51 protein-coding genes and 1 tRNA gene (1 of these 52 running past the window's edge) are annotated in these 57,671 nt (G+C 46.8%); 30 read left to right on the top strand and 22 right to left on the bottom strand.

All coding sequences use genetic code 11. The annotated features are described in order from the left end of the window. Together H6F93_RS35070 and H6F93_RS07490 are read left to right on the top strand one after the other, a co-directional pair. Nucleotides 1-1,433, top strand: the 3' portion of a protein-coding gene (locus H6F93_RS35070; protein ID WP_190679937.1) for a protein kinase domain-containing protein. 43 nt of this gene lie to the left of the window's left edge; the window shows 1,433 of its 1,476 coding nt (coding positions 44-1,476); the start codon falls outside the window, past its left edge; the stop codon is at nucleotides 1,431-1,433. Nucleotides 1,434-1,525: 92 nt separating this feature from the next. Beyond that, on the top strand, nucleotides 1,526-2,233 hold the full coding sequence (locus H6F93_RS07490; RefSeq protein ID WP_190679936.1) for a lecithin retinol acyltransferase family protein: 708 nt from the start codon (nucleotides 1,526-1,528) through the stop codon (nucleotides 2,231-2,233). 9 nt (nucleotides 2,234-2,242) lie between these two features. Here the strand turns inward: H6F93_RS07490 and H6F93_RS07485 are convergent, their stop codons facing one another. The 4 genes from H6F93_RS07485 to H6F93_RS07470 all read right to left on the bottom strand — a co-directional run bounded on the left by H6F93_RS07485 (nucleotide 2,243) and on the right by H6F93_RS07470 (nucleotide 5,167). Then, a complete protein-coding gene (locus H6F93_RS07485; protein WP_190644652.1) occupies nucleotides 2,243-2,863 on the bottom strand; it encodes an NADPH-dependent F420 reductase in 621 nt (206 codons plus the stop codon). Nucleotides 2,864-2,914: 51 nt separating this feature from the next. Continuing rightward, a complete protein-coding gene (locus H6F93_RS07480) occupies nucleotides 2,915-3,811 on the bottom strand; it encodes a hypothetical protein (RefSeq protein WP_190679935.1) in 897 nt (298 codons plus the stop codon). Nucleotides 3,812-3,924: 113 nt separating this feature from the next. Further along, entirely contained in the window at nucleotides 3,925-4,377 is a 453-nt protein-coding gene (locus H6F93_RS07475; RefSeq protein WP_190679934.1) for an ester cyclase, read from the bottom strand. Nucleotides 4,378-4,426: 49 nt separating this feature from the next. Continuing rightward, nucleotides 4,427-5,167, bottom strand: coding sequence for an SDR family oxidoreductase (locus H6F93_RS07470; RefSeq protein ID WP_242043342.1), 741 nt, complete (start codon nucleotides 5,165-5,167; stop codon nucleotides 4,427-4,429). A 90-nt stretch (nucleotides 5,168-5,257) separates the two neighbouring features. Here H6F93_RS07470 and H6F93_RS07465 point away from each other — a divergent pair, with 90 nt between their 5' ends. Further along, nucleotides 5,258-6,184, top strand: a complete 927-nt coding sequence (locus tag H6F93_RS07465; RefSeq protein ID WP_190679933.1) for a LysR family transcriptional regulator — start codon at nucleotides 5,258-5,260, stop codon at nucleotides 6,182-6,184. Nucleotides 6,185-6,280: 96 nt separating this feature from the next. Here the strand turns inward: H6F93_RS07465 and H6F93_RS07460 are convergent, their stop codons facing one another. Together H6F93_RS07460 and H6F93_RS07455 are read right to left on the bottom strand one after the other, a co-directional pair. After that, a complete protein-coding gene (locus H6F93_RS07460; protein WP_199313540.1) occupies nucleotides 6,281-7,516 on the bottom strand; it encodes an MFS transporter in 1,236 nt (411 codons plus the stop codon). A gap of 88 nt (nucleotides 7,517-7,604) precedes the next feature. After that, nucleotides 7,605-9,014: a RuBisCO small subunit-like domain-containing protein gene (locus H6F93_RS07455; RefSeq protein ID WP_190679931.1), complete on the bottom strand. Its 1,410-nt coding sequence runs from the start codon at nucleotides 9,012-9,014 to the stop codon at nucleotides 7,605-7,607. 412 nt (nucleotides 9,015-9,426) lie between these two features. On the opposite strand from H6F93_RS07455, the gene H6F93_RS07450 reads away from it, so the two are divergent. Together H6F93_RS07450 and H6F93_RS07445 are read left to right on the top strand one after the other, a co-directional pair. Further along, complete coding sequence (locus H6F93_RS07450; protein WP_190679930.1) at nucleotides 9,427-10,716, top strand: serine/threonine protein kinase; 1,290 nt, start codon at nucleotides 9,427-9,429, stop codon at nucleotides 10,714-10,716. 15 nt (nucleotides 10,717-10,731) lie between these two features. Continuing rightward, complete coding sequence (locus H6F93_RS07445; protein WP_199313539.1) at nucleotides 10,732-12,129, top strand: serine/threonine protein kinase; 1,398 nt, start codon at nucleotides 10,732-10,734, stop codon at nucleotides 12,127-12,129. Between the two features lie 114 nt (nucleotides 12,130-12,243). On the opposite strand, the gene H6F93_RS07440 is transcribed toward H6F93_RS07445, so the two are convergent. From H6F93_RS07440 to H6F93_RS07430, 3 genes are all read right to left on the bottom strand, one after another. Next, entirely contained in the window at nucleotides 12,244-12,588 is a 345-nt protein-coding gene (locus H6F93_RS07440) for a ribulose bisphosphate carboxylase small subunit (RefSeq protein WP_190644354.1), read from the bottom strand. Nucleotides 12,589-12,642: 54 nt separating this feature from the next. Beyond that, nucleotides 12,643-13,059, bottom strand: a complete 417-nt coding sequence (rcbX, locus tag H6F93_RS07435) for a RuBisCO chaperone RbcX (protein WP_190644353.1) — start codon at nucleotides 13,057-13,059, stop codon at nucleotides 12,643-12,645. Between the two features lie 97 nt (nucleotides 13,060-13,156). Continuing rightward, a complete protein-coding gene (locus H6F93_RS07430; protein ID WP_190644352.1) occupies nucleotides 13,157-14,587 on the bottom strand; it encodes a form I ribulose bisphosphate carboxylase large subunit in 1,431 nt (476 codons plus the stop codon). Between the two features lie 717 nt (nucleotides 14,588-15,304). Here H6F93_RS07430 and H6F93_RS07425 point away from each other — a divergent pair. From H6F93_RS07425 to H6F93_RS07375, 11 genes are all read left to right on the top strand, one after another. Next, nucleotides 15,305-17,089, top strand: coding sequence for a protein kinase domain-containing protein (locus tag H6F93_RS07425; protein WP_199313538.1), 1,785 nt, complete (start codon nucleotides 15,305-15,307; stop codon nucleotides 17,087-17,089). 84 nt (nucleotides 17,090-17,173) lie between these two features. Beyond that, nucleotides 17,174-18,292 (top strand): energy transducer TonB family protein, encoded by a 1,119-nt coding sequence (locus H6F93_RS07420; protein ID WP_190679928.1) that lies wholly within the window; start codon nucleotides 17,174-17,176, stop codon nucleotides 18,290-18,292. Nucleotides 18,293-18,391: 99 nt separating this feature from the next. After that, nucleotides 18,392-18,462: transfer RNA gene (locus H6F93_RS07415), tRNA-Gly, on the top strand. 180 nt (nucleotides 18,463-18,642) lie between these two features. Then, entirely contained in the window at nucleotides 18,643-19,833 is a 1,191-nt protein-coding gene (locus tag H6F93_RS07410; protein WP_190679927.1) for a site-specific integrase, read from the top strand. A gap of 581 nt (nucleotides 19,834-20,414) precedes the next feature. Beyond that, nucleotides 20,415-22,187, top strand: a complete 1,773-nt coding sequence (locus H6F93_RS07405) for a hypothetical protein (protein ID WP_190679926.1) — start codon at nucleotides 20,415-20,417, stop codon at nucleotides 22,185-22,187. Between the two features lie 121 nt (nucleotides 22,188-22,308). Beyond that, the gene (locus tag H6F93_RS07400) at nucleotides 22,309-22,962 is read left to right on the top strand and encodes a hypothetical protein (RefSeq protein ID WP_190679925.1); all 654 of its coding nucleotides are present in this window, start codon (nucleotides 22,309-22,311) and stop codon (nucleotides 22,960-22,962) included. A gap of 43 nt (nucleotides 22,963-23,005) precedes the next feature. Continuing rightward, nucleotides 23,006-23,929 carry a hypothetical protein gene (locus tag H6F93_RS07395; protein WP_190679924.1) on the top strand — a complete coding sequence of 308 codons (924 nt, stop codon included), beginning with the start codon at nucleotides 23,006-23,008 and terminating at the stop codon, nucleotides 23,927-23,929. Nucleotides 23,930-24,029: 100 nt separating this feature from the next. Beyond that, complete coding sequence (locus H6F93_RS07390; RefSeq protein ID WP_190679923.1) at nucleotides 24,030-24,524, top strand: hypothetical protein; 495 nt, start codon at nucleotides 24,030-24,032, stop codon at nucleotides 24,522-24,524. A 189-nt stretch (nucleotides 24,525-24,713) separates the two neighbouring features. Beyond that, a complete protein-coding gene (locus tag H6F93_RS07385; RefSeq protein ID WP_190679922.1) occupies nucleotides 24,714-25,049 on the top strand; it encodes a hypothetical protein in 336 nt (111 codons plus the stop codon). Nucleotides 25,050-25,109: 60 nt separating this feature from the next. Continuing rightward, entirely contained in the window at nucleotides 25,110-25,919 is an 810-nt protein-coding gene (locus H6F93_RS07380; protein ID WP_190679921.1) for a hypothetical protein, read from the top strand. 1 nt (nucleotide 25,920) lies between these two features. After that, on the top strand, nucleotides 25,921-26,412 hold the full coding sequence (locus H6F93_RS07375) for a Panacea domain-containing protein (RefSeq protein ID WP_190679920.1): 492 nt from the start codon (nucleotides 25,921-25,923) through the stop codon (nucleotides 26,410-26,412). Nucleotides 26,413-26,444: 32 nt separating this feature from the next. Here the strand turns inward: H6F93_RS07375 and H6F93_RS07370 are convergent, their stop codons facing one another. Genes H6F93_RS07370 through H6F93_RS07360 form a run of 3 tightly spaced genes read right to left on the bottom strand, consistent with a single transcriptional unit; the run spans nucleotide 26,445 to nucleotide 32,902 of the window. Continuing rightward, nucleotides 26,445-29,345, bottom strand: a complete 2,901-nt coding sequence (locus H6F93_RS07370) for a site-specific DNA-methyltransferase (protein ID WP_190679919.1) — start codon at nucleotides 29,343-29,345, stop codon at nucleotides 26,445-26,447. 25 nt (nucleotides 29,346-29,370) lie between these two features. Then, entirely contained in the window at nucleotides 29,371-29,880 is a 510-nt protein-coding gene (locus H6F93_RS07365; RefSeq protein ID WP_190679918.1) for a hypothetical protein, read from the bottom strand. Next, nucleotides 29,873-32,902, bottom strand: coding sequence for a BPTD_3080 family restriction endonuclease (locus H6F93_RS07360; protein WP_190679917.1), 3,030 nt, complete (start codon nucleotides 32,900-32,902; stop codon nucleotides 29,873-29,875). Before H6F93_RS07360 ends, H6F93_RS07365 begins: the two co-directional genes overlap by 8 nt. A gap of 408 nt (nucleotides 32,903-33,310) precedes the next feature. Between H6F93_RS07360 and H6F93_RS07355 the strand changes: the two genes are divergently transcribed. The 6 genes from H6F93_RS07355 to H6F93_RS07330 all read left to right on the top strand — a co-directional run bounded on the left by H6F93_RS07355 (nucleotide 33,311) and on the right by H6F93_RS07330 (nucleotide 37,886). After that, a complete protein-coding gene (locus tag H6F93_RS07355; protein ID WP_190679916.1) occupies nucleotides 33,311-34,057 on the top strand; it encodes a coiled-coil domain-containing protein in 747 nt (248 codons plus the stop codon). A gap of 111 nt (nucleotides 34,058-34,168) precedes the next feature. After that, nucleotides 34,169-34,612, top strand: coding sequence for a hypothetical protein (locus H6F93_RS07350; RefSeq protein WP_199313537.1), 444 nt, complete (start codon nucleotides 34,169-34,171; stop codon nucleotides 34,610-34,612). Between the two features lie 287 nt (nucleotides 34,613-34,899). Then, entirely contained in the window at nucleotides 34,900-35,667 is a 768-nt protein-coding gene (locus H6F93_RS07345; RefSeq protein WP_190679914.1) for a hypothetical protein, read from the top strand. After that, nucleotides 35,660-36,607 (top strand): pentapeptide repeat-containing protein, encoded by a 948-nt coding sequence (locus H6F93_RS07340; RefSeq protein ID WP_190679913.1) that lies wholly within the window; start codon nucleotides 35,660-35,662, stop codon nucleotides 36,605-36,607. Before H6F93_RS07345 ends, H6F93_RS07340 begins: the two co-directional genes overlap by 8 nt. Before the next feature lie 161 nt (nucleotides 36,608-36,768). Beyond that, nucleotides 36,769-37,467: a DUF433 domain-containing protein gene (locus H6F93_RS35065; RefSeq protein ID WP_524537911.1), complete on the top strand. Its 699-nt coding sequence runs from the start codon at nucleotides 36,769-36,771 to the stop codon at nucleotides 37,465-37,467. After that, the gene (locus H6F93_RS07330) at nucleotides 37,464-37,886 is read left to right on the top strand and encodes a PIN-like domain-containing protein (RefSeq protein WP_190679911.1); all 423 of its coding nucleotides are present in this window, start codon (nucleotides 37,464-37,466) and stop codon (nucleotides 37,884-37,886) included. Before H6F93_RS35065 ends, H6F93_RS07330 begins: the two co-directional genes overlap by 4 nt. Before the next feature lie 105 nt (nucleotides 37,887-37,991). On the opposite strand, the gene relB is transcribed toward H6F93_RS07330, so the two are convergent. Beyond that, on the bottom strand, nucleotides 37,992-38,225 hold the full coding sequence (gene relB / locus H6F93_RS07325) for a type II toxin-antitoxin system RelB family anti-toxin (protein WP_190679910.1): 234 nt from the start codon (nucleotides 38,223-38,225) through the stop codon (nucleotides 37,992-37,994). A gap of 254 nt (nucleotides 38,226-38,479) precedes the next feature. Here relB and H6F93_RS07320 point away from each other — a divergent pair, with 254 nt between their 5' ends. Then, on the top strand, nucleotides 38,480-38,695 hold the full coding sequence (locus tag H6F93_RS07320) for a hypothetical protein (protein WP_190679909.1): 216 nt from the start codon (nucleotides 38,480-38,482) through the stop codon (nucleotides 38,693-38,695). Between the two features lie 1,271 nt (nucleotides 38,696-39,966). Here the strand turns inward: H6F93_RS07320 and cas12k (H6F93_RS34565) are convergent. From cas12k (H6F93_RS34565) to H6F93_RS07300, 4 genes are all read right to left on the bottom strand, one after another. Next, a complete protein-coding gene (gene cas12k / locus H6F93_RS34565) occupies nucleotides 39,967-41,238 on the bottom strand; it encodes a type V CRISPR-associated protein Cas12k (protein ID WP_199313536.1) in 1,272 nt (423 codons plus the stop codon). After that, a complete protein-coding gene (gene cas12k / locus H6F93_RS34560; RefSeq protein WP_190679907.1) occupies nucleotides 41,163-42,077 on the bottom strand; it encodes a type V CRISPR-associated protein Cas12k in 915 nt (304 codons plus the stop codon). Before cas12k (H6F93_RS34560) ends, cas12k (H6F93_RS34565) begins: the two co-directional genes overlap by 76 nt. A gap of 98 nt (nucleotides 42,078-42,175) precedes the next feature. After that, nucleotides 42,176-42,712 carry a TniQ family protein gene (locus H6F93_RS35060; protein WP_190679906.1) on the bottom strand — a complete coding sequence of 179 codons (537 nt, stop codon included), beginning with the start codon at nucleotides 42,710-42,712 and terminating at the stop codon, nucleotides 42,176-42,178. 460 nt (nucleotides 42,713-43,172) lie between these two features. Next, nucleotides 43,173-44,876: an NAD(P)H-quinone oxidoreductase subunit 4 gene (locus H6F93_RS07300; protein ID WP_190679905.1), complete on the bottom strand. Its 1,704-nt coding sequence runs from the start codon at nucleotides 44,874-44,876 to the stop codon at nucleotides 43,173-43,175. Nucleotides 44,877-45,145: 269 nt separating this feature from the next. Here H6F93_RS07300 and H6F93_RS07295 point away from each other — a divergent pair, with 269 nt between their 5' ends. Further along, nucleotides 45,146-45,445, top strand: coding sequence for a DUF2584 family protein (locus H6F93_RS07295; RefSeq protein ID WP_199313535.1), 300 nt, complete (start codon nucleotides 45,146-45,148; stop codon nucleotides 45,443-45,445). A 29-nt stretch (nucleotides 45,446-45,474) separates the two neighbouring features. On the opposite strand, the gene H6F93_RS07290 is transcribed toward H6F93_RS07295, so the two are convergent. Together H6F93_RS07290 and H6F93_RS07285 are read right to left on the bottom strand one after the other, a co-directional pair. Beyond that, nucleotides 45,475-45,654 carry a hypothetical protein gene (locus H6F93_RS07290; RefSeq protein WP_190644327.1) on the bottom strand — a complete coding sequence of 60 codons (180 nt, stop codon included), beginning with the start codon at nucleotides 45,652-45,654 and terminating at the stop codon, nucleotides 45,475-45,477. Nucleotides 45,655-45,777: 123 nt separating this feature from the next. Continuing rightward, nucleotides 45,778-46,203: a hypothetical protein gene (locus H6F93_RS07285; protein WP_190679904.1), complete on the bottom strand. Its 426-nt coding sequence runs from the start codon at nucleotides 46,201-46,203 to the stop codon at nucleotides 45,778-45,780. An 88-nt stretch (nucleotides 46,204-46,291) separates the two neighbouring features. Between H6F93_RS07285 and H6F93_RS07280 the strand changes: the two genes are divergently transcribed. Beyond that, nucleotides 46,292-46,498: a hypothetical protein gene (locus tag H6F93_RS07280; protein ID WP_190679903.1), complete on the top strand. Its 207-nt coding sequence runs from the start codon at nucleotides 46,292-46,294 to the stop codon at nucleotides 46,496-46,498. 33 nt (nucleotides 46,499-46,531) lie between these two features. Then, nucleotides 46,532-46,690 (top strand): hypothetical protein, encoded by a 159-nt coding sequence (locus H6F93_RS07275; RefSeq protein WP_190679902.1) that lies wholly within the window; start codon nucleotides 46,532-46,534, stop codon nucleotides 46,688-46,690. A gap of 389 nt (nucleotides 46,691-47,079) precedes the next feature. Here the strand turns inward: H6F93_RS07275 and H6F93_RS07270 are convergent, their stop codons facing one another. The 3 genes from H6F93_RS07270 to H6F93_RS07260 form a co-directional block, all read right to left on the bottom strand. Further along, the gene (locus H6F93_RS07270; RefSeq protein ID WP_190679901.1) at nucleotides 47,080-47,865 is read right to left on the bottom strand and encodes a peptidylprolyl isomerase; all 786 of its coding nucleotides are present in this window, start codon (nucleotides 47,863-47,865) and stop codon (nucleotides 47,080-47,082) included. A 101-nt stretch (nucleotides 47,866-47,966) separates the two neighbouring features. Next, nucleotides 47,967-48,731, bottom strand: coding sequence for a pre-peptidase C-terminal domain-containing protein (locus tag H6F93_RS07265; protein ID WP_190679900.1), 765 nt, complete (start codon nucleotides 48,729-48,731; stop codon nucleotides 47,967-47,969). Between the two features lie 330 nt (nucleotides 48,732-49,061). Then, nucleotides 49,062-51,917 carry an FG-GAP-like repeat-containing protein gene (locus tag H6F93_RS07260; RefSeq protein ID WP_190679899.1) on the bottom strand — a complete coding sequence of 952 codons (2,856 nt, stop codon included), beginning with the start codon at nucleotides 51,915-51,917 and terminating at the stop codon, nucleotides 49,062-49,064. A gap of 712 nt (nucleotides 51,918-52,629) precedes the next feature. Between H6F93_RS07260 and H6F93_RS07255 the strand changes: the two genes are divergently transcribed. From H6F93_RS07255 to H6F93_RS07240, 4 genes are all read left to right on the top strand, one after another. Continuing rightward, entirely contained in the window at nucleotides 52,630-53,295 is a 666-nt protein-coding gene (locus H6F93_RS07255) for a sigma-70 family RNA polymerase sigma factor (RefSeq protein ID WP_190679898.1), read from the top strand. A gap of 84 nt (nucleotides 53,296-53,379) precedes the next feature. After that, nucleotides 53,380-54,369 (top strand): DUF1822 family protein, encoded by a 990-nt coding sequence (locus tag H6F93_RS07250; RefSeq protein WP_190679897.1) that lies wholly within the window; start codon nucleotides 53,380-53,382, stop codon nucleotides 54,367-54,369. 21 nt (nucleotides 54,370-54,390) lie between these two features. Beyond that, nucleotides 54,391-56,781, top strand: coding sequence for a CHASE2 domain-containing protein (locus tag H6F93_RS07245; RefSeq protein WP_190679896.1), 2,391 nt, complete (start codon nucleotides 54,391-54,393; stop codon nucleotides 56,779-56,781). A 26-nt stretch (nucleotides 56,782-56,807) separates the two neighbouring features. Next, nucleotides 56,808-57,557, top strand: a complete 750-nt coding sequence (locus tag H6F93_RS07240; protein WP_190644318.1) for a DUF928 domain-containing protein — start codon at nucleotides 56,808-56,810, stop codon at nucleotides 57,555-57,557. Nucleotides 57,558-57,671 lie beyond the last annotated feature (114 nt).

Genomic DNA, 57,671 nt, shown 5'->3' with positions numbered 1-57,671 from the left:
TTCAGGTTTGGACTTTTGAGAATGAGTCTGTGATTCGTATTGGTCGCTCGACCGACAATCATGTGATCCTCTATAGCGCAGTGGTGTCTCGCCATCATGTGGAATTGCGTAGGGTTGGGGCAAACTGGGAAATTCTAAACCTGGGCACAAACGGCACCTACTTAGACGGCAAACGCATTACTCAAGTACCGATTTTGGATGGAGCGGTGATGCGTCTGGCGCGGTCAGGACCCAATATTCAGATTCGGATTGGGACTGAGGCAAACAAAGATCTGCCTAACACCATGACTGGCGATCGCACAATCAGCCAGCGCACAGACTACGCCTTTTCGGATACTGAAATCACAGGACGCAGCGGGGAGCCTCCATCGGAGTTTGGAGATACCGAAAGCAGCATCGAAAACCCAAAGAAAACCGTGTCGTCCGTCGGAATGATCCCAGTACCGCCCCATCTGCAAATTTCATCGGAACCTAGCAGCGATATTTCGGGAACGATTCCTAAACCCCCAAATTCTTTTGGAAAAGCCATTGCCAGCAATGCACTCAGCGGACTAGATAGCATGGACACGTCTGAGTCAGACTGTACTCATCAGCGGGGGGGTGGTCTGTTTTGCGTTGATTGCGGACAACCGCTGCAAGTGCTGCAAACCCTTGGAGACTATCAGCTTGTCAAAGTATTGGGTGAGGGTGAAATCGGCATTACCTACCTCGTCTGGCGAAATGGTCAAAATCTGGCGCTAAAGACGCTGAACCCAGACTGGATTGATAACCCCCAGGCGCAAGCTGCGCTGGAGTGCGAGGCAGAGATTTTGCGGCAGATCAACCATCCCCAAATTCCCCGATTGGTTGATTTTTTTGCGATCGCCCAATGTCCCTACCTAGTAATGGAAATGATGATTGGCAATACAGTCGCTCAACAGGTGATGGCAGAAGGCCCAATTCAGTTCCATCAGGCAATCGATTGGATTTTAGAAATCTGTGGACTGTTGGATTACTTGCACGCATTTACACCGCCAATCTTACATCGCGGAATTAGACCGACAAGCTTGATTTACCAGAGCGCTCCGTTTGCCGCAGGAGAAATGGCTCTGGTTGATTTTGGGGCAACCAAAGCTGTAGTTTTAGGACAAGAAAACCCCGCCGGATCTACGGGTTATTCTGCCCCTGAGCAGCTAGACATTAATGCGACTCCTGCAGTTGACCTGTATGCTTTGGGTCCCATGCTGGCATTTTTGCTAACGGGTCAAAATCCAATCTCGTTTTATGGCGATCGCGGTGAAGGATACCGATTTTGTGCAGAGTCAGTGCCCAATGTGCCTCCTGCAATTCGTGCCGTAATGCAGAAAGTCACTAATCCTGATCCTGAACAACGCTTCGATTCGGCAAGTTTATTCGCTGACGCGCTTCGGCAAGCCGCTCACCAACAGGACTAACTCCCTCGAATTGTGGAACACTCCTTGAAGCCGGTTGCGCTAAATTACCTCTAAGCCAGAGCGAAAAAATAGAGAGCAATAGAGACAGAACTATGGCGCGAGGAGATCAAATCTACGTGATGCGTCCGTTTCTTGGACAAGACGGGGTCTACGAGCATCACGGCATCGACTGTGGCGACGGTACGGTGATTCACTATCGCAAGGTTGGGGAAGCGACAATTAGCCGGACTTCTGTAGAATCTTTTGCAGCGGGCAATCCCATTTTTGTGAAGCACCAGCCCAGATCTTATATTCCTGACATTGTCATGCAGCGGGCCGAGAGTCGTCTGGGAGAGCAGCAGTATAACCTGGTTTCAAATAACTGTGAGCATTTTGCTAACTGGTGCAAGACTGGAGTGAGCGAAAGCCAGCAGCTTAACAACTTTGGCTTGGGCATTGGCGGTGTGGGAGCAACAGCAGCACGGGGATTGATTCAAGAGGCTGCAACGGAGTCTGATCCAATTCAATCGATTTACCTGTCAGATCATGCGCTGCGAAATATTGCGATCGCCAAAGCTCAGCTTCAGCCACAATATGACCGGACTCAAGCGGATGTAGAGACTTGGCATCGGGTTGCCCAACTTGCCCTGAAGCAAGGCAAACCAGAGCCAATCGTTCGGGCGGCTCTAGAGCGAAAGGTTGCCGCAAAGCGACGAGCCGCAGACTTTAAAGCACAACTTGATCAGCTGAGTGTAATGGAAGCAGATTTGCTGCGAAATCAGTTAGTTTTGCAGCAGCGAATGGTAGCTCCTTCAGTGTAGTTTTCACTTCTACGGGCTGGAAATGAGCGAGTTCGCCTCCCGTGCAGACAGGGTTTTGTTGTAGATATCTGCACCCGGTTCTTGAATGCGGCTGTTATGTAATGAACCTGTATCTACTGGAGCAAAACCGATCGCTTCGATCAGCTTGGAAACGGTCTGTTTTGCTTCAGCATCATCTCCAGCAATGAAGATAGCTCGTCGTTCTTCTAGAGGCTTGGTCGGATCTCCTTGCTCTCGTAAATGAACCCAATAAATCGTATTGAATGCCTTGATGACTTTTACGTCAGGCAAGCGACTGGCAATGAATTCGCTATGAGTTAGCCCTTGCAGGTCGATTGTGCCATCGCGCTCGGGATAATAATTGCCTGCATTCACCAAGATTTTGCCTTTGAGCGCTTCTGCTGGCAAATCAGCATAACGACCAAATGGAATTGCCTCAATCACGATTTCTCCAAACTCAGCGGCTTCTGTCACAGTTGCAGCGTGGGCGTTAGGGCCGAGTTGTATCACCAGTTCTTGCAAAGATTCTGGGCCTCTGGAATTGCTGATAGCGATCGCGTGACCTGCACGAGTCAGCAGTTCGGCTAAGGTCGCGCCGATGTTTCCTGCACCAATGATGCCAATGTTCATAACATGCTCCAATCGTTATTTTGTTTCCCCACTCTTTAGGGATATGCATTATCAAGCAGCGTCCAACCACAGAGCCAGGTTTCGTATGTAAGTGTGAATATCTTCAAGTGCCTGTGGGTTTTGAGCAATGCCGTCTCCAACAGGTTCAGACACAAAACTAGGACATCCAAAGTTTGTATCCCAGTTGTAGTCACAGAAGTGGTGAAAGGTGGACTCAGCCACCGCCCGTCCCAATTTGTGCCCTGAAGAATCTACTGCTTGTTCAAAGATCACTGCCAGAGTAAATGGACGTCCGCTAATTTTGCTGGTGCCTGTGGCGATCGCCCTAATGCCAGAATCCCCATTCAGTGGAACACCCACTGCGCCCTCATGGGGATGAGCGGGTAAATATTGAAGGGCTTCTCCTGTAGGACGCAGCAAAAGCCCATGCAGCGGTTCCGTTGGCTGGATCACCTGATAGTCTCCATTTCGCCCGGAATGATAATTTGGCCAACTGATTTCTTGAGTTTCCTGGTCATCTCGCTGCTGCCGATCCAGTTCCGGTTCCGGGTTTTGGCTGTGAAAGAAATGCGTGGAAGCCAGCGGGTGGCAAGCTCCGCTAAGTTTGCCCAGTGAAGACCCCAAATCTTGGTGATCACGAGTAGTCAGGATTGCTCCGCCTCGTTGCCGAAACCGCTGAATTCCTTCGCAATCTGCTGCGCTTAAGCCATCTCCCACATCCACAGCAAATAGCCAAAGCTGACTAAAATTTGACTGATCGAGGTTACTTAACACTGGATCGTTGCCCTGCTGATCGGTTTGTCGATCTCGTGCTGTCACTTCAAAGAGAGGTTTTCCATCCGCGTCAGTGAGAGAGGCGAGGTAATCCTGCAATAGAGAGAATCGCGCGATTGCCCAATCGTCAGGGTGAGTTTGAATCGTCGTTTGTAGCAGGATGTGACTAACCATAAGGAGATCTCTTCTCAAGCAAAATACAACTACAGAAATCCTATTTGCTCTAAGGTTATATGTTTGCGTAACCTTTTAGATTTGAGATCCTGCACCCATAATGTTAAGCCTCGTTATTTGAGAATCAACGGCGTTAGAACAGGAGCCATTAACATTTCAAATTCCAGGTTGGTCGCACTCACGACGTTTTCGACAATTTTGCCGTCCCGTAGCCGCATCACATGAGTTTCGATAAACGTGATATTTCGATTGGTTGCGGCCACACCAAAGAATTCTTTCGCATGGGTTTGCACTGACCGAAACCGAACAACGACGCGATCGCCTGCTGCAAATATATCTTCGACAATCATCTCTAAACCCGGAACGGGTGGAAATGCATCAAAAAAGGTACTGAAAATCTGCTTGTATTGCTCACGTCCGTCGATTGGGCCATCGGGCTTTAATCCGGTAATCGCTTGCACATCGTCATCTAAAACATCTGCCGCAACTGTCATATCGCCCCTACCCAAAAACTGTTCTACAAAGATACGGGCAGTTGCCAGATTCTGTTCTTCCGTTGGAGTCATGGTTAATTTTTCTTGCCGTCGTTGCGTTGTGTTTTGATTCCAGGATGAATTACCAAGGAAGCGCGATTGCCCCTCCAAATTTCCGCATCTCTGCAAAAAACTTACCCTGTGCGCCACCTTCTGGCAGAGTTGCTAAATATGCAGCGGTTTCGGCTCCTTCATCAGCAGTAAACGGCGCGTTAGAACCGCCCATGTCAGTTTGCATCCAGCCAGGAGAGTAAGCGTTGACCAAAATATTAGTGCCCTGCAGCTCCTTTGCTAGGATTGCCGTCAGTCCATTCAGCCCTATCTTAGAAAGGCGGTATGAAGGAGCCAATGGATAGTAATCACTCCCCATTAACGTGAAAGAAGCCATCTCCGTAGAGACGTTGACAATCCGCCCATAGTTCTGTGCTTTCATTAGCGGCAACAGGGCTTGAACAATTCGAGCAACCGCCAACACGTTCGTTTCAAAGGTTGAGCGCATAATTTCTAACTGAGTAGTGAGCAGGCTAGCTTCTTCTGGCTGCGCTGTTGGGTTAACTCCCGCATTGTTGATTAGAATGTCGGCTCTGCCGTGAGCCTGCTGCAACCAAGTTGTGAACTGCTGCACACTCGCCTCGCTTGTTACATCCAGGGGGTGGAAATCGACCTGAATGTTTTCCTGAGCTAGCCGCTGTTGAGCAGCACGACCGTCTTGCTCTTTACGACTGGTCAGAATGACTTGAATTTCCTTTTGAGCTAGTTGACGGGCGATCGCATATCCCAGCCCTTTATGACTACCTGTCACTACTGCAACTCTCTGCGCCATAGTCATCCAATGCTAGTTAAGTTTGCTCTGTCGTTACCGTAACAACCCTTAAACTAGTGAGCAAGATGATTTTTTAGATAAATAGTATTAATGAAATCAATAAATTTGGCAGCGATTGATCTAAACCTGCTAGTTGCCTTTGAAGCCCTGCTGGAGCATCGCAGCGTGACCAAAGCTGCCGAGCAGCTTCAAGTAGGACAACCTGCAATGAGTGCGTCGCTCAATCGGTTGCGAATTTTATTTGAAGATGAGCTGTTTGTGCGGTTGGGGCGACAGATGCAGCCAACACTCAAAGCGCAGGCGATCGCCCCCAGTATTTTGGCAGCGCTGCAGCAGATTCGCCAAACTGTCACTGCAAGTCAAGCATTTGAGCCAGCCAATAGCGCTCGCACCTTCGCCATTGGCAGTTCAGATTACACCAGTTTGGTTTTGGTGCCGCCGCTGCTAGAGTTTGTCCGTAAAACCGCACCATCCATCAACTTTCACATGATTGGTTATGAAAAAGATGACTTGGGTGAGTTGTTAGAACAAGGGGCGATCGAAGTTGCGTTAGGAGTTTTTCCAAACCCACCTCGGCAAACCGACTGGGAGCCTATTTTTACAGAACGATTTGTCGGCATTGCCCGTCTGGGGCACCCCGATATAAAGCATGGAACAATGAATTTAGAAACCTTTGCGTCTCTATCTCACGCACTGACTACGCTGCGGCGAGACAGCATCGGTGCAATTGACCATGCGCTGAATGAGCAGAACTTAGCGCGTCGAATTGCTTTAACGACTCCCCACATGTTGATTTTGCCGTGTGCAATCGCATCCAGTGATTTAGTTGCCGCAGTTCCCCATCGTCTTGCTCTTCAAATGGCAAGTATTTACCACTTGAGGCTGTTTGAACTTCCAGTCAAAACAAAGCCCTGGAAAGTTTCGATGGTGTGGAGCAAATTGAGCGATCGGGATGAGGCAGTCTGTTGGTTGCGCGATGCCATTAGAACGGTGTGCAAAACTTTTGATGCTGCATGACGAAATCAAAGGTTCAAGCTGTACAAACAAAGGATTGAGCCGTCGCAACAAAAAATTTAGCGCTGCAAGCAAAGTGTTTTAAAGAAAATCTGAAAGTTATGGGGTGCTGTGGCTTTTGGCGATCGCCCTTCCCTGTTGCCTAAACCAACCCAGTGCCCCTAGCACAACCAGAATCATCAGTAGTCCTGTGTAGTTGACAGCAGCCCAGCTAAAACGCTCTAGCAGTCTGCCGGAGAGGAACGTGGCAAAGGCGACGAAGGCAAACATCAAAAAGTCGTGCATTGCTTGCGTTTTTGCCCGTTCCGTTGGAGCGTATGCCTGAGTTAGCAAAGTGCTGGAACCCACAAACATAAAGTTCCAGCCAATTCCTAGCAGCAATAGCGCAAAGCCAAAGTGAAGTGCCCCTGTTCCCGTCAGGTTGATGAAGATGCATAAGCTGCTGAGGATAGCCCCAATAAAAATAATCCTCAGAGTGCCAAATCGGGCAATCAGAAATCCAGTAAACAGTGACGGTACAAACATTCCCAACACATGCCACTGAATCACCGATGCGGCTGTGTTGAAGGAATGATCAAAAGCAACCATTGCTAGCGGCGTGGCAGTCATCACCATGACCATTACGCCATAGCCCAACATGCTGCCTAAAACGGCAACGATAAAGATAGGCTGTTGAGCGATTGCCCCCAAACTACGCCCGCTCTTTTGCCGCTCTTGCTCAGACAAAGGCGGAATATCAATCCCGCTCAGCAAAACCAGTGCCGCAATTTGCAGAATCACAATCATCACTAAGCAACCCGCATATTCAGCCGAAGCAGCTTGATTAAGCAGTAGCTCATTCGCGAGAGATTGTTCAACAAACCAATCCTTTGACCAAATAGCTAATCCTGGTCCGGCGATCGCCGCAATAATTCCACCCGATACCACAAAAGAAATAGCCTGACTGCGAAATGCCTCAGTTGCCGCATCTGCTGCCGCAAATCGGTAGTAGCCCACAAATCCGTTGAAACAGCCGAATACCAGCGTTGCTAAACAAAACAGGCTAAAACTAGACTGGAAAATCGCCAAAACGCCCAGTCCTGCCCCCACTGCCCCGATCAGCACCCCGACCATAAACCCTAAACGTCGCCCAACCTGCCGCATCAGCAGTGCCGCTGGAATAGTTGCACACATCGTTGCAAGCTGTAACAGCGCTAGAGGTAGCGTGGCGAGAGATTTGTCCGCCGCAAGAGAAACACCAACCAGGGCCGCTATGGTAAACAGAATGATGCTGCCTGTCATCGCCAATGCCTGACAGGCGACCAGGAGCGATACGTTTTTCTTTGCCTGATTCACGGTTAAAGCGTCCCTGGAAGTGAAGATTGTATGGACAAAAATCATCCCAGGGGTAGAGCGGTCGCTACTTCCTGCTATCGGGTCATCACTAGTTCCTGCCGTTGGGTCGTTGAATAATCGTTTCTAGCACTCGCTGCTTGGCGTTGGGGTCGATTCCCACCAGGCGAATGTAGTCGCGATCGTGTTCGTTGAGGCAAGCTTCGAGGGCGGCGATCGCTTCTGCTTCATTTCCGTGAACTGTGGCATAGCTTTGCCAAGAGTTCGTGCGAAAACGGCGATCGCTAACAAACTCAATTCCTAGCTTTTGCCCACTCCTCAAAATGTCGCGCACCTGCTGCACCATCTCTAGACCCAGCCTGGAACCAGAACTTGACCCTTCGTAGGAAGCTGCACGAGGGAGTCGAGTCGAAGTGTGAGGGTCAAAGTGAATGCTAGAGGAATTAGAGGAATTGGAAGAACTGGGAGAACCGGAACTACCGTTGCCGCTGTGACCGTTCGAGGAAGCGGGGGTTGAACGACTTGATTCTGGGCGATCAGAGGATGACCAGTTTTGCCGGGTGGCGTTTGCAGAAGTTTCTGATAGCTGCGTCTGGTCGTCGCGGCGAGTTTCGTTGTACTCCCTGCCCAGATATTCGCGTCCCAAGCGCATTTGCTCAACGCGCTGCTGCTCTATTACCATCTCGTTGCCCAACTCTTTCAGGTGTGACAGGCTGAAGTCGGGTTTTTGGAACTCGGGGGGGCGATCGTTACTGTTGACGACACGCAGTGAGACTTGATCAAACCCAACTTCGTGAATAAACTTTCGCACCTGTTCGTCGTAGAGGCGCGATCGCAACGCTCCAAAAAAGTCGATCGCCTGATTGGGGAACGTATCCACCAGTTGCTCTATATCAGACTGGGATAGCCCATCTTGAGCAAAAATGCCGCCAACAATACCAACTCGATCGGGGCGATCGGGTTCCCAGTAAAACTTTTCCATTCGCCCATCCCGCACCAGCGGTGCGTAGAGCGTCGAAAAGTCATTCCCTGTGACAATAATTGGCACTCGATGCAGCGGCGTAGAGTCATAGCTGCCCGGAAGCTGCACGTTTGTAGGATTGTCGGCAATGTTCATCAACGTACCGTTGACCAACTGAGTGTTAACGGTATACTGCGTCGTCGCGTCAAACCGTCCCGCTCCAGCATCCAAGTCGTTGATCATCAGGGCGACCATTTTGCCCCGCACCCGAATCAACTCTGCTGCTTCCCGATAGCGCAAGCGAATTAAACGCGCCGAATCGCCCGCATCAGGGCTTTCCAGTTCACCTGCTGACATGTGTACCACCTCAATACCCATGCGCTCGTAAACCAGTTCACATTGAAATGACTTTCCCTCGCCCTTGCGCCCATGAATTCCCAAGATCAGCGGAACTCGAACACCAGGCAAATTCAAAAAATTCTTGGTGATATGCACCGCTAACTTGTCAAGAAAGCGGGGTGAAATGTAGTACTTTGACATAAATCTGTTTAACCCTTCCCAACGTATCCCCCATTTTGTTCGCAGGGATACAGCAGGACTAACTGAACGCTCCATCAATAGCCTAGATCAAATGCTTCGACACAACCCAAAATTTTTCTCATTGGTCACATCAGATTTGGCTATCAAGGATTGGTTGGAAAGCACAGGCAACTACTACGGTCATCGCTTCAAAAGTTGGATTTTGTCACGAGATAGTTATATCGCCATCGCAATTAAGTGAAATGACTACCTCCTCACCTAGCAAGATTGCAATTCCATTGGTGTGTCCATCACGTCCAACCCTCATACATTGGCAGATACATTAAGGTTGGTTACTGACAAAGGCGGAAGCATTCAAGAGTTTGAGATGAAGCTGGAAAATGAAGGTGGAGCTTGCTGCAAGAGGTAAAGCATGGACAACACTTCTGGGTTGCTTCAACAACGCTACGAGATTCAGCGGCAGCTTGGAAAGAATGCTGGGAGGCAAACGTTGCTGGCTTATGACCGCCAAGAAAACCAACAGGTCGTAATCAAGCTATTGACCTTCGATCGAGATTTTGAGTGGGATGCTCTGAAGCTATTTGAGCGAGAAGCGGAAACGTTAAAGGCGCTGTCTCATCCCAGCATTCCGCGTTATCTTGACTTTTTTGAGATTGATTTACCCGATGCGAAGCAGTTTGCATTAATCCAGAGCTATGTGAAGGGGCGATCGCTCGACCACGTCCTCAAGGCGGGACACACTTTCAGTGAGGCTGAAATCAAACAACTGGTGAAGTCCCTGTTAGAAATTCTCAAATATTTGCATGGGCGCAAACCACCCGTGATTCATCGGGATATTAAACCGAGCAATATCATTCTGGGCGATCGCACAGGCAACAGTTCCAACAATAGAATCAAACAAGTTTACCTGGTAGATTTTGGTTCTGTGCAAACGCTGGCTACTCAAGAAGGGCGAACCGTTACAGTGGTTGGAACCTACGGTTACATGCCACCAGAGCAGTTTGGTGGGCGGGCGGTTCCGGCTTCTGATTTGTATGGAGTAGGTGCAACGGCGATCGCCCTGGCAACTCGAAAACATCCTGCTGACTTGCCCCAGAAAAACTTGCGTATCCAGTTTGAGCCTTTTGCCCACCTCAGTCCTGCTTTTGCGGTCTGGCTAAAACAGACGACTGAACCAACCCTCAAAGGGCGGTTTGCTTCTGCTCAAGTTGCCTTAGCTGCCCTGAAGCAATCGAAACATCATAATGATGTTCCAGTTTTAGAAGGGAGGGCGATCGGGACTTCTAAATTGATCGTAAATGCACTTTTACAAAGCAGTAAAACAGGGCTTGTTGCAGGTTCTTTGTTAGGCGCGTACTTTGGCACTGGAATTCTTCCACTCGTTGGAACGTTCGTAGGTTTTGTCATAGGTGGGTTCGTCGGGATAGGTCTAGGAATGCTGAATGGACTGTTGCTCGGCATCCTGACTCGCCTCTACTTCTATCCACTCAAACGTGCCCGTCGCTATCAACGATTTGTCAGAAATACCAGTACGCTGGCGATCGCAGCTAGCACACTCGCTCTTATTTTGGGACTGATACCTACTGTTCCTGGGAGCTACATCCTTTTTCTAAGCGTAGTAGCTGTCCCTGTGATTGCAGGATTGGCAGCAGGATTAGCTAGTCGAGATTTTGCCCGATGGTATCAGCGAGAGAGTCTGTGACAAGGAGTGAGTAACTTGAACGATATACTGCACGGGCGCTATGAAATTCAACAGCCGCTGGGCAGACAGGCTGGGCGACAAACTTTTTTAGCACGCGATTTACAAACTCAGGCGCAAGTCGTCATCAAGCTGCTGACGCTTGGGAAGGAGTTTCAGTGGCAAGACCTGAAACTGTTTGAACGAGAAGCCAGCATCCTACAGACGCTTTCCCACCCAGCCATTCCTCGCTATCTTAACTATTTAGATGTTGATTCACCTGCTTACAAAGGATTTGCCCTGGTGCAGAGCTATGTGGAGGCAAAGTCTTTAGAGGAGCACTTGAAGGCTGGGCGGACGTTTAGCGAAGCTGAGGTGAAACAGTTAGCTAAGGCTTTGCTTGAGGTTTTGATTTATTTACATCAGCAGTCCCCACCTGTGATTCACCGAGACATCAAACCCAGTAACATTTTGCTGTCCAATCGTTCTGGACATTCCGCCGGAGAGGCATTTTTAGTTGATTTTGGGTCTGTGCAAACCCTGGCTGCAAAAGAGGGAAGCACCATTACCGTTGTTGGAACCTACGGATATATGCCCCCCGAGCAATTTGGCGGACGAGCGGTACCAGCGTCAGATCTCTATAGTTTGGGGGCAACATTAATTTTTTTAGTCACCGGTCAGCATCCTACAGAGCTATCCCAAGATGATTTTCGAATTCACTTTCGTCAGGCAGTGACGCTCGATTCTACGTTTGCAGACTGGCTAGAGCGACTCACGGAACCCAGCCTTGATCGCCGTCTAGCTTCTGCTGAAGAAGCTTTACTCGCATTAGAAACTGCCTATCTCAAGCCTCAAATCTCAGACCGTTCTGATCTGACCTTTCGATCGGAAGCGATGAGCTACTTACCTGGAAGTGACATTGTTGTCACGAAAACTCCTGATTTTCTAGAAATCTTGATTCCACCTGAAGGGGTAGGTTTGAAAGAACTTTCGTTGTTGGCGCTGAACACTCCTCTGTGGTTGTTTTGGCTTCCTCAATACCAAACTTACCCAGGAGAATTTTCTCAGCTTGTGCAGTTTATATCGATCGCACTATCAGGATTTTTGGCGATCGCCCTAATTCGCGCTTTATTCAAAAAGACTCGCCTGCGCGTTAGCAAAGAATCTATTTTCATCACCCATGAACTGTTTGGATGGAAGCGGCGGAAACATTTAGGAGTGGGAAAACAAAAACCAAACGTTGAGTTTGACATAGTCTCCACTTCATCCTTCTTCTATTCCTACCCAGAAACAGAGTTAAGCAAAAAACCTTGTCTAAAAATTTGGGTAAATAATGAAAAGCATCTGCTTCTCTCTGGGCTGTTAACCGAATACGAGGCTAGGTGGCTAATCCGCGAACTCAGGACATGGTTGAAAGTAGAACCAGACAAACAGTAAAGCGGGCAAAGGATACAGTTATGCATTCTCTGCCCGCTTAGATAAGACAAAAATGATTTAATTCATCTCGTTCCCAAACCTAACCTGGGAACAAAGCATCAGAACATCCGAATCCTAGTAGCGGTAGTTATTGCCGCCACCTGGCTTGTGGATGATGAAGCTGAGAACCTGGCACTGCTTGATGTTGTCGAATCCAACAACGCGGACATAAGAGTCACGGTAAGCGTTGCGGCACTCGTTTACTTCTTGTAGAACTTCTTGAACGCTACCTGCGTTAAACAGGGGTAGCTTCCACATGGTCCAGTAGTAGTCAGTTGGTTCAGAAGTTTCGTTGAATTCGATCGCTGGGAAGTAGCCCTGATCGAGGATGTACTGAACTTGCTTAGCGATTTGCTGATCGCTCAGAGGAGGCAAGTAAGAAAGAGTTTCGTAACGACGTTCTTTGCGTAGAGTTTGCATGGTTGTTTCGGTAGGTTTTGGATTGAGTGCTAAATATTTACCAATCGCCAGCCATTAAACAGCCTCATCCGCATCATCAGGTTCTAATTCTGAATCAATGGGCGGTTCGGCGATCGATAGCGGTTCCGATGGACTCAGTTGCGTGACTCGCTCCAGATATTGGCGACGATGCTCCATATTTGCCTGTTGAATGCCGGTACGAATCATCTCTGGCAAAAAATCTGCGATTTCTTCTGCTAGGTGTGCCCTTACCGTCATCACGCGAAAGGCAAGCTGCTGGTTTGCATCCAACAGTTCTTGAAGGTAGGCTTCTCCATCCTGAATTTTTCCAGTTGAAGAAAATCCATGCAGCCAAACGCTAAGTGGAGGATTCGTCTCTCGAAGCTGAGCCACAACCGTCCGCACAGCCTGATAAGTCAGGTAGCTTGTGATTGTCTTGGCTGTGTCCTTCGCAACTTGTTTGAGATCCATCTTGACACCAGCCTGTAAGGGAGCTTTGAGTTTTAAGCTTTGAGTTTTGAGTTGCAACAGCCCTACTCAAAACTCAAAACTCATCATTCAAAACTGATCAGACGGTATCAACTGCCTCGAATTCAAACTTGATTTCCTTCCACAGTTCACAAGCCGCAGCCAGTTCAGGCGACCATTTGCAGGCTTCACGAATAACATCGTTGCCTTCGCGAGCCAGGGAGCGGCCTTCGTTCCGTGCCTGGATGCAAGCTTCTAGAGCAACCCGGTTTGCAGTTGCACCTGGTGCGTTGCCCCAAGGGTGTCCGAGAGTACCACCACCGAACTGAAGTACGGAGTCATCACCAAAGATTTCAACCAGTGCAGGCATGTGCCACACGTGAATACCACCGGAAGCTACTGCCATTACACCAGGCATAGAAGCCCAGTCTTGAGTGAAGTAAATACCACGAGAAGGATCTTTCTCAACATAGTTTTCACGCAGCAGGTCAACGAAGCCCATGGTGATGCCGCGCTCGCCTTCTAGTTTACCGACGACGGTTCCGGTGTGAATGTGGTCACCACCAGACATCCGCAGGGTCTTAGCAAGCACTCGGAAGTGAATTCCGTGGTTCTTTTGACGGTCAATTACGGCGTGCATTGCCCGGTGGATGTGGAGCAAAATGCCATTCGCACGGCACCACTTAGCCAGGGTGGTGTTGGCGGTGAAGCCTGCGGTCAAGAAGTCATGCATGATGATGGGCATTTTCAGCTCTTTGGCGAACTCTGCCCGCTCTAGCATGTCTTCGCAGGTTGCGGCGGTGACGTTGAGGTAGTGACCTTTGATTTCACCGGTTTCAGCCTGAGCTTTGTGGATGGCTTCTGCAACGAAGAGGAAGCGATCGCGCCAACGCTGGAATGGCTGAGAGTTAATGTTCTCGTCATCTTTGGTGAAGTCTAGACCACCACGCAGGCACTCATAAACTGCCCGACCGTAGTTCTTAGCAGACAGACCCAACTTAGGCTTAATCGTGCAGCCCAATAGGGGACGACCATATTTGTTGATCTTGTCGCGCTCAACCTGAATACCGTGAGGAGGTCCTTGGAAGGTCTTGAGGTAAGCAATGGGAATCCGCAGGTCTTCCAAACGCAGTGCCTTCAGCGCTTTGAAACCAAACACGTTACCTACAATCGAGGTCAACATGTTGGTAACAGAGCCTTCCTCAAACAAATCTAGTGGATAGGCAATGTAAGCGATGAACTGGTTGTCTTCGCCCCGAACTGGCTCGATGTCATAGCAACGACCTTTATAGCGATCGAGGTCGGTCAACAGGTCAGTCCATACAGTTGTCCAGGTACCTGTAGAAGACTCAGCAGCAACCGCCGCGCCAGCTTCTTCGGGAGGAACACCAGGCTGAGGCGTAACCCGGAAAGCCGCCAAAATATCTGTATCTTTAGGTGTGTAGTCTGGGGTGTAATAAGTCAGTTTGTAATCTTGAACCCCAGCCTTATACCCAGATTTCGTCTGAGTTCGTGTTTGAGAATAAGACATCGTTTCCCTTCCTGTGAATCAATTAGCTCTAGACAACTAAGAACCCGTTGCTGCTTAACATCATCTCAGTTAAGCGACACAAACTACGTCAAGAAGCACTAGCAGACAGCAATGCAAACAGTAACCTTGCAAATAACATGCAAATAACAATCTTGGTCGGTCGTCTTAAGTCGGCCGTAATGCAGGGCTTAGATCAAAACTGATAATCAACTCCTCTTCTTCCGACTACCGCGACCGATTGGGTTCTTAAAAAATATATCAGGAATTTCATAAGGTAAACTTCCGAACTTCTTTGCTTATCTATAACGACCATTTATGTTTCTAACAGATAATCAAAAATTATTAACTTGATAAAGAATATCCAGGCTTTTGTTTACCAATCGCAATGTTTTATGCGCATATCTTGGTGTAGGACCTTTTAGCAAGGTAAAGATTTCTTAATAGAAATTAGACGAGAAGAAAAGGATACCGTCGTTACCAGGTTTCGTTTTTCTAGCTGCGGCTTCAGTTGCCAAAACTTCTAATGGGAGTTGGGTGGAACAATGTGAAACTCAACTCTGGCATGGATTTTATTAGATTCTGCGATGCTTCACCCACCCTACAATGCTGCTCATGAATAGCTCGATGCATTGCGGGAAGTTTGTCAGTTGACAGGGGTTGAGCGCTACAGTTTGAAGTTAGATGCTGATATTTGTGTCTTTTCCCTAGCGATCGCCCGTGTCCCAGCCTGCTCCGGTGTCGATTTATTGCATCAATCCAGATTGCTCCCAGCCTTGTCAGGTTTGGGGCAATCGGTTCTGCCAGCGCTGCGGGTCAATGTTGCAATTGCGCGGGCGCTATTTGCCACTGCAAATTTTGGGGTCGGGTGGGTTTGCTGTCACTTATGCGGTTTACGACTCGCAGTCACGCACAGAGAAAGTTCTCAAAGTTTTAGTTGAGCAGGCACCCAAAGCACGGGAATTGTTTGAGCAGGAAGCGGCGGTGTTGGCGAGGTTAAACCATCCGGGCGTACCCAAGGTGGAGCCGGGAAACTATTTTAAAGTGGCGGTAGAGCGACGAGCGATCGCTACAAGCCAAGGTGAGGCAAACTCTTCAGGCTTTTCTCAAAACGCCTCCCCGCGTACCATCAGCACAACGATTCCTTGCCTGGTTATGGAAAAAATTAACGGGCAAACCTTGCAGAGCATTTTGGAGGAGCATCCGCATGGCTGCCCAGAAACCTGGGTAGTGAACTGGTTCTATCAAGCCCTCGACATTCTGCAAGAACTGCACGCGCATCAAATTGTGCATCGTGATTTAAAACCCGCAAACCTCATGGTGCGGTTAGAAACAGGGCAACTGGTGGCGATCGACTTTGGTGGGGCAAAACAAATGCACACGCAGCCAGTCCATCGCTCAATTAGCTCTACCCGTCTGGTTTCTCCGGGCTACAGTCCCCCCGAACAGGTTGAAGGAGGCGACATTCAACCGTCAGCGGATTTCTACGCGCTGGGTAGGACCCTGATTCACCTCCTAACGGGGCGCTATCCGGTGCAACTGGAAGACCCCATTACGGGAGAACTGCGCTGGCGCAATCTGGTACAGGTAAACCCTGACTTCGCGGATTTGCTCGATCGGTTGGTGCGGGCAAATCCGCAGCGTCGTCCTGAGTCAACTGAGGAAGTTCGACTGCAGTTGCAAAAAATTGCGCCGTTTGTTGCAGCTCACGGAAGGGCAGCAATGGGGTTGACGACCCCAAAAAATCCAGTTGTTGCAGCTTTGCAGAAGAGAATTAAAGCGGGAAAGCGGGGAATTGTGGCGATCGCCACTGCCATCCTTCAAGCCACCGTTTGGACATTCAGGGCAGTCCTTGACACGTGCTGGAGCACCACTTTAGCGACGGCAGGGGCTGGCATTGGCACGACAGTTGGTTTTTTTCTAGCTTATGGTTCGCCTGTTGGAACTAATTTAGCTGAACTGCTATCTAAACAATTGGTTCGCTGGATTCCTGATCTCGCACTAGAGGTTGAGCCGGGGTTTCTCATGTTTGGCTTAGCTGGACTGGGAACTGCCCTCGGCTTGACCGCAGCTGGCGGCTTTGGACAGCGGCGACGAGGAATTGTCTCGGGATTCACTGGAATTTTGAGCTATTTACTCGGTTGGGTGGGTTTGCAGTTTGCTAGCACCCAAGGAACGGGGACGGGGTTAGCAGTATTTGTGGCGATCGCTCCTACATTGCTAACTCTAGGGCTGGGTTTGCCTAGCCATCACCTGCTCTACGCCGTTATTACAGCCGTCAGCTTGACTCCATTTATTACTAGTTTGGTGTGGCTCAACCCTCCATTCATCAACGACCTGTGGCAAGTATTCTCAGTCGCCCTTCCGCCTTTTGCATACTCGAACGGCATGAGCTTTTGGGCATGTCTGCTGTTTTTTTGTCTCCTTAGCCTTGCTTTGGGAAGCTGTCTAGGGGTTAGCCACTATATTTTTGTCCCCTGCTTGCGTCGGCTTGGTTGGCGATGAGGAGCTTTAAGTTTCTATCTGCTCTATCTGCTTAGATCCCTTCGCTATGATCACTTTGGGAGCATCAACGGTTACACCCCCTGCATGGCACGATTGACTAAAGCCCCTAAACCCAAATTGCTAATAACGGACAAAAGACGGCGACACACAGATCCGCCAAATTTGTGGCTGGCGGTGGCAACTGGGTCAGTTTTGTTTCACTTACTGTTGGCGGTAGTTATTTTGCCTCTACAAGGTCGGCGTGCTGGGGAAGAACCTCAGCTTGACCCCGTGGCAGTCGATCTGGTCGAAATTGACCCGGCAGCTACAAATCCCGTGGCGATCGCCCCCAACGCTCCTCAATCTAATGCCATTGCTCAGCAACCTGAGCCTCAACCCTCCTCGACCACTCCGCCGATTGAAGCGTTTTCAGCTCCACCTCCTGACCCACAACCCATTTCTGAGCCGTCGCCAGAGCCTATCCCTGAGCCATCGCCGGAACCCACTCCTGAACTGTCACCAGAACCCATCCCAGAGCAACCCGCTGAACCGCAAGTTGAAGCCTCTCCCGATCCGGTGCCGTCCCCTTCGACCGAGCCGGAGCAACCTGCAGATTCCACCCCACCAGAAAATCTTGGCTCAACCGAGGCTGATCCAGTGCCAGACACTGATCCTGACAATGCGACGACTGATCCTGCTCCTGTTGACGATTCTGCTGTCGCTGAAGGGGGAGGAAACGCAAACTCCACTCCACCGACAGGTGATCCTGGACTACCCGGAGTGACGGTAAATTCCAATGCTAACCCTACGGGCTGGGTTACAAGTGCTATTGTCAGCCAAAGACCAGATAGGCCCTTTGATGTCCCGACTCAGATCGCCACAGTTAGTCCGGGGCGCGATCGCCTGCCTGACCCAACTAGCTTCGGCTGCCCAGTTGAACCGGGAATGGAAACAGCCCTGACTCCACAGGAGCAGTACGCTCAGTATCTGGCAGAAGCAAATCCTTATTTGGGCACTCCGGTTGAGGTTCATGTCACAGTAGAGGCAAACGGTCAGGTTTCCGCTGCTCAGGTGGGCAACACGAGCAGCGGCAGCTATGCCTACGACCAGCTTGCAGTGTGCCTGGTTCAAAACTGGCTGGAGTTTAACCCTGCCTTGCGAGATGGAGAGCCCTGGGCAAGTGACAACCAGCAAGTCACAATTACTATCAGTTCAATTCAATAGCAAACTTGAATCAATGTGTGATACCCTAGTCTAGGCGTAGAATTAAAGACGGAATGAGACAGAGCGATCGCTCCTCACATTCAATCTGTTAGTAATCGCGCGGGTGTAGTTTAGTGGTAAAACCTTAGCCTTCCAAGCTAATGATGGGGGTTCGATTCCCCCCACCCGCTTAAAGAGTTAAAAGCATTATACAGCAAGGGCTTCAGACGATTCTGAAGCCCTTTTGCTATGTCCAAACTCTAATACGCCCGTTCTAGTCTGGAGTAAAAATTGGGGTAGTTTGGACAGTTTTGGGGTAGTGATTGGGGTAATTTTGGGGTAGACTAATAGTGCTTACCCCAATTACTTCCATGAACTCCAACGACACTAGGCGCAAGGCTTCCAAGGGTTCCGTACAGATCAAAGTTTCCAATAGTCGATTACAGCTTGTCTTCTCTCATGCAGGCAAGCGCCATTATCTCTCGCTAGGCTTCTCAGACACTCCAGAAGCCCGTGCATTGGCAGAAATGAAGGCTAGCCAGATTCGTATGGATATGATTTCTGGGCACTTTGATGAGACTCTAGCAAAGTACAAACCAGAGCCAATTTCTACGGTTGCTGCTGTTACCCCAATCTCTACCCCAGAAAATCCATCCCTTGCAGAACTGTGGGAAAGGTTTGTTGAGTATAAGCGCCCTCAGTGTTCAGAGAACACAATGATGTTTGTCTATGGGCACTTTACGAAGTACTTGCATAAGCTGCCTACGCATGACTTGGATAGAGCTAACGAGATTAGGGACTATTCACTTAAGACTTTCCCGATCGAGTCTTGCAAGCGATTCATTACCAGGTTGAATGCTTGCTGCGATTGGGCGATGAAGTCGGGTTGGATTTCTGCAAATCCGTTTTCTGGAATGGCAAGCGAGATCAAACCGCCCAAATCTCAGAAGAGTTCAGAGGAGGATGAAATTTTTCCATTCTCTCTGGCTGAACGCGATTCCATCATTGAAGCTATTGCTGAGAATAAGTTCTGCAAGAAGCACTCAGGGTTTAAGCACGATTACTACAGGAATTATGTCGAGTTCTTGTTTATGACGGGATGCCGTCCGAGTGAGGCGCTAGCCCTTCAGTGGAAGCATATCAGCAACGACTTTAGGTTCATCAACTTTGAGCAGGCACTCATTGAGACTAGCAAGGGGAAGATTGTTAGAGAGGGATTAAAAACTCAAGACCGTAGACGCTTCCCCTGTAACGGCAAAGTTCAAAACCTGCTTCAAGCCGTTAGACCAGAATTTTGTGATCCGGAGTCATCGGTTTTCCCTGGTTACACGGGAGGGTATCTAGATACGCGATCGTTCCGTAAAAATGTTTGGAAGCCTGTGCTGGAGGGTTTGGGAATTGAATATCGAAAGCCTTACCAGACAAGGCATACATTCATTACCCTAGCTTTAGAGAATGGCTTGGATGCTAAGGATGTGGCTCGATTGGTTGGTAACTCCCCAGAGGTGATCTACCGACATTACGCTGGAAATAAGCGAGAACTGGTAGTGCCTGAGTTCTAATGCTATGCCCAATGCCTATGTAGACAGGAGGAACGTTTCTCCTCCTGTTGAATGCTGCAAAACATAAGTTTTCTAAAGGTCGTCAAGTTTAGGCAAATTTCGAGTTTTTCGGCTAACATTGGTTTCAAATACATCTGAACTACTGGTTGCTGAAGTACCTAGTAGTTCGAGAGACGCTCTTATTGAGCATCCTATTATCTTGCTTTTGATTCAGTTGGGTGATGAGAGGAACGGGCAAACTACCCTACTTCTTTCCTCATAATGCCGAAAAACACGAATATTTCTCAGTCGGAGACTTCTGAACTTGATGTAGTTAAGTTAGTCAACAAGCATAGAGCTGCCGAAATTATAGGGGTTAGTCCTTCGACCCTTAAGCAGTATCGACTCGCAGAGAATTCGACTCTGATCGAGGGAGTTCACTATCACAGGTGGAATACTCGAACGATCAGGTATAACCCAGATCTGTTAGCAGATTGGGCGATAAACCGAAAAAATCCAGAAGCTCATCGGAAGACGATCGAGCGTTATTTGACTAGCATTGTCAGTCGTCAGTCCAGCAAGAGAGGTAGGAAAGCTGGCTGATGACTGATCACAGCGAAGGCGATCGCCCAACAAGCGTTTGCCATTGCCGTAGTAATCAGCTTTCAAATTTTGTTCTCGATTGGTTTACGATTTTCCACCCTTGGGACTTCATAGCTGCTCAAGCAACTGGAGGTAAACCCGATTGGAGAACCGAGAGCCGATTTCCCTTAAGCCCAGAAACGTTATGCAAACGATGGGCTGAGGCTGATGAACTGGTAGGGGTGCGCTTCAAATGTGGTAGGGGTGGAACTACCCGCTATGTGATGTTCGACATCGATATCACTAGTTGTTACCATCCCTACAAAAATGCACAGGCTTTCAGAAATCTCTTAGAGGTTATGGAAAGCTTGGGGCTGTGTCGTTTTCTGACGATACGCTCTAGCTATTCTGAAGGTCTGCACGTCTATTTCCCTATCTCTGAATCTGTGCCCTGCTTTAAGCTGGCTGCGGCTGTTGCCAATGCTGTAGGGGATGCAGGTTTTGGGGTGAAAGATGGACAGTTGGAAATATTTCCAAACGTCAAATTTCCTCGAAGTCTGTACAAAGCGCATAGGTTGCCACTACAGCAAGGCTCATACGTTCTGGATGAAAATTTTCAGCCAGTTCACGACTCCGTAGAGTTGCTGATCAAGGCATGGCATGAAGCAGAATTGCAGCAAGACTTAGAGCTATTGAAGCAGGCGATCGCTGTTGTTAAAGCTCATACGTTTTACGCATCAGGTAACGCTACTGAGTGGCGAGAGCGATTAGAGGCGACATTAAAGAATGGCTGGACAAGTGAAGGACAAACCAATCGAATCCTGAAGGAAGCCTGTATCTATGCCAGGGTCTTTCAAGCAAAGGACTGGGATGAAATAGAAAGTTGGGCTGTGGCAACGCTGCCTAGCTTGCCTGGATATCAGCAGTTCTGTAACCACAAGCGCAACATCAAGAGACGAGTTAAGGACTGGGTGACAACAAACCGTAGAAGTAACCGATACCGCCCATATGAAAGTCGTTCCAAGGAACCTAAAACTCCTCTAGCACCTCCTAACCATGTTCGGAGTTCTGATGCTTTACAGCGGATCAAGGATGCGATCGCCCAACTTACTAAACAGTTTGGAGGCTTGCCAGAAAAGGTTAGAGATAGGCAGAGTTTAATTTGTAAAACTGCTAAATGCAGTCCTATCACTCTCAGAAAATACCTGGAACTTTGGCATCCTAATTTTTGGGGAGAGAGGTATGTAACAGACCAGCCCACAGGAGTTCCAGCGATTGTAGAACAGCACTTTGCTGACGCTAAGGTTGATGCAAGTGAACCACCTGATCAGGCAGGGTATGTAACAGACGAATCTAAAGAGGTTTCAGCAATCGCTGATGACAGTTCTGATCTACAAGGATCTACTGAAAAGCTTGCTAGTCAAGCTGTTACAGACCTCCCCCTACTAAGTGTTAATAGACAGTTAGGCTTGGATTCCAGTTTAGATATCGCTGTACCTGTTTCTCAAAAAGCATTGAACTGTAAACAAGGAACAAACCGAGAGAAGCCAACCATAAAAGTTTGTGATCAAACATTTGAGAGAAAGCAAGCAATAGAGGATTTAAGCCTTTATCAAGCGATCGCAGTTCACAGCATCGTGAAACGTAGATCAGACAACGCTCTCTTCAAAGTCAAACAGATCAACTCAAACGGTACAGCTTGGCTCAAATGGCTCAATCAGTATGTTCTGCTGGTTGATATCTGCTTACCCCTGACAGAGATAGAACAGTACGAGTCTAATAGGGTTACATAGATGTTTCTGGAGGCGTGAGGGAAAATGCTAACTTTTTCACAGCCTAAAATCCTTGTCTAGCAGTGGTTTTAGGCATATCAGCAGCAAAGTTTTTACTATTTTTCCTAATGATTTAGGTACAATGGGCAGCATTTCATCAGGCAGACATGGAAGATCTGGCAGACCTCCCGCCCGTTGGGTTGTAGAGTCCTGCTTAGACATCAACATTAAGGAGTGGAACCGTAAAGGTTGGTGCAAAGCTGGTGAGACAGAAGCCATCATGCAGCGCAGATATAAAGACGGTTCTGTGACAACTCAAACGCAGGCGATCGCTTGGACAGACTGCAACTATGGAGGACAACGCCCTTGGTTTGTTTGCCCTCGCTGTCAGAACAGAGCAGGAAGATTATTTCAGCCTATTTTGTTCCCTCAGTTAAACCCGTTTCATAAACTGAACAACATCCCTTTTCAATGCCGAAAGTGCTTAAACCTGACCTATGGCAGCAGCAACTCAAGTGGCAATAGGTTCAAGGAACATAGCTGCAAGATTGCTCGAATTCGCAAGAAGCTTAAAGCAACCTGTTGGAACCCCAGAACTGATGGAATTCCTCCCAAACCTAAATATATGCGTTGGCGAGTTTATTACGGTTTGCTCGATGAGTTTAAGGAGCTAGAGAGAGCTTTTTGGGAGCAAAGCTGGCAGGAGGTAAAGAAACTGACAGGAGCGATCGGAACCCATTCTGACAACCTAGCAACTCTAGCAAGGGCAACAGAGAAGCCTACACCCACAGAGTAGAAGCTAGGCTAACCTTGAGACAATTTGAATCAAATTGAGATGTATGGTAGCTAGCCCAGAAATTTCTAGACTCAATGGCAGAAAATCAAGAGGCCCGCGCACAAAACGAGGAAAGGCGATCGCCAGTCGCAACGCTACTAAACATGGTTTGCTCTGTCAGGCTCCCCCCCTGCTGGTGACAGAAGACTTATCTACCTTTGAGGGATTGGTGCAATCGCTGATAGACCATTACCAGCCTCAGTCACCTGTCGAGAATTTTCTGGTTCAACAGGTAGCAATGGGGATGCTGAAGCAGTATCGCTTGTGGAATGTTGAGAGTGCGATCGCCAATACCCAAATTCTCAAAGCGCAGCAGCGGATCAAGTTTCCGGATCAGGTAATTCCTCCAGAGGTTAATCCGCTCGAAGGGTTCCAAGAGTATAGCGAGAAGCGTGTCTCAATGAAGGCTCTGTTAGAGCAGGAGAGGGCAAAGCTTGAGAATCTGAGGATGGATTTGGAATATGACCTCAAATACCTACCGGAGCATACGGAAGCAGAGACACTGAAAGCGCTTCGAGAATCAGTTGGGGACAACTATTTTCACGGGGAAGGTGAGCCAAGCGCAGTTTGGCACTATCACGGTGCTTTTGAGGAGTGGCTGTGTGAGTCATGGGACAAGGAAGCCGGAATATCTAGAGCAAGTCTGAAAGAAGCGGTTGCTCGTGCCCAAAAGCTGCTGAAGCTTGTCAAAGGGCGAAACCGAGAAATTGATGAGGCGATCGCCCAAATTGATGGTCATGCTGAAGCGATTCAGCAGTCTGAGGCAGTCAGTAAAGGATTGCAGCAACCGGAGCTATTCAACCGCTACCAGCGGGAGATGAATCGAGAGCTATATGAGGCGATCGACCGATTAGAGGAGATTCAACAGCAACGGCAAAATAAGGGTTCTATAGGTTCGTTTCGTCAAATCACTGATCAAACTGTCTAAGGTGGAACGCGATCCTAGTTCTAGAAATCAATGCCTTCAGCTTGGGTTAGAAGGGAATTAACAGTTGGGAACAATTAACGCACAGACTCCCCCCTTACCTATGAAGACATTCTCTACTCTTGCAATTGCTACAACCCTACTGACTGCCTTTCCTCCTAGTGCTGCTGCTGTTCCTGAATATGGAGCTAGCAATTTAGGAGGGTCTACTTATTTGACTTGGGTATTTCAGGATAGGGCAGATGCAAACGGTGTACGGGGTTATGTCTGCATTACACGAGACACGCTTGGAGGAATGGCTCGGAATGCCTTCGCTAACCGATATGCCATCGTGCCAGTTCCAGACAACTTCTATTTCGAGTTAAGACCATTGAACGCTGTTGAAATCTATCCCAGTGGTTCAGGATGGGTTGCTGAGCAAGTAGAGCCAATTCCTGTAGATGATATTTGGGCTAACGCTGAATTGGATGAATCCGAGGAATGGTTCGCTGCAAATATTCCTGTCGATGATTTAGGTAGAGCCTGCGTGGATGGTGGAATTGCAGGGACAGTGCAACAGGTGGAGCAACTACACCAGATAGACGTTAGAGAGCGTTAGGCAGTGGGGCGATCGCTAAGATCGCCTTCGGATATTTGAAGCAATTCAGCAAGAGGGCTTTGTGCGTTGGCTCCACCTTGCTGTCAGCTCAGGGGCTTTGAGAGGCGTTAAGTTTGTAGGGGAAATTACGGTTGTTGATTCGTGTGCAATTTTACAGAATAAATGTAGATTGCACACGAATCAAAAAGTATGAAAGGGTATCTCGAACTGCTGGAAAACCTGAAAACCTTGGAAGCTGAAAGAGCAAAGATCGGCAGTGAAGGCGATGTCTTATTTGATTGCTGGATTGCTCAATCTAAGCCAGGTGGAACAGCTAGAACCAATGCTACTCATTGGCAGTTGAGAAGCCGAAAAGCTCAATTTGACGGCAGAAAATCAAAGTACCTGAAGGCTTTTGAGGTTGGACAGTATGAAGCGGCGATCGCTCGTGGTAAGCAACTGAAGGAGCTGAAGCGGCAGAGTGAGACATTACAGAAGCGGATTATTAAGGTTGAAGCAATGATTGCAGCAGATGCTGCTATTTGATTCTCAAATCAACATAAAATTGCAGAGTTGCGCTCAAAGCGCTAGGAATGGAACGAGATCATGGGGTTGCAACGCCTTATACGTAGATATTGGTCAAAAACCTTTGTTTTGCTAGGAGGTATAGGACTGGCTGTATTCGGAAGTGTTGCAGATATACAAAGAGATGGTTTGAAGTGGTTTAATGCCTCAACAGGTCGTTTTTTTGGGTTTTCAGCTCTGTTAACTATTGTTGGGAGTGTTGACTCGTTTAGAGATGCTGACAGAAACGAGAAGCTAGAGAAAGAAATAGCTAATTTGGAAAGTGTCGTAGAATTACGAGCAAATTTTTTTCTAATAATTAAGAAAAGCCTTGAACAATTAGCTAGAGAAATTGATTTTGAGGGGACTGAAAGGATAAGTATATATTTTCACAATGAAAGTCATGAGTTCATCTCTATTGGACGTTACTCAGAAAACCCGAACTTTGATAAAAAGGGAAGACTATCCTATCCAGATAATGAGGGCTGTATTGGTAAAGCTTGGAATGATGGAAGTGGAGAGGCATTTGTAGATGACTTGCCAGATCCAGAAACTAATCTAAATGAATATTTAGATACACTCAAGCAGGATTGGAATGTTAAAAAAGAAACCGCAAGAAGATTTACAATGAAGAGTAGAACTTATTACGGTTATGCGCTGAAGAGTGATGAGCTTCCTACTAGAAGAATCGCAATTATTCTTTTTGAAAGTACTAAAGCTAAAGCTTTTACAAAAGATATTTTAGGATCTCAAAGAAACTTGAGGATTCATCTCAATACTTTACGACAACTGGTGATCATTACGTCCTTCCTGAAGCTTTCACCACAACAGGCTAGTGATGAGGGTTACTAATATGGCAGATTTACAAAGTATATTGAAGTACATTACGAGCCACTATCCAAACACTAATCGATTATCAAGATTCCGTCTAATCAAAATCCTTTATCTTGCTGATTGGCGTTCTGCACTTATCAGGAATAAACAAATTACTTCGTTGAAATGGACTTTAGGGGAATGTGGACTTCAACCTAATCAAGATATTCAAGTACCTGACAAGAGAGGTTTTATTTCTTTTATGGACTATCCATCTTTGACGGTTCAAGAGAAGGAGATTCTTGATCATGCCATCAAAACGTCCTCTCAAAAGAATTGGACTGATTTTACTTCGATTGTTTATTCAACCTATCCAATTCTTAAGCAAAATAGCGATGAAGATAAGGAGTTGAATTTAATTCAATTGGCTCGTCTATATAATGCTATGAAAGACGAGCAACTTAGAAAAGATAAAACTTTATTTGATACAGATATAGGTATCCATCCAGACCCTCCTTCTTTAAATAAATAATTTATTTTAGTGTTGATTCTCTCAGTTCACCTTCACTTCAACTCGTATACTTTTAGAACTTCATCGCCATAGTGGTTAATCACCTTGATGGCGATTTTTCCAGGTTTACCTTTATGGGAGGGAGGGGTGAAAGGTCGGCTGATTGTGGAGTAGAGATCAGACCATGCTGACTCGTCTACTTCGGCTTTGAGTGCCCGTTTTAGTTTGTCGTAGGGGTGATCAGCTCCGGTGAAGTAAGCATGACGAACGAAGAAGCTTTCACTGTTGTATTGTGTATCAATGAACCAGCAGGCGATATCGTTGGTTGAACTGCTGCGGATCTCTCCGGTTGTGGGGTCGTAGATGTCAAGTCCTTTGAGTTCTACGGTAATTTTGCCGTCATCCTGCTTATGGATCTCAATGTCGGGTTCCCCAAACACCATAAAGAGATTTGCTGCTGCTGTTTTCTTGAGAAGTTCATCACCTAGCAACAGGTCAGAATTCATCCTAGTGGGGAGAACAGTTAGCTTACCGTAACGTTTGGCTTCTTCAGGAACGGTAGGATCGAAGGCGAACCCGCAAACGATCAGCAGGTCATAGCCGATCCCTTGAACTGCTTCTTTTGCGGCTTCTCGGATATCGTCTGATCCAACTGTTCCATACTCAGAACCGATGGAGACAGCAACCCGCTTCGCCTTCTCGTCAGTGTCGGTATACTCTCCGATCGCGTGTATCCAGGTTCCTGGATGAGGTTCAAGGGTATCAAACTTGAGGCGTTCGTTCTTCTTCGTGTTCTGAACTCCTGCTTTCCTCAAGTTCTCAATGATGCGAGTCTCAAACTGATCCGAGGCTTGCTGTTGACCTGCTGATTCTGAGTCTGGACGTTCTTCTTCGGTAGAGAGAACCCGGTGGGGTGAAAGGCTTTCAACCGTAAAAGAGCCTGACACCCTTACCCGTTTTGAGTCTTCATAGGGTTGGTCATACAGGATCTCGGTATCGGCATTTGTGGCAATCGCCTCATCAATCTCTTTTTGCCGTTGCTGTCGCAGTTCCCACCATTGCGAGAGTAGAGTTTTAGCATCCTCTGACCATTTCTCGTCAGGATCGCGGGGAATCTGCCATTCTTCCCAAGATTGCTTGAGGAGGTTGTTTAGTTTGGTACGGATAGGTTCTAACTGTTCCTGCCATTTAGCGTGTATGGTGTCGATCGCTGGGTTATTGGCGATCGCCTTCAAGGTCACATGGGGAACCCGCTTATAAACAAACCCCTTCTTGATGTCATGCTCTGACTTTACGCCCGCTCCGGTTGGGGTTTCCCAAGGATCTTTTGATAAATCCTTACCTTCAACAGCGATCGCTCTCTGGTTAGCACCAAAACTAACAGGAATTACATTAGAGATAACTGTAATCTCTTGCTCTTTAACTCTGCCTTCTGGTGAATCTGCTAAAAGGTAATAGGGGAATTTAGCAGACATTAACCGGGTGCGAGCGAGAGCTAAAGCAACCCTACTAGTATCGATTGTGATCCAACGTCTACCCCACCGCTCAGCAACGTGAGCAGTTGTACCACTGCCGCAGGTTGGATCAAGAACTAGATCTCCTGGATCAGTAGACATTAGAAGGCAACGTTCAATAGTTTTAATACCCGTTTGTACAACATAAACCTTGTTATCTGTAAAGCTTCCTGTTCCTGTATCTGTCCAAACGTTCACTATTGGATAGACGGGGAAATCGCTGATATAACGCACGTATCCTAAAGATTTACCAGCGGGAACTAAACGGTTTGCAAAAGACAGCCTTTGCATACCCTCCAAAGTGGTTTTCCAATGTTGATTTCCACTTATTTCATAAGTTTTGTCATGTAGCTTAATAGGTAATGAGAGCTTTTCACTGTATCCAGTTGAAGTAACATCACTTACTCGATAAACCTTGCTGTTCTCAGATAAAGGGATCTCTCCATTCCTTTCTTGCGTAGTTATTCGTCTACGCTTTCCATCTTCAGTTTCCAAATAAGAATAAACTCCTGCATCGTCGTTGGTTAAGCTTTTCAGCCAATATAGTTGCCTATATTTAGCTTTAGTTATGTCTTTTGCATAATGAAGGATTACATCACAAACACTAGCTAGATTATTAACTCGCGCCATTGGACTATTGGCTGATGAAGTTTTGCGAAAAAAGATCATTGTACAGAAGTTATTTGCCCCAAAAACTTCATCAAGTATGCACCTAACTAAATGTACATTCTCATCACCAATTTGTATAAAAATACTACCTGTTTCTGTCAGCAACTCTCTAGCGATTATCAAGCGATCACGCAAATAAGCCAAATAAGAATGAATTCCCTTTTCCCAAGTATCTCGAAAAGCTCTAATTTGTTCTGGCTGTCGCGTCACATCTTCAACCTTTCCATCTTTAACATCTCGTTTACGGGTTGAAGTTTGCCAATTTGAACCAAATTTAATGCCATAGGGAGGATCAAGATAAATCATTTGAACCTTTCCCTTTAGCCCTTCCTTCTCTGCTAATGAATTCATCACTAGCAAGGAATCACCCAAAATCATTCGGTTTTTCCAGTCTGTTTCATGACGGTAGAAATCAATCTTGTCAGAAAAGGGTAAATCATTCTGATCAGCAAATAAATCCATTTGCTGTTCTGCTGATTGTTGACTTTGGTATTCTAAAAAATCCTTAACGATCGATTCTGGCTTAACAATCTCTTGAATATAAATAGGAACAGCAGGAACTTCTAGATCCTGGCTATCTTGTTCATCCTTACCATCCCAAACTAATTGCGGATCAAGCGATGGATCGCGCTGGTATCGAATAATCGTAGGCTTCTTCTCGTCATCATCGACAAAGCTTCTCAGCTCCTCAGTAGGAATGTTTGCCCGCTTGTCATTATGTTGATGACTATCAATAGATGTAGAGTTATAAGGTGTCTTTTTCTTGGGCATGATGGGTCTTTATAAGCTGATGCTGCTATTGAAAATTGCCGAGATACTCAATGAGAAGCGGGTGTTCTGGAATAAAGGTATCTTTGTAATAAGCTCTTTGCTTCAGTCCTTTGAATTTGTGAATAGGAACAGGTTCATTTAATCGGCATAGTCTCTTGACAACCCAGAACAAGCCCCATCCTTCTATGTCTTTGCCTGTTTCTGATTTTTTGGTTGAACTTGGTCGGCGTTCATTAATTGCCTTTCGATCAGGTGGTCTAGCAGGGTCTAAATGATTAATATATTGAGCTTTCCAGGTAACAGATGGAGGGATAGTTTTCTCTTCATCCTTATCCGTATTTAACCAGGATGCATAGATATAAACATTAACTGGCAATCCCCTTCTTAAAGAATTTGCTTCATTTAGAACTTCCCAAAGGCTGGTACCAAAAGCTATTTCTGACAATCCATCTTCTACTGCTGATTTCAAATGCATAATTGGCACAGGTGCAAGAATGGCGAAATCAGTTGTTATTTCTATTGGTTGATTAGCCATTGCTACTCTCTCTCAAAATTGCTTGAATGCTTCCTTCCGCGTCCCAAGGGTCGGTAATTTCGACAAATGCCCAACGTCCTAAGCTACCGTGATTATTAACAGCAGGAATCCAGAAGCTTCGAGCATGACTAACTTTTATTGCTTTATCTTTTCGGGCTTCTCCAGAAACCTCTAGAACCAGATTTAAGGGGTCATCTCTTCTATCTTTTAGCCTCACAACAAAGTCAGGCATATAGTTTTTTTGATTACCCGATAAAGAGTAGGGAATTGTAAACCCTAAACCTTGATTTTTGACGTAACAAATCACTTCAGGCATATCCTCTAAAACCTGTGCCATCTTCTGTTCCCAACTTTCAGTATCTGCTACCACATGAGAAACATGGCACTTTATTGGATCAGTCACATAAACCGGACGGGTCGTATCGAAATCAACGTAACGAGTTGAGCCAAAGGTATCGTAGGGTCTAAGAATCGGCTTTAGGGTTTTCTGGCTACCCTCTGAACTAGCAATCGCCGTATAAATCTTGTCTGCTGCATCATGGGCGAGTTCAATCAGCAGTAACTCTTGTAGGAATGTGCCTGACTTAAGAGTGAGGCATTCCTTCAGCCATTCCTTTGCTATCTGGAGAATTTGCGGAAAAAACCAGGACTGAACCTCAGAATCAAATTGGTGAGCTTCTGTCTTATCCGGTCGCTTCTCCCCATCTGCCCTAAAGTATTTCTCTAAGACCAACTTAGCCAACAAGAAGGCAACTTCTTGAGGACGGCGCGATCGCAATTCCTCAAGAGAGTGAATGCTAGTCTGCCCAACGATTGGGGCATTTTCGGTTGTAGTTGGTAGGTCTGCTGTAGAGAGAGCGTACTTACAAGCGTCCGTAAATTGATAGGTGAGCTTTTCCCCTGTAATTTCATAGCGATAGCCTAAAAGCCTTGGGAACGTAATTTCACAATCGATCCGATCCTCTAAGGCTCTAACACGGGTTGGTAGCCTACCCGGTTTAGGAACCTTCTTAGAACCTGCACACGGCATAAACGGGAAAGGAACCCCATAGACTTCGGCATACTCCGGTTCAAACATTCCCTGTTCATTCGTGGCATAGCTGATCCGTCTTAACCCTCTACCGACTACTTGTTCAGAGAGTAATTGAGTTCCAAATGCTCTAACTCCAAGAATGTGAGTCACGGTGTTAGCATCCCATCCTTCCGTCAGCATTGAGACTGAGACAACACATCTCACCTGTTCCCCTAACTTGCCCGGTTTGCCTACCGTGTTCATGACCTCTCTCAGTAGGTCTTCATCGCTGATTTTGTTGGGATCTGATCCGGGGTAGCGATCGCGGTACTCCGCCTTAAACTCGTCAATTTCCTTTGCTGCGATCTTCTTAAAATCAGGACTCATCGCTTCACCTGACTCTAATTGTTCGCTGTCAATCAAAACTGAGTAAGGTCGGGCTGACCAGTCCCCATCCTTTACATTGCTGAATAGTGGCAGTTTGCCCGGTGCTAAAACAGATTTACCATCTGGGAACGTTTTACCTGTGTCCCATCCTGAGATGTAGTCGTAGACCAACTTTGAGACATTAGTGTTATTACAAACCACGATGAAGACTGGAGGCATTAGCCCTTTCAATTGAGCCTCTGTATTTTGTTCCCATTGTTCAAATGCCTTCTCATAATTGCTGTAGAGGCTTTTTAATGCTCCCTCTAGTTCCTTGGGGAGGTTGGGTATTCCAACGGCTTTACTTTCGTCTTTGCTTCCTCTACCGCTCTTGGGTAAACTATCGCGGATCAATGCCCAGATATTTCGATAAGTAGGCAGTTCCCCTCTCATGTTGTCATCTGAGACAGGAACACGAGGAACCTTTACAATCCCGCTTTCGATCGCGTCTATCAGCGAGAAATCGGAGACAACCCATCGAAACAGCGTACCTTCTGTATATCCAGACCCTTTCAAGAAAAAGGGAGTTGCTGAAAGGTCATAAACTGCCCTCACCCCTATTTTTTGCTGAATCGCTTCGAGTCCGGAGATCCAAACCCTTGCTTCTTCCTCTCGTTTCTGAGCTTCTTTGCGATCATCTCCGGTTAGTTTCTCCTCCTCACCCCCTACCCTACGTCGGTAACAGTGATGAGCTTCATCGTTGATCACAATGATGTTTTTCTTACTGCCTAACGCCCGACAAATCCGATTAACCATCTGATCCGGGGTTTCAGTGAACGGACTGCTACCATCTGGGTTAAGAACCAACTTCGTGTTTTTGGAGACTGATTGAGTCTCCCTCAATTGGAAAGCGTGATAGTTGGTAATGACAATTTTCGCCTTCTCCAGTTCTGGCAGCAGGTCAGGAGAAACCAAATCCATCTTCCTGTAATAGTTCTCAGGGTCATTCGGCTGTAAAACTCGAAGGCGATCGCGGATCGTAATGCCCGGTGTCACGACTAGGAAAGCATCATTGAACAACCGATTCTGAGGGTTAGCAATTTTATTGAGGGTATGCCAAGCAATCAGCATTGACATCACAACTGTTTTGCCGCTACCTGTTGCCATCTTGCAAGCCAGCCGAAACAGCAACGGATTAGCATCTTCATTGGCTTGTCTTAGCTCATTCTCAATCCAGGTATCACCAAATTTTTTAGCCGCCTCAGTAATGTAGATAACGGTTTCTAAAGCTTCAACCTGGCAAAAGAATAAACGCCGTTCCCTTTCTGGATTTGTCCAATAATCAAGCAAACGTCTAGTCGTGGGTGTGATGCCCTGATACCCACCCCTACGCCAGAGAGAAACCCGTTCCCTAATCCGGTTGATGGTTGGATTTGGCTCAACCCGATCCTGACTCAGAAGCCCTAAATCAATTTCTATTTGCTGACTCTTCTTCTTTGGTCGGGCGATCGGAACAAAGTACTCGCTAATACGGCGAGATTTAACGATTTCGTTAGTAATGCCATCTTGATCAAACTTAAAGTGCTGTTTGGGTTCCTCAAAAGCTGAGTTAATTACAGGATTTTCGATGACAATTTGCGACATTCAAACCTTAGAAGCTACTGAACAACTTAGACGATGATTTGTAGTGCGTTTGAACTACCAAAGAAGTTTTGATCTAGTATCTTTTCTAGCTTTTATTACCCAGTTTCCGGAGGTTACTAACAGAATTTAATGCTTTGTTACGACTTTTTCTTGTTATCTAAGTAGACCGATATCTATAGTTATTAGTACAAATGTATAAATTTTGCGTTAAGCAATTTGGCTAATTTAATCGAAGGAAAATATATTGAGATTTTGACTTCCTAGACTCAGCAAACTTTATCGATTAATGGTTTTACATGGTGTCTTTTAGAACGAGCTTCAGTCAAAACTACAGATCACAGCTATCCAATTTTGGGCATCTTATATTCGACAGATAAGACTGCCCATTTTTGAAACAGGACAATAGCCATGCGGAGAGCGGATCGGCATAACTCTTCCGACGACAATTCCAGTAGAAACCCTCACTCACGGCAACCAGAACCCGCTTCCTACCATGAACTTAAGAGTAGCCTGATGACCGCACGGGCACAGCGAGATGAATGGCAGCAACGCGCCCGTGACACTGAAGAACAGGTAGAACAGAATCATCATCTGTACTTAGAGGCGCAGCAAAAGCATCAATCAGCGCTTACTCTGTATCAGGAAGAGCAGCAGAAACATCAGACTACATTCACGCTTTATCAAGACGAACAGCAGAAGTACCAAACCACATTCACCTTGTACCAAGAAGCCCAAACTCAAGCAGAGTCTTATCTCACGCTCTACAGCCAAGAAAAAGCCAGCAGCAGTGAGTTACTTATCAAATTTGAAACGGCTCAAATCGAACGTGATCACTACCTGACTTTATATAACGAAGCTCAAACACAGCTCAAGTTTGAGCGACGCTCAAAGGCTGGAATCAAGAGTTGGGAAACCCGTCGCAAACGGGAGAATGAGCGTTTGAAGCAAGAAATCGGAGAGATGGCTGTCCTCTTACGTGATTCCTTAGAGCGGAAAGATGAGGCAGTAGATAATCTTTATGCTCTGGCTAGCCGCATGGACAGAATTCAACAACTTGTCGATTCAGTTGAGGATGAATCTTCCAACAATCCATTGGGTCTAGTTCAGAAGTTCAAACGCATCTGGCAAGCAGTGAAAGATATCCTCGCAGAATAGGGAGCCATCAGTATGAATGAGGATTTAGCTTCTAACGTTCAAACATCTCAAACTCCAACGCTTGGCGATCGCATTCGTAGCATTGCCGATCAACTCAAGGAGGAGAGCGATGTGCAAATCAAAGCGACCTCTCGAATCTTGGGAGCTGCTGCCAAAATTGCTCAAAATCATGATCAACTTATTGATGAAGTTGTTGAAATGGTTGAGGAAGACCTTGACAAACAGACCCATACAGAATCTTCTAAACCTTATACAGTTGAACAGCTCCAAAAACAATTTAAAACCATTAAAGATGCTAAAGCCCATTTCAACATCAGAGCAAATAGTTGGGCTGCTTTAGTCTCTAAACTCAATGAGCAATCAGCAAACTCCAATTCACAAACCTCTAAGCCTCAAACTAATAAGCGGTCAGCTAATTCCGGTTCACAAGCGTCCAAACTGCAAGATTCTACAATTCAACGGATTGAGTCAATTGAACACGAGATTCAAGTTATACGAAGGGATGTCAAGCAAGTTATTAACCTTCTCAATCTGATTGTAGAAAAGCTACCGTGAAGTAATTCTTACCAATACCAATTAAAAGAGAGTTTGTTTAGTTACTATTCGCATCGCCTTCACTAGGAGCAGTTGAGCAAAATGCTCTAAGCTATTTCCCTAATCTTGCACGGACTAATTGAAATAGCCTCACCTCGTATGAATTTATAGTTTAAGAATGACCAATTACCAACAATTGCAATGTACTAGAAGAAGTGCGATCGCTTACCGTGCTTCTCCTGTCAACAGAACTAAACAAAGTGCGAGAATAAAGCGTGACAGCAGTACTGTTCTGAAGCTTTGCCCTGATGGATGCAATTTCTGAGCTACAAGTAAGCAGCAGATTTCCTGACTGCGTGGTGATGAAGCTCCACCTTCAGGAAAGCCCTGACACTTCTAAAACCTCTTCTCTACTTACATCAGGTAACACAAAGATAGCTACTCACCCAAGAGAAATAGACCTCAGTCTCACTATCAACTTTAGTGGGGAACAAGAAATAGAAATACCTGGTGGAACCCGATTAGGCTTGCTGGGAGGACGAGCAACGTTTGGGGTGAGGCGTGGTCAACTTCGCTTTCTCTTTCAGAACTGCAAATTACCCTTAGAGAAAATTGCCCTTTCCAAGCCCTTCAAAGTGTCGATCGAGGTAGAGAAGCAAAGGACTAAATCCAATGAGATTCAGGCAGGAGTAGCGTTAGATACTCGGAATGTTGGAGCTAAAGCAACTGAAGGATTGGCTGAAAAGGTTACTGTGGAAGTCTTTCAGGTCAAGAAGATAGGCTCTGAAGATAAGCCTGCTTGGGTTTTTGAAGCTCATGGCGATCGCATTGTTTTAGAGGGGACACTGAAGGAGACGCTTCTGGGTATTCTCCAAATTGCTGACCTTCCCTGTGAGATAAACGCTGATTTTACGGTGCGAGGTGACGATGTTGAGATCACGTGGGGTCAAATTGGGCAAGTCAAGAACATCAATCGCAATAAGCTTGCTCTGATTGAACGGGCGATCGCCCTCCGATATCTTAAGCCAATGGTAGAGGCATCCCCTATTTGTCAAGGAAGGTGGCAACATGGCTGAACCTGCGTCTTTTGAAGAACTCGATCGATTAGTTGGGACGGTTCTTGATGCTAAAACAACTAACTTTTTTGAGTTAGCTGAAATGTTAGGTCTTGATCCCAAACAGGACTTTGCAGGAGCTAATCTGTCTCACGTTGATCTCTCTGGAGGCGATTTATCATCCGCTAACTTTATGGAGACGAACTTCAAGAGCGCTAATCTCGCCTCTGCAAAGTTACAAGGAGCCATTCTCACTAACGCCGATCTTAGTTCTGCTAACCTTAGCGCTGCAATAAACATTAACTTCGTCTTTGCTCGTGACGTTGACCGCGTCCGTAAACTTGCCCGCAACCTTGCCCGCGACATTGACCGCGTTCGTAAACTTGCCCGCAACCTTGACCGTGACTTCAAACTTGCTCTCAAACTTGCTCGCAATCCTGCCCGTGCTCGTGCCCTCAAACTTGCTTGCAAGAGTGTTGAGTCTCTCGATCATACCCTTAAACTTATCCGAAACCGTATTACTCCCCTCGACCGAAACCTCAAACATACCTTCCATCTCGCCTTAGCTCGTGTCCTTGACCCCAAGCTTGACTCGACCCGCGCCCTTGCCCGCGCCCTCGACTACAACCTTACCCGTGCCCTTCCCCTTGCCCGCACTCTTGACCGCAAACTCGCGCGCGCCCTCGCCCATGCCCGCGATCTCGCTCATGATCTCACCCGTGCTCTCGATCTCGCCCATGCCCGCGCCCTTACTTTCACTGGTGCAGACCTTACTGGTGCAGACCTTACTGGTGCAGACCTTACTGGTGCAGACCTTACTGGTGCAAGAACTGAAGGAGCAATAATGACAAACTGTAAAGGTTTGTCTCCTTCAGATGTTGCTTACTTGGAGAAGAGAGGGGCTATTTTCAATACTTCTCCTGGCGATCGCCCAAGCGTCTACCAATCAATTCCTAGATAAGACTTGTTTCAGGAAGGTGTAGTTGACTGTTGATGCTCCCAAATAAGCGCCCATAATCAACCCCTTGAATTTAAGGCTCCCTCTATTTCTAGGTTTGAAGTTTGCTTAGAATCGAAGGATGATAACGTTGTGTCGGGATTAACGCTTTGAGGTAACAGGTGGTGAAGTGGGACGACGCAATCTACAACATTCCGGCGTACCCGGTGACAGATGCAGCCTGGTATTTGCGTATCCCATTGGTAACGCTCCGTTCCTGGCTGAAAGGGCGCTGCTATGCTACCAAGAGCGGTCAGCAAATCTTTGACCCACTGATCCAACGTCCTGATCCTGGTTTGCCCCAACTCTCGTTTACCAACCTGGTAGAGGCTCACGTTTTGCGAATCATTCGAGAAACTCATCAGGTCAAGCTGGATAAGGTTCGTAAAGCCCTAGATTACATGAGCCAACAGTTTGGTACTAGTCATCCGCTGGTAACGAAAAAATTTCAAACGGATGGGGTTGATCTATTTGTAGACCAGATGGATCGGTTAGTGAATGTTTCCCGGTCGGGTCAGCTTGCCATGCGGGAAACTTTGAAGCACCTGCTCACCCGCGTTGAGTGGGACGCTAACGGTATTGCTACTCGCTTTTTTCCAGTAATTGAGTTAATTCCTGAACCTGGCAGCGACAAAATTATCTTCCTAGATCCCTCCATCCGATTTGGGAAACCCGTCATTGCCGGAAAGGGGATTCCTACCGATATCATCGCTGAACTCTATAACGCTGGCGATTCTATCGAGGATATTGCCGATGAGTATGACTGCACACCCTTACAAATCAAGACCGCCATTCAGTTTGAATCTCAAAACCGTGCCGCGTGACCCCACCTGCTCAGCCTGTTTTTTTCATTGATTGGTGCCTTGGTAAAACTGTTGCCAACACACTGCTTGAAGCAGGTGCCTGTGTTGAGCATCATGGCAATTACTTTACCCCAAATACTCCCGATGCAGAGTGGCTTTCGGTAGTAGGCGATCACGGTTGGATAGTGTTGACCAAAGATAAAGGCATTGGCACTAATCCGCTTGAGTTGCAGGTGATTGCTCGTGCTAATGTCAAAGTCTTTTCCCTAGCTTCTGGCAACTTAACCCGTCAGCAGATGGCAGATCTATTTGCCGGTGTGCTGAAAAAGCTGGAGAAGTTTACTACGGGCAACCAAGCCCCATTCATTGCCAAAGTCTACAAGGATAGCAGAGTAGAACTCTGGCGGAACCGTACCCAACTCCTCAAACTTCTTAAATAGTTAGGATCAGTTACCTCGTCTTCAACTGTCATCCCTCAACATTGCAGTACAACCGAATGTTATGGCTTTTTCAGAGCTACTTTAGCTATTGCTAAAGCAACCTGCTTAGCTGCTTTTCTCTTCCATGAAGTAGCTGATGGAGTGCCCATAAATTTCAGCAAACTTGGAAAGCTCTACAATATCAACCCGCCTCTCACCAGACTCACATTTAGACACGTAGGACTGAGGTTCCCCTAAGCGGTTAGCCACCTCCAACTGAGTCAAGCCAGATTCCAGCCTCGCAGCTCGGAGACGCTTGAGAAATTCTTGATATTCGTCTGAGTGTGTTGAGGCTCCCATACCTTTGGAAGCTACATCCGATTTCAGAATATCCCAAAATCGGATATTGACTCCCCATGTCAATCTGGGTTAGGTTCTAGAGCAGTCCAAAAATGAAGCGTTCCCTGAAAGTGGTTCCAGCACTTCCAAGGAACTAACCCCCAACTGATCAAGGCAGTCGGGAGGCTAGAAGGATTTTACACTCGCTAGCCGCCTAGCTTTGCCATGTCTCTGGTGGCTTCGTGTTGGGCATTCAACCTAGTGGAGTGTAAATCATGACTTTTGAGCAACCGTTTCTAGACCTACGGGATAAAGCCAACCCAGATATTCTGAGGGTAATTGCCGTAGGAACCCCTGCTGTAGTGGAGAATTACGTGATGGTTCAGTATCAGATTGGCTACGCTGAACCGTTTGAGTGGTCTAAACCCTTGCCTACCGTGAACCCTGGTGAGGTCATGAGGATCTTAACCAAGAGAGTGAGCATCGGCTAGCCTATATCGGCTCTGTAGCAGAAACCTCCTAGACCATCTAGGAGGTTTCTAAGTTAATGGGCGATCGCTATCCCACAAAACAATCAGAGAAGAAATGTAAAGGTTTAATGAAGTCTCTCTATTGGGGTAAAGTTGGGGTAAGAATCAGTATCGAAGTCTGAAAGCATTGATAAATCGTTAATTTTCGTAGCCTTCCAAGCTAATGATGGGGGTTCGATTCCCCCCACCCGCTTAAATGTCCTTTAAACAATTATTTGACCGCCTTTAAAGGATTAATGTCCAAATCCAACGAAGATGCGTACTTCTCAAGATCCGAGGTATTTTTTGCCGCTAATTCTGTGTATTGCACATGGTTTAAACAATTAATGTCCAAACCTCTTAAAGGAGACATTCGCACGAGCTAAATCCCGTATTTGGGGTGACAAAAACTCCTATTTACCAAGAATCTAGACGAGATACCGTGAAAACCTTGGAAGGCTGAGGTTTCTTTCAACCCTCTAGAAATTAAAATTAAACCTGTTGCTGTAAGGGATTAAGAGACTTAATTCAGCACTTGACATTTCAACCTGTTCAAGCTGAAGGAGCCATACTGGCTGCTCAGCAGGGTTTTGTTCGCCGTTCTTCAAACCCTCTCAAGCCGAAAAAGGCGTGGCGACCAGCCACCTGCCTCCGTTGGTATCGGCTCTGGTCGAGCCTTTCAAACCCTCTCAAGCCAAAAAGCCGTGGCGATGCAAAAGCCAGTTGTCTAAGTTGACTGGCTTCTCTTCTTTCAAACCCTCTCAAGCCGAAAAAGCCGTGGCGACTCTGACCGCTGAATCCCTTACGCAGCCAACTGTTCCAGAGCTGTTTTGGCAAAGGTCTTCAATTTAAAATTCCTTCTTTAAGGAAAATACAAATTTTAGACCTAAAGGTTCAAAAGCCTTGAACAGCAGGGATTTCACTTTTGGCAAAGGTATTGGGGATTTTGCCCTTACTTCGGCTTGCCAAAAATATTAGAGGATTCCTCCTTGCTCGGAGGCGATTGGGTAGCTGCCACAACACGTATGCCTGTATCCTCATAACTAATGGCTCACAACCACTGTTATGAAAACATTGCTTCTTGATGCTAGGCGCGACCCCACACCGTATTTATAGAGAAACTCTACAAAAGAAACGGACAACTACCTGGAGCGGAAAGCAATTAAACTGCTCCATACTTTACACCTGTCCTCGAAAGACCGGCGCGCTATTGGGAAAATATTACATTGTCAAGGTTCAAGATTCTGTCAAGTTCACAACGCTGGGAGCCGGTGAGCAGACATTGCAACCTCTACTGCTTTCTGCTGTAGCGATCCCTGTTTAAGTTGTTGCCCACTAACTACTGGGATACCTTGACTAGTTGCACGCTCTCGAATGAACTGCACCAATCGGCTATAGCTCCAGCGATGAAAGCTTGCTCGGAGTTGTCTAGCGTACTGATCTTGAAGTTCCTTTTTTTGCGGGAACTTATGCTTTGCTTTGGCTCGAACGTCACTTTCGATAATTTCGCGAATGCGTTTCAAGTCGGGCACGGCAATGCTGCTAGCATTCCACCTTATGGCAAGGCGCACTAACCTGTTTGCTAGCAATCTTTCCATATAGATGCCTAAGTTTGATTCACTGTTGTTCTCCTGATATTGGTCATGCTTTTGTTCCTTCTTGCGCTGAAGTAGATTTCGCTGCCTTCGCAGGTTTAGCTTGTTTACCAGCCGCCAATGCTCCAGTCTCAGTTGTAATGCGCTGCGTTTACCTCTTTTTGCCTTGATTCCATGAATGGTCAATAACCGTTTTGTGGTCTGGTTCTCTAAGATATTTCCAGTTCTAAGATCGATTACGCAAACAGTAAGAGGCACTTGACGGCTTAGACTAACTCCGACGGTAATCAGGGGATCACCTTGATAGTTAGGTTTGCTAGGACGTGGTGGGTAAGGATTTTCCAGACGAGTCAGTTGGGTCTGCTTGGCTTTTAAACGCCCCTTCTGCCCTTCAGTCAACTCTAACGGTTCAACCTCCTGGTCAGATACCTTATCTTGTTCCTTTAAACTGTTAGCAACTTTGCATTTGATCTCCTCTTTAACAGCTTCTGTTCCTTCAGCAGTCAAGAAATGAGTATCAATCGTGCAGTGTAGATGAAGACGATGCGTTGCCCAAGGTTGATCAGATGTGTAGGATTGAGACTTATCCGATTTCTTCTCTTTGCGTTTATTTGTATCTTTCTGCCAAATAAGCTGGGCAGATCGTAAGGTAAATAACGACGAAGAAAAACGTTCTTCTTTAGGAGCCGAAGCATTAACTTGATGATCTGCTAAAAACTGGCGAAATACTGGAAGTTGACGGCGATCGCATTGAACTTTGAAGACAAAACTTCTGAGCCGATTAAACCGAAAACAAATTTTGTCCGATACTAACTTCTTTTTCTTTTTGGATTTACGCTGCTTTGATGAACTTTCTACAGAAGGTTCTGAGTTTGTTGAACTACTTCTAGGTTCGGTTGACCAGATAAATTCGTCTGCACTACCCCACAAAACTGGATAGGGGAGAGGATTAAAAAATTAATAGACTTCTGCTGTCGCCACTCATTCAGTGCTTCAGCAATAGAATCTGCATCATCACCATTTGGAAGAGAGACAGCATCCGACAGGATTGCAGCAAACCTTTCACCTGTTGGATCTCTTCCTTTTGGAAAACAGCTCTGAAGCTGCTCCTCAAGTCTTTCTATTTCTATTTGTTTGCTCTCAAGTTGTAATTTTAACTTTTCTGAATCTTCAGGCTCATTACTCACTTGTAGATTATTTTTGAGTAGGTGAATAATTGCCCGCTGGACGAGAGTGTCACTTGTAGACTCGAATTGAGTGAGTAACTCACCCAGCAAAGAATTACTTGATTTTGCTGATTTATGCCTTGGCTTTCTATCGTTTGACTCCACAGGTTGTGAGCCGGATTCCTCCAAAATCTCCTGTGCTTTAGCACAAATGTTTTCTGAGCTGAAGTCTGTTGTTTTCTCTAAGTCATAATCTTGTTTCACAATGTCTAACCATCGCTTCTTGCCGAGCATTCGGAAGTAGCGTTGTCTTTGCAAACTAAACCAGGATTTGTAGACATATTGAGTCATCCGAGCTGCCGAATCATAAAAGCGACCAGGTAGCTTTTTAGAATCAGAATGTTTCTTGAAAAATTCAATCATCTCCTTAACTGATTCACTAGGAACAAATCCTTTGGTTTGCCACTCTTTGAATTTGTCATGCTCTGCGACCGCTTTAAAGAGAGCATTGACCAAAAGTGTATATGTAACCATTTCCTCCCAAAAGAATTTTCGGGTTGCCTCATCAGTACACAATGAGCAACGAATAGTTTTGATGCTCATGACAAACCTCAAATATTTGATAGTGCGAATGTACTAGTTGAGCAAGAAAAGTGCAAGATATTTTCCATTTCAAGATTTAATGAACAGCGCCCTTAAAGTCAGTACCTTTTCTGCTTCTTTGCCATTGTTCTGAATCTCATTCCACATTTTGAGCATTGCCCATTTTCCCAATCTGAGGACAGTGGAATTTTCTCATCACAAGCAGGGCATCTAGAAATGAGACGAAGTTGATGGCGATCGCATCCCTTAGTTGTTTCAAACTGCCATTCCATCCGGTGATAAGGCGCTTCGGCATAACAGGCTCCACACAAGCGAGTAGAACGGTTGACGGTTGGTATACCTTTCGGCGGGAACATGGCAAGCAACCTTTCAGCGTCCAGCCCTACCAGCTTTGCCATTGCTGCAAGTTCCCTTCGACTAGGAAATGGGTTGAAGCGGAACTTTTCCCAACGGGATAGAGCAAATCCGATTCCTGCTGCATCACTAAGAGGCGTTGGAGCAGAAACACTGTTTAGTTCATAATGTCGGAATCGACCAAAATAATGGCTAATGCTTTCACCCTCGTAGGGTTCAATCTGTGCAATCCAAAACCAAGAATCTTCGGATGCTGTCTCTGATGAGGTTCCATCATGCATAAGGCATCTCTACCCCACGTATGCTTTGAACTGCCCTTGCAAAACCTCAAGCGTTGTTTGCTCATCAAGCGTGGACAAGCCCTTCTTCAAAGCGCAAATGGCAATCTGTCGAAGCACTTCATACAGTGGACCAGTCAGACCAGACGTTTTGTCATATAACCTTTTCAACACGTCCTCATAGAGTAGGTCTGATTCCTGCTGCCATTGCAGAAATTCATCAAGCCATTGGTTTGCACGAGACAGCAGCGCTACCCTGATGGAAGTCGCAGCAAAGCAAGTTCTAACTGTTTAACGAACCAAGAGCCTGAAAATATGGGAATGCCGTGACAAGTCAATAGCATCCTCAAACTCTCAGCAATTCTAATTTTGGAATCGAACCAAGGGTTTCTGCGCTCGTTGGGCGCGAAACCCTTTGGTTTTGTTGGCAAAACCTGAAATGAGAATTTCTGGCTGGAGCACTCTACTTGACAATGCCTAATACTGGAGCCGTCTGGGATTCTGAGAGGGTCGAATTCCAGAAGCTCTTGGCATAGATCTGAGGATGCTCCTGAGCAATCTGCTGATAGGACTGACGCATCTGAGCGTTGACCGCGACAGTCTTCACGTCATACATCTGCGTCGCCAACTTAGGATAGACCCCGAGCGCGATAATCAACGCTAAGAAGCAGATCGCGATAAATAGTTCTCGGGGACTGGCATCCTCAAATTTGGCGTTCACAGGCAGCTCGCAGTTGGTGCCAAAGCAGGCGGCTTCCTCATTCCCCTGGTTCTTCAAGTCAACATCGCTTAAGTCGCAAGAGGGCATAATGTCGCACGCCAGCTCTGCACCGGAGCCGTAGAACACCTGCCGCAGCATGGAGAGGAGATAGATTGGCGTCAGGATTAATCCCACTGCAGAGAGCAAAACGGTGACGATGCGGAAGGTCGAGCTGTAGATGTCAGTGGTGGCCAACCCTACGAAAACGGCGATCTCGCTAACAAAGCCGCTCATGCCCGGCAGCGCCAGTGAAGCCATTGCAGTAGCCGTGAACAAAGCAAAGACCTTTGGTAAAGCCTGACCGATGCCGCCCATTTGATTCATCATCATCGTGTGAGTCCGATCGTAGGTAACACCTGCCAGGAAGAACAGCGCTGAGGCGATCAAGCCATGCGAGACCATTTGCAGCAGGGCACCGCTCATGCCGATATCGCTGAAGGAGGCAATGCCCAGCAGGACGAATCCCATATGTGAGATCGACGAGTAGGCCAAGCGGCGCTTCATGTTGACCTGAGCAAAGGAGTTCAAAGCACCGTAGATGATGTTAACGACTCCTAAAATGGCTAAAACCGGCGCAAAGTAGATGTGAGCATGGGGCAAAAGTTCGAGGTTGAGACGAATCAGCCCATATCCGCCCATCTTCAACAGCACGCCTGCCAGCACCATTGATACCGGAGAGGAAGCTTCGCCATGTGCATCAGGCAACCAGGTGTGGAAGGGGAAAATAGCCAGCTTGACGCCGAAGGCGATTAGCAGTCCGGCATACAGCAGCAGTTCCAGGGCCAGAGGGAAACTTTTCAGCTGCAGGTCTGCCAGGTCAAAGGTAATTGTGTCGCCGTAGAAAGCCATCGCCAGAGCCGCAACCAGGATGAAGATAGAGGCGGCAGCGGTGTACATCAAAAATTTTGTAGCGGCATAACGACGATTTTGTCCACCCCAAATACAGACCAGCAGATAGACTGGAGCCAGCTCGACCTCCCACATGACGAAGAACATCAGCAGATCTTGGGCAACAAAGACGCCCACTTGAGCGGCATACAGCACCAGCATTAAGCTATAGAACAGCTTGGGCCTGCGATCGACTCGCCAAGCCGAAAACATGGAGAGAGTGGTCACCAATCCGGCCAGCAGCACCAGAGGAGCAGACAGTCCATCTACTGAAACGGACCAGTTCAACCCCAGCTGCGGAATCCAGGTGAATTTTTCTACCATCTGGAACGCAGCGCTGCTGGCATCGTAATGTGTCCAGAAGGCGTAGCACATTAGCACAAAATCTATAATCCCGACACCGAGGGCATAGCTGCGCACCAGCTTGCCGCTTTTATCGGGCAGCAATGGAATGAGTAGAGCGGCAACCAGCGGGAGCAGAACGAGCGTGGTTAGCCAGGGGAATTGAACGGTCACCATAGCAAGTAGGAATAAATACTTAACCTCTGATGAGAGAATCCTACTAGACTTTGCGGCAGATTAGTTATAGGACTTTGGCTATGAGTCTATGCAAATCGATCTATGCATAGGGATAAATCTATCTGAATGATTTCATGCGCTGTTGAGATTGCAGACCCAGCACAACCCAGAATTTTAGAGAAAAGTTCGCCAACGCCAGGCTTTCTCCTGGCAAGACTCTCTGGCTTAAAAACCAAAATTAGAACTGTTGCTATGTAGCAATTCTAATTTTGAAAGAAAGCCCGACCACTGGGCGCGGAACCTCTAATTTGAAGACCATAATGAGAACTGTTGTTAAACTCTTGCCTACTCAGGGCTATCCAGATCAATTAGAGAAGGGTAAAACCTACCAAGCTCAAAAAGAAAGCTACAGAATTTTCCCGATCGATGTACCAATTTCCCTAGTAAACGATCAATGGATTGCTTACGCAGATGCCATCATTACTAAACTCACCTGGGAACAAGGCGTAACGAGTCTAGAGTTTAAGATTGACAGAATTTATCATTCACCATTTCCTGTCAAAGAGTAGGGTAAGGAGCAGCAATGAGGGTAGTATTGTTAATCCTCGTCCTTATCAAGCTGCGGAAACTGGTCAAAGAGCTTGGTAATCAGCATATAAAGTTCATCCAGAACTTCCTCCGCTCCTTCCTCATCCAGCTCGGTTAACAGTTGCTCAACTCCGCTAACGTGTTGAATCAGGCGATCGGATTGCTGACGGTTAAGGGCAGACATAGTCATTGGTAGTTCCTGATGATTGCTAGCCGTTCATTGTAGTGTTTCTTCTACCCATTACCCAAGAGATTCTGCCAACGCTGCTTTGGTTCGAGCCACCGAAAGGCGAATCCGCTCCACCTGTGCCTCCTAAGCCGCCTTCTGTTGCGGCGACCCATCACTAGGACTCGCTCTCAAGATTTGCTCATAGTAGCGGAAGATTTGAAACGCATAGCTGGCGATCGCAATCTGCTCTTGAGAAAGGGAAGTAATGTGATCGACCAGATCCGCGCAGGTCGCTGAATCAGGCAGGGCAAACACATCGGCATATAAGGGAGGGAGAGTGTGAGATCGAGTTTTCAGCTCATCCAACAGTTTTATAGCTTCCTCAGATAGCTCCCCATCGAAATCAGCCAGCGAGTTTAGCAAGGCTAACAGCAAAGATTTTGAGCGTTTCTGCTTCAAAGTAAGACCGCCAATGATGGTTAACTGCTTTAGGATTTTAGCAATTGCAGCATGGTTGCTCTTTTTTCCAATGCTGCCATCTTCAAGGTGACAGCGATCGCCCTTCAGCAATTTTGAGATTTCGATTTGCTGAAGGATTAAACAGCACTAGCTAAGCTTGGGCACTCTAATCTTGCAAGAGCAGAGATTAAGAAGACGTATGGGAACTACCCTCTGGGATGAGTTTTGCTCCGATCATCTAATTTTAGAGTCTGGGGTTCCTTTATTTAAGACCTCTGGACAAGCTGTGAAAACAGCCCCATTTGGTCAGAACCAGCGGCTAATTCTGCGTCGTTCTCAGCAAATGGAAGCCCTCGTCATTCAGGAAGTCATACAAAGTTCTTCGCGACTTCCAGAATGGCACTGACGAGTATGAGGGGCTGATCTACATGATGTTTTGGTGCAATGGTCAACAAGCCATCCCTCTTTATATCTATCACAAGCAGAGCTAGAGCAAACCGTGAAGCAGCAAACCGATCGAATTAAAGAACTGGAGCAGCAGGTGATAGCTCTGCAAGCAGAAAACAAACAGCTTAAAGACCAGCTAGGCAGTCTGTAGACCCTATAGATTCTAAATATTTCTGAAAGTCCTGTCGTTACTTGACAGATTAGGGGAGCTACAGGCTGCCGATTGTTTATTCAGAATTAGTAGAAAATGACATTTATTTGTTTAAAAACTTTAGAGCGATTTTGAAGAAAATGACATTTATTTGTTTAACTCTAAAGGAAGAATATAATTCCCAAATAGAGCTAGAACCCTGTACCACCAGTTTGTCTAGTTCTAAAGGGAATGGACACTAATTGTTTAAAAATGGACAAATAACTGTTTAAAGGACATAAAGCATTAAAAGTGTTCCTTGAATGATTGTTGAACTGACGTTCAGAAATAGAACGTTAAATCTTTGAAGAAGTATGTTTCTGAGAAATATTTGTTCCTGATTGTTCAACTCATGCTACTGCTAAGTTTTTCATTGCATCATTAGGATGGTCTGATGTAACTCCCATCCAGATCTGTTCTTGGTAAGGGAGTTGACGGAGCTGTTCCTGAAACCAAGATTCAAACTTTTCTTGAAGCAACCGCTGGCGCATAGCGTCGTCTAATTCTGCCGGAATAAATTTCTCGACACGCACAATCACTTGCCATTCTCCAAAAGGCACAGGTGACTGAACTTTATTAACTGGACTTGTATAAAGCAGTTCTGCCAGGTTCGGATGCAGCTTACCTAATTCAACTGGTCCCATCAGTCCGCTGGTATAAGCCTCCGGTCCTTCAGAGTATTCGCGAGCAAGTTCAGCAAAGGGTTGCTCTCCTTCTTGGATGCGAAAGTAGAGTTCGTTCGCAAGTCCTCTATCACCAATTCGCATGAATGAATAAACTACCTGGTCTAGCTGCATTTTGCGCTTGAGAAAGCAAGACCCAACCGTATGTCCCCAAGACAATCGTTTGAATTTTTCAATCCTCAGCTTTCGTGTTGCCAGTTTTTCAAATTGTTCCTGACTTAATCTGTAGTGCGATCGCCAAGTTTGCCTTTGGCTTTCAGAAATGAGTCCCCATTGCTGATAAAGCTCTTGGCACGCTTGAGTTGTTTCTTCCGATGTACAGTGAATTGTTTTGATCGCCTGCTCGATAATGCTTTCGCAAATAAGCTGAGGGATAATTTGATAGCAAGCCAACAAAGGGACAATGTTCTCGCTTGTCAGTGTAGAATACCCGATTTGTAGAACGGCAGTCATAGAAGGAACACCTTATAAAGGGGCTGTATTGTAAGCACTACTACGCAATTGACGCTAACCACCAATCCTCAAATTTGAGGATTGGTGGTTAGCGCTAGTGGTTAAGCTATGTCAAAGGTGAGCTGATAGTCTGTGTTGCCAGAGTACTGATAGACTTGAAGAAAATAATTCACACCAGTCCTAAGCTGACCGGCTGAAATCGAATCCGTGGAACTGCCGCTGTTGGTTGAGGAGGCGATAATCTCACCCGCGTCAACAATACGGTTGCGGTTGCGGTCTTGAATGACACGGATATCTGCATCATCGCTGAGCCCGGAAAGGTTGATACTATCGAGGCGATAATTACGGCTTAGCTTGAAGGAATAAACATCTGCTGTATCGCTATCCCCAACTGCGTCACTGTAGTTTTCATCTCTAACTACTGCTCCAGCATGACCAACTGTAAATTCTTTAGGAAGAAGATTGCTCGGCGAGGCTGTTGGAGAAGGTGAGGTGGCAGACAAGTCTAGATCATAGGTGACAGTGCCTGAGCTACCTGGAGCATAACGCTCAACTCTAGCGAAGTAAGTGCCTGCATTGGCTTGAACATTAATTGCATCATCTAGGTTAGAGCCTTTGCGGGAGTTTGCAATTTCTTCGTCTAAAACAACTCCGTTCCGGACATCTAAGCGACCATTTCCATTGGAGTCTCGATATAAGCGTAAATCAGCATCATCCCCAGAACTGATCTCATTGAGAGATAAGTTGATATTGCTGGTGCCTGTGAGTCTGAACTTATAAACATCGGTAGGGTCACTCGTAGTTAAAGTTGAGTCATTTTTGCTTTTGGGTGTGCTGCGCAAAGTGCCAAGATTGAATGTAGACATTTTTTTCTCCTTTGTGTAGTGACATGCGATCGCTCCTGACCAGTAGGATGAATCGCTTTTCTATACCTGTTACTGCGTTGCTCAAAATCACTTTTCGCACTCCGGCGAAATAATTTACATATCTAAACCTAGGGAATGAGAAGCAATATCCTGTTGGGGAGACTGCTGATATCGGTTCGTCATCGTTTCCTCTTCGAAGGAGCCGCTTCTTAACAAAAAAAATGCAGAGACTTTTAGATCTCTGCAAATGAGCAACGTACTTGCTGGAAGTGTTAATTGTGTAGAGAAATGTTTACTTTCTGTATTACTTCCAACATGGTTATTGAAAAACTAGAGAGCTACAAAGTCTGCTTGAGTGATTGATCTGGCGCTAATGCCTCGAAGTTGAGCGATCGCACCATTGATATCTGAAATTAGGACTTGATTCCTAAGTTGAGTGATAGTCAAATCTTCATACTTTAAGCCGTTGGATAAGCCGAGGAAGTCTAGTCCATTCTCAAAGTCAATAATTTTGTCAGTTCCCGACCTCGATTGCAGCACAAAGATGTCTGAATTTAGACCACCCTTCATCACGTCTTGTCCTACCCCACCCTTAAGTCTGTCTTGTCCTACGCCGCCACTTAAAAAGTCATTATGTCTGCCGCCATTCAAACTATCATTGCCAGCAGCTCCCAACAAATGGTCATTACCAGCACCACCGTTGATTAAGTCATCTCCCAATCTGCCAGAAACGCGATCGCTTCCTGCAAGTGCTTCGATGTGGTCAGGTGCTCTCGTTCCTGTTGCAGTATCATCAAATCGGGTTAACCGAATTAGGTTATATACAGTTAACTCAAACGTGTCGCTCGTAGATAGACCCGTATTATCTGTTGCTGTAACGGTGATGTCATATTGTCCAGCAGCAGTAGCAACCCCATCAATAAGACCTGCCCCAGCATCAATCTCTAACCCATCGGGCAAACCATTGGCAGAGTAAGTTAGAGTATCACCTGCATCAATCTCGTTGAAGTAGTCACTGATTTGTAACGTAAATTCACTCACCGTGTTAGTGGTTAAATCTGCAAATGGTTGAACGAGTCTCGGTGGAATAAGCACGTCGAACTCAACCACGGTGTAGTTTGTACCAACGATAATCTCAACTCGTCTATCCCCATCGGTGTCAGCAACCAACAGACTATTTGTATTGCCTACTGATGTACCTAACGGGTCGCTTTGCCAGATGATAGCAGATTGCTCAAAGCTGTAAATGCCAACTGAGGTGCCATTGCTATAGACCAATTCAGTGTCACCGTCTTTGTCAATATCAGAGGTTTGTAAGCCAGTAATGGCAGTTGAGCTGATTTGGAAATCATCTATGGTTTGATACGTTTGCCCATCTATTACTAACACCTGTCCGTTGTTAAGACCCACCAGGATTTCTTGTGTGTCATCGCGGTCAGGATTAAACAGATGAAGGCTTGAAACACCGCTAAATGAACTTTGCCATTGTTGATGAGTCACTCCATCAAATACAAAGAGGTGGTTGTTGACCGCAACAATCTCCTGGGTTGCATCGCTATCCAGATTACCAACTTCAATTTCAGAAATGGCTGACCAGGAGTCTCCTAAACTAATACTGTTCCATTCGACGGCTCCAGTTGCGCCATCCAAAATATAGGTATACACCCCAGGGGCACCTGTGTGCTCTCTAGAACCCCCTGCAATAATTTCAGTTGTGCCATCATTGTCAATATCAGCGATCGCCAGTGACCTTATCGGAGCGCCTTCATCATAGAAATAGGAATGCCTGATTTTTTTTGTAGTGCCGTCAATGACATAAACGGCTCCGTCATATAGGCGATCAGTGGCGACGACAATTTCTTGCGTACCATCGTTATTAACATCGCCGATTTGCACATCGTGAATTCCAGTCCAAGCCGTTCCTCCAAATAAATTGGTTTGATCCCACTCAGGCGTATGGGTTTGGGCATCCCAAACGGCGACAACACCATCCTCATAACCACTATTACTCCGAAGCGAAGCAAAGACAATTTCGAGTTGACCATCGTTATCGACATCACCCACATCCATTGCATGAAAGGGTCCATCAATGTGTTTGCTTTTCCACTCTAGAGACTGCGTCGGGATGTCACAGACATAAAGATGATCCGGTCCTGTGGAGGTTGCCCCAGCTCCCCAAAAAAGCTCCAGGGTTCCATCTCCATCCACATCGACTACAGCAATGTTAGTAACCCCATGGTCAGGGTTGTCAATTGCCCATTGCTCAGTGCGGCTGATCACGTCATAAGCATGAATCTTACCGAATTGACCATCACCATAAAGAATTTCATCAACTCCATCATTGTCAATATCTGTAACCAGAAGGGCATCAATGTCCTGCCTGGTGGTGATTTGCCATTTGGGAGATTGAATGTCTGCATCAAAAACCGTAATGTAGTTCCAAGGAGCTGCTCCGATGATTTCTTGAATTCCGTCTGCATCAACATCTGAGAGTTCAACTGACTGTCCAAAGTCTCCCCCAGCATAATCCCACTGGACGCTAGTGTTGGAACCGTTGACTTCCAAGACCAAACCGCTGGATAAAACAATTTCGTTAGCTGCATCTGAGTCTACATTGCCGATCTCGAAGTCGGTGGAAGCATAATTCAGTTGCAGGTCGAGCGCGAGGGAACTGGCATTGTAAATGTAGATATGGTTGTCATCAGCAATGACGATGTCCTTGATAGAGTCGTTATTTGCATCAGCATACAGGATGTGATGAATCGCGCTATTAGACGGATTGAGGGTTTTGATGGATTGAAGTGAGCTGCCATCATAGATTGCAACATCCCCATTTCCTAGCCCTATGAAGATGCTGTAGATGCCATCTGCGTCTGTGTCAAACGCCGCGATCGCTAACACTTTGTCTGGATACAAGCTACTGGTCCACTGTCTGTTATACCCATTAGGGTTTGAGATCGGGTCTAACACATACCAAAAGTCGTTGGTACCAAAGGTTGTGAGTGATCCACCAGCAATGATTTCCGTGATTCCGTCGTTGTCAATGTCTGCTGTAATCAGCCCACTACTACCAATTCCATTACCAAACACACTGTACTTCCAATCCTCTGTCAGATTTGATGTGGTTTGATTACTCAACTCAGAAGCAGCTGAAACTGAAAACGTTTCCGAATTATGCTGAGACATATGCTTTCCTTAAGCCAGGTAAATTGCGGGTAGCAGCAAATCTGCTCAAACAACCCTCCAAAGAAGAGAGTGAGCAGAGAGTATGCCTAGTGCTACTCATCGAACTTAGACATCACAAAGCTAAAGAAGTTTGGCGTTTAACGCCACTCCTAGCTCGACAAAACCGGCTTGTTCGGTTCTTAGACCTTTGACTTCTGATAGTCTGCCGATACGGACTGGTTCTTGTAGCGTTCGACCGATCTCATTTTGGAATCTGCGAGTAAATTCGCCAATCTCCTAACCCTGGTTGATATTATCTACATTGGGTTTGAAGAGTTGATGCAACCTAGATTTAAATAAATTTTACCAAGCCATAGCCCCCTTCCCTATCACCTTTACGGGTGCTAACGTGGGGCAGCTAACCGAATGACGTAGCGGGTCCAAGACGTTGATTTTTTTAAGGTCGGGCGAAGCAAAGTAGAACTCGTGAATAGTGTGAGGGAGTCACTACTAGACAAAGAGCGATGTGGAGCAGTTCCACTTTGAGGCGATCGCCTCTTGAGCATGAACAGCACTTAAAAAGCGGCTATCGCTTAGTGAAGAGGCTTAGCCTCTTGCGCTACTGAATTCGTGTACTAAATTTTGTAATGAAGAAGCGCAGTTATCTCGAATACTGCGTATTACAGAAGAGGAGTTATCAATGCCCCAAACCCCTCTCCCTGACTGATTTAATATGAAGGATTTAGATGAAACGCTTCGCCAGCTCGTTGCCGAAGCCTGTACTCATCCTCCTAAAAGCGTTGACCGCCAACGGGCACTGCAGGAGATTTATCGGTTAGTAATGAAGTCGGGCAAACTTTGGAGAGAATACACTCCCTACTATGCAGATGCTCTTCAGCAGATGTGGGAGTATTGCTGCCAGCATTTGGAAGAATATGATCCAACGTTGAGTGGAGTGATCACCTGGTTAGATAACTATCTGAAGAAGCAACTGCGGTTATTTCGCGATCGCCAAAGTCGAGACTACAAGCGACGTGCAGGGGTAGAGCAAACAGAGCAAGGAAATTTTCTAGATCCAGTCGATCGACTTCCAGCACGCCCTGAACTGGAACCAACGCTCGACGTTTGGGAGAAGACGATGAACTGGGTTCAAACTGATCCGCAGGGCATATTGCAAGCAACTTGTTTTAGAAAACGAGCTGACATCAACGCTCAAACCTTATTCCTGATGCGGTTTCCATCAGAGACCTCTTGGCAAGTCATTGCCGATCGCTTTCACCTTACTCCTGCCGAAGCTAAGGACTTACCCAAGTTTTATAATCGCCGTTGCCTGCCGCTGCTGCGAAATTTTGGTGTTTCGGAAGGATATCTAGATGAGGGGGAGAGTAGTCATCGCTGAAACTTTCACAAAAGTATAAGTTGATGCTGATACTGCGTGACCACGACGACTCTTGACTACTCGCCAATTGCTAAGAGGGGAACTATGAATTACGATCTTGGGGCTTTCGATGATGCTGGAGTACCTGTCCTACTTACTCAGGAGACCCACCAACTCGCACAAGGATTTGCCAAACAGCAGCCTACGCCAACCAAAGCCGATCAGGTTTATCTCAATACGCTGGCGGTTTGCGCGGTGAATAACTACCTCAAAATTTTGGGGGTTTCTGCAAATTTGTCAGGATGCGACAGTTGGAATCCACTGATGCGATCGGTAATTAATGCAGCGGATCTAAACATTGTTGGGGTGGGGCGGTTGGAGTGTCGTCCGCTCTCACTGGCTGGACTCGAAGACCCTGACCCAGTTTGCCACGTTCCCACTGAGGTGCAGGAAGATCGAATTGGATATGTTGTGGTGGGCATTGATGACCATCGTCAGGAGGCAACCCTTCTAGGCTTTGTCGATCAGGTTGAGACAGAAGAATTGCCGCTGCGTCAGTTGCGATCGCTCTCTGAACTGCCTACTTACCTGCACTCGTTAACTTCACGTCAAGACCCATTACAAGGCGTGACGCGGTTAAGTCAGTGGTTAAACAACTTAATTGAAGCAGGATGGCGATCGCTGGATGACCTATTAGGGCTACAACCCCTAGCAGTACAATGGCGCAGTGCAACGCCAGATGCAGAGGCGACATCTGATACATCTGCGATCGCACGAGGCAAACTGTTAAGCTTCAGCGATTTACCTGATGAACAGGTCGCCCTGATCTTGAAGATTACTCCAGAGGCAGACTCATCAGAGGCAGACTCATCACATACCGTTACTGTTCATGTTTGCCCAACAGCCGATCACCCACATCTTCCAGCAACGCTGCGGGTGATGATTTTAGACAATGAAGGTTCAGTCATCATGCAGTCTGATGCCCGAGCAGATAACCGACTGATTGAACTGGAATTTAGCGGTGATGTTGGAGATGCGTTTAGTGTCAAAGTGGAGCTAGCGGATCAAAACAAGGTCGAGTCCTTCGTGATTTGAGTGAGATAGCAAGGAACCGTCATGAGTAAGCTCGTGGTTCTGAAATTGGATGGTGACCTGGAACAGCAAGGATTCCGGATTACGTTGGAGATTGGGCAGGAGGGACAATATCCCGATATTGCAACGAGTGGAGCGCTTCCGCCCAACCCAGAGTTAGCTGCCCAACTCGCGCAATGGCAAACTCATTATCATCGTCTATCGGCTCCCTATCGCGCACTTAAACCTCGGCAGATCCGCTACGACGGCTCCCTCCACCCAATTGAAGCCTGTCTCCAATCGGCAAAGACGCTAGAAAAACACTTGAGATTGTGGTTGCAATCCAATTCGTTTCGAGAAATTGATAATCAATTGCGTCAGGCATTGGTTCAAGAGGAACGGATTCGAATTTTGCTTCGCACTGACGATCAGCAGTTGCATCAGCTTCCCTGGCATGTGTGGGATGTGGTTGAGCAATATCCAAAGGCAGAGGTTGCGTTGGGTGCGCCCAAGTTTCGCCGTCCCCTGACTCAACTCACCCGTTCTGCGTCTACAACGAGTGGAGTGAGAATACTGGCTATCTTAGGCGATCGCTCTAACATTAATGTCGAAGCTGATCAACAAATGCTGACTGAGCTACCAGGAGCTAACCTGACGTTTTTGGTAGAACCGGCTCGACGAGTGCTGCACGACCACCTGTGTGAACAGCCTTGGGACATTCTCTTCTTTGCTGGGCACAGCGAGACCACGGAAGATGGCGAGGGGTGGATCAAGCTCAACCCTGACGTGAGTCTGACCATTGAGGAACTGAAGTATGGGGTTAATCGGGCGATCGCCCACGGTTTGCAGTTTGCTATCTTTAACTCCTGCGATGGGTTGGGCTTAGCCCATGCGCTTGAGGAACTGCAACTGCCCCAAATGATCGTGATGCGGCAGCCTATCCCTGATCCGGTTGCTCAAGACTTTCTCAAGTATTTTTTGAAAGCCTTTGCTGGAGGGGAGCCATTCTATTTAGCAGAAAGAGAAGCCCGTGAGCGATTACAGAGCTTAGAGGATCAGTTTCCCTGTGCCAGTTGGCTACCCGTCATTTATCAGCATCCAGCAGCAATTCCGATGACCTGGCAACAGCTATGTCGGAATGACCCAGAAGAAGAGCAGTCAAAACTCCAAACTCCAAACTCTAAGTCAAAAACACCCCTTTCTACTTCCTTACAGAGGCAGCTTGGACTGGTCTGCTTAAGCAGTGTGACAGTTACGGCTCTCATTATGGGGTTACGGTGGTTTGGTTGGCTGCAGCCGTGGGAATTGCAAAGCTACGATCGCCTGTTGCGACAGCGCCCGGCTGAGCTGCCTGACTCCCGCATTTTGTTGGTTGGGGCAGACGAACGAGATTTGCAGCAGTATGGCTTTCCAGTACCCGATGCGGTGTTGGCTCAAGTGATTGAGAAACTAGGGCACTATCGTCCAGCAGCAATCGGCATTGATATCTATCGCGATCGCCCCGTTCTACCGGGGCATGAATCCTTTGTTGCCGAGTTGCAGTCTAATCCAAATGTCATCCCCGTGTGTACCTGGGGAACAGATAAAACCCAGGCGATCGCCCCTCCTCCTGATAGCCCTGTGGAGCAGATTGGTTTTGCAGACTTAGAATTGGATGCAGCTGATGCAGTGGTGCGACGACATGTATTGTCGCGATCGCCCAATCCGATTTCGCCTTTATCTCCCTGCACCACACCCTATTCTTTTAGCCTGCAGTTGGTCTTCAACTATCTCGATCGACAAATCCCAGCTATTCCTCCAACCTTGACAGCAGAACAGGACTGGCAGTTTGATACAACAATCATTAAACGTTTAACCCCTCGCACGGGTGGATATCAAAACCTGGATGCGCGCGGCAATCAGATTTTGATCAACTATCGAGCCACCGCCGAAATTGCCCAACAGATTTCGATTACGGCTCTCCTTCAAGATCAAATTGACCCCAGTTGGATTCGCGATCGCGTAGTCTTAGTTGGCGTAACAGCCGCAAGTGTTCAAGATGATCAGTCCACACCCTATGGCAGAATGCGGGGGTTACACATCCATGCGCATATTGTCAGTCAACTGCTAGACACTATTTTGGGCGACTACTCCAAGGGGGATGCTTCGCATCGTCCTTTAATTCAAGCAATGCCTCAATGGGCTGATGCCCTTTGGGTGCTGGGATGGACCCTCGTGGGAGGAGTATTGGTTTGGCATTTGCGGGTTCACCCTACTGGCATTCCCATTTTGTTGAGTTTGACAATTGGGTTTGGAGTTGCCGTCGGAGTATTATACGGCTCGTGCTGGTTTGCACTGGTTCAGGGGCTTTGGTTGCCACTGATTCCAACCGTTTTAGCGCTTGGAATAACAGGAGGTGTGATGCTTGTCTTAACGCCAGGTTCTGTCGTGCAGTAGGATTTGTCGAGGTTCATTGAATCCGTATGGTTAATCAATTACTGATAAAACATTTGAAAATTGGAGTGTTAGTAATTAGCCTGATACTCACTCCAAATGCCGGATGGACTCAAACGAGGCTAGAAGCAGAAACTTCTTACCCACACCATGCTGAAGTTAACCCTTCCAGAGTAGCAACGCGCCCCAGACCGCTCCCCATAACAGGTACTCCAGATGGCAGTCGTACCGGAGGAGGAACCCGTCCTGGGGAATCCGCGAGTCAGTGTAGGCAAACCACTCATCCACCCACCGCTCTTGTGCCCGAAGATGGAAAAGGGGCAACAGCAATGGAGTCTCCAGTGGTCTGGTTTTACATGCCTTACACGAATCAGGATGTGACTACCGTTGAGTTTTCAGTGCATGATCGCAATGAGACGACCACCCTGTATCGCTCCTCGATTCAACTGGCAGATGTACCAGGAGTGATGGGAATCACTATTCCGATCGCTTTGGAAATGGAGGAAGCCTATCAGTGGAAATTAATGATTAATTGTGGCTCTGAGAGCTATGGACACAGAGATTTCGCTCTGGATGGTTGGATTACGCGAACCACTCCTGACCCTGCATTTGAATGGAATGGAGTTTGGTATGACGCACTGACCGAGCTGGCTACTCGTTATCGCTCTAATCCAGAAGACACTGCTGTTCGTACAGCCTGGGTTGACCTTTTGGAACAGGTTGGTTTAGCCGATCTAGCTTTAGACACGGTTGTGGATGCACAATTGCTGTCTAATTGAACAGGACTTACGCAGATGTACTAAATGTGGTGGTCAGCTTAGCCCAATTTCATAGCAAGAGTGGGTGATTTGAGTTGCCCAATCAAATAGTGGGATAACAGTCTGCTCTTGAGT

Source organism: Leptolyngbya sp. FACHB-671, from assembly GCF_014695745.1.
GTDB lineage: Bacteria > Cyanobacteriota > Cyanobacteriia > Elainellales > Elainellaceae > JAAUTN01.
Note: the sequence above shows the minus strand (reverse complement) of the source record. Positions and strands in the feature narration are given on the sequence as shown.

Excerpts from the sequence above, each read along its gene's own strand:
- cas12k (WP_190679907.1), bottom strand. The coding sequence starts at position 42,077 with ATGAGCATCAAAACTATTCGTTGCTCATTGTGTACTGATGAGGCAACC.
- H6F93_RS07385 (WP_190679922.1), top strand. The coding sequence starts at position 24,714 with ATGAAAGGGTATCTCGAACTGCTGGAAAACCTGAAAACCTTGGAAGCT.
- H6F93_RS07370 (WP_190679919.1), bottom strand. The coding sequence starts at position 29,345 with ATGCCCAAGAAAAAGACACCTTATAACTCTACATCTATTGATAGTCAT.
- H6F93_RS07480 (WP_190679935.1), bottom strand. The coding sequence starts at position 3,811 with ATGGTTAGTCACATCCTGCTACAAACGACGATTCAAACTCACCCTGAC.
- H6F93_RS07300 (WP_190679905.1), bottom strand. The coding sequence starts at position 44,876 with ATGGTGACCGTTCAATTCCCCTGGCTAACCACGCTCGTTCTGCTCCCG.
- H6F93_RS07400 (WP_190679925.1), top strand. The coding sequence starts at position 22,309 with ATGGGCAGCATTTCATCAGGCAGACATGGAAGATCTGGCAGACCTCCC.
- H6F93_RS07365 (WP_190679918.1), bottom strand. The coding sequence starts at position 29,880 with ATGGCTAATCAACCAATAGAAATAACAACTGATTTCGCCATTCTTGCA.
- H6F93_RS07345 (WP_190679914.1), top strand. The coding sequence starts at position 34,900 with ATGGATGCAATTTCTGAGCTACAAGTAAGCAGCAGATTTCCTGACTGC.
- H6F93_RS07355 (WP_190679916.1), top strand. The coding sequence starts at position 33,311 with ATGCGGAGAGCGGATCGGCATAACTCTTCCGACGACAATTCCAGTAGA.
- H6F93_RS07410 (WP_190679927.1), top strand. The coding sequence starts at position 18,643 with ATGAACTCCAACGACACTAGGCGCAAGGCTTCCAAGGGTTCCGTACAG.
- H6F93_RS07270 (WP_190679901.1), bottom strand. The coding sequence starts at position 47,865 with ATGACTGCCGTTCTACAAATCGGGTATTCTACACTGACAAGCGAGAAC.
- H6F93_RS07420 (WP_190679928.1), top strand. The coding sequence starts at position 17,174 with ATGGCACGATTGACTAAAGCCCCTAAACCCAAATTGCTAATAACGGAC.
- H6F93_RS07465 (WP_190679933.1), top strand. The coding sequence starts at position 5,258 with ATGAAATCAATAAATTTGGCAGCGATTGATCTAAACCTGCTAGTTGCC.
- rcbX (WP_190644353.1), bottom strand. The coding sequence starts at position 13,059 with ATGGATCTCAAACAAGTTGCGAAGGACACAGCCAAGACAATCACAAGC.
- H6F93_RS07455 (WP_190679931.1), bottom strand. The coding sequence starts at position 9,014 with ATGTCAAAGTACTACATTTCACCCCGCTTTCTTGACAAGTTAGCGGTG.
- H6F93_RS07260 (WP_190679899.1), bottom strand. The coding sequence starts at position 51,917 with ATGTCTCAGCATAATTCGGAAACGTTTTCAGTTTCAGCTGCTTCTGAG.
- H6F93_RS07485 (WP_190644652.1), bottom strand. The coding sequence starts at position 2,863 with ATGAACATTGGCATCATTGGTGCAGGAAACATCGGCGCGACCTTAGCC.
- H6F93_RS07290 (WP_190644327.1), bottom strand. The coding sequence starts at position 45,654 with ATGACTATGTCTGCCCTTAACCGTCAGCAATCCGATCGCCTGATTCAA.
- relB (WP_190679910.1), bottom strand. The coding sequence starts at position 38,225 with ATGGGAGCCTCAACACACTCAGACGAATATCAAGAATTTCTCAAGCGT.
- H6F93_RS07440 (WP_190644354.1), bottom strand. The coding sequence starts at position 12,588 with ATGCAAACTCTACGCAAAGAACGTCGTTACGAAACTCTTTCTTACTTG.
- H6F93_RS07395 (WP_190679924.1), top strand. The coding sequence starts at position 23,006 with ATGGTAGCTAGCCCAGAAATTTCTAGACTCAATGGCAGAAAATCAAGA.
- H6F93_RS07390 (WP_190679923.1), top strand. The coding sequence starts at position 24,030 with ATGAAGACATTCTCTACTCTTGCAATTGCTACAACCCTACTGACTGCC.
- H6F93_RS07430 (WP_190644352.1), bottom strand. The coding sequence starts at position 14,587 with ATGTCTTATTCTCAAACACGAACTCAGACGAAATCTGGGTATAAGGCT.
- H6F93_RS07255 (WP_190679898.1), top strand. The coding sequence starts at position 52,630 with ATGAAGGATTTAGATGAAACGCTTCGCCAGCTCGTTGCCGAAGCCTGT.
- H6F93_RS07320 (WP_190679909.1), top strand. The coding sequence starts at position 38,480 with ATGACTTTTGAGCAACCGTTTCTAGACCTACGGGATAAAGCCAACCCA.
- H6F93_RS07380 (WP_190679921.1), top strand. The coding sequence starts at position 25,110 with ATGGGGTTGCAACGCCTTATACGTAGATATTGGTCAAAAACCTTTGTT.
- H6F93_RS07250 (WP_190679897.1), top strand. The coding sequence starts at position 53,380 with ATGAATTACGATCTTGGGGCTTTCGATGATGCTGGAGTACCTGTCCTA.
- H6F93_RS07245 (WP_190679896.1), top strand. The coding sequence starts at position 54,391 with ATGAGTAAGCTCGTGGTTCTGAAATTGGATGGTGACCTGGAACAGCAA.
- H6F93_RS07340 (WP_190679913.1), top strand. The coding sequence starts at position 35,660 with ATGGCTGAACCTGCGTCTTTTGAAGAACTCGATCGATTAGTTGGGACG.
- H6F93_RS07475 (WP_190679934.1), bottom strand. The coding sequence starts at position 4,377 with ATGACTCCAACGGAAGAACAGAATCTGGCAACTGCCCGTATCTTTGTA.
- H6F93_RS07375 (WP_190679920.1), top strand. The coding sequence starts at position 25,921 with ATGGCAGATTTACAAAGTATATTGAAGTACATTACGAGCCACTATCCA.
- H6F93_RS07360 (WP_190679917.1), bottom strand. The coding sequence starts at position 32,902 with ATGTCGCAAATTGTCATCGAAAATCCTGTAATTAACTCAGCTTTTGAG.
- H6F93_RS07265 (WP_190679900.1), bottom strand. The coding sequence starts at position 48,731 with ATGTCTACATTCAATCTTGGCACTTTGCGCAGCACACCCAAAAGCAAA.
- H6F93_RS07450 (WP_190679930.1), top strand. The coding sequence starts at position 9,427 with ATGGACAACACTTCTGGGTTGCTTCAACAACGCTACGAGATTCAGCGG.
- H6F93_RS07470 (WP_242043342.1), bottom strand. The coding sequence starts at position 5,167 with ATGGCGCAGAGAGTTGCAGTAGTGACAGGTAGTCATAAAGGGCTGGGA.
- H6F93_RS07490 (WP_190679936.1), top strand. The coding sequence starts at position 1,526 with ATGGCGCGAGGAGATCAAATCTACGTGATGCGTCCGTTTCTTGGACAA.
- H6F93_RS07405 (WP_190679926.1), top strand. The coding sequence starts at position 20,415 with ATGACTGATCACAGCGAAGGCGATCGCCCAACAAGCGTTTGCCATTGC.
- H6F93_RS07280 (WP_190679903.1), top strand. The coding sequence starts at position 46,292 with ATGGGAACTACCCTCTGGGATGAGTTTTGCTCCGATCATCTAATTTTA.
- H6F93_RS35060 (WP_190679906.1), bottom strand. The coding sequence starts at position 42,712 with ATGCATGATGGAACCTCATCAGAGACAGCATCCGAAGATTCTTGGTTT.
- H6F93_RS07240 (WP_190644318.1), top strand. The coding sequence starts at position 56,808 with ATGGTTAATCAATTACTGATAAAACATTTGAAAATTGGAGTGTTAGTA.